This is a genomic window from Flagellimonas pacifica, assembly GCF_900215465.1.
GTDB classification, from domain to species: domain Bacteria; phylum Bacteroidota; class Bacteroidia; order Flavobacteriales; family Flavobacteriaceae; genus Flagellimonas; species Flagellimonas pacifica.
Map to the genome: position 1 here is coordinate 230,686 of NZ_OBEH01000004.1, position 57,671 is coordinate 288,356.

Genomic DNA, 57,671 nt, shown 5'->3' on the forward strand with positions numbered 1-57,671 from the left:
AAGTCAATACGGAGAATATCCTTTTTGTGGCAGGTGGTGCATTTGATGGTATTGAGCGTATTATCACCAAACGCTTGAATATGCAAGCAGTGGGGTATAGTGCTTCTAAAGCTGAGGACAATTTGGACAATGAGAACATTCTTCAATACATCATTCCAAAAGATTTAAAGGAGTTTGGGCTTATTCCTGAAATTATAGGAAGACTTCCCGTTCTTACACATATGAATCCTTTAGATTCTAAAACATTAAGAGCCATCCTTACAGAGCCAAAAAATGCAATTATAAAGCAATATGAAAAGCTCTTTGCAATGGATGAAATTACCTTTAGCATAACAGAGCAGGCATTGAATTATATTGTAGAAAAAGCGGTTGAATACAAATTAGGCGCCAGGGGCCTTCGCTCTCTTTGTGAAGCTGTGTTCACCGATGCCATGTTTATGTTGCCAAGTAGTGATGAAAATGAGTTTAAGGTGACCAAGGCTTATGCCGAAGAAAAACTTTCCTATGAAACCATTAAGAAACTAAAAGCCGTTTCTTAAAACTAAACAGCTTTTTTAGTTACTTTTTCTAAAAGCTCCATACAAACTTGGGCAATTATTTTTTCGTCTGAATATAATTGATGCCCAAAGCTTGGAATTACGTTCATGTTAGGCTCCACCCGTTTTACCCATTCAGAATCAGGTCTAAACTCATCTCGTTCACCAAAAATTAAGTTTAAAGGTGTATTGGGCTTATTATTTTCCAACCTAATCCTAGTTGGCGATAATGCGGTAATCGACTTTGTCGGAAGCCCTTTTAAAGCAGCTTTCCAAGCAATGGTGCCTCCGGTACTAAAAGCCAAATAATGACAAGGTTCTTTTTCTTTTTTCAGCAAATGGGCCACAGCAGTATCTATACCTCCATTAACAAATGCCTTATGGATATTTTCTTCTGTGGAAACGGTAACATCTATATTACCCAATTGTTGACTATCATAAAATGTGATATCGTAGTATTGTTGCAGGTATCCAAAGTAAGAAGTAATCCAAAGTCCCTTCTTTACGCCCCACATATCGGAAATAATAACCAGTTTTTCAGCCATAACCTATTTAATTAGTGTTTATAAGAAAAGGGAACTCAAAATTTCTAAATCAAACTTCAGTCATAAACGACGAAAAACCATATTTATTTGTCCAAAGGAAAAATTTGTTCGGTAAATGGAAAGTGTGTACGAAAACGTTATAATTAGGACTATTTTATTCTAAACCTCTAGGATTCCATGTTCATTTTAAGTAATTCTTCAATATAACCTCTCTCATTGGACAACCTAGGAATCTTATGTTGTCCACCTAATTTGTTCTTGGATTTTAGCCAATCGTGGAACAAGTTTGGTCTGGCTACATGTACTTTAGGCATTCTTAGCGTAATGTTATTGTACCGTTTTGCTTCGTAATCAGAGTTAAGTGATTTAAGGGCATTATCTAAGAATTCAGTAAAATAGGCAATGTCCGTTGGCTGCTTTCTAAATTCTATTATCCATTCGTGAGTTCCTTTTTCACGACCATCCATAAAAACCGGTGCCGCCGTGTAGTCCATGATTTCTGCATTAGTCTTTTGGCATATTTGCTTCAAGGCCTCCTCCGCATTCTCAATGATCAATTCCTCACCAAAAGCATTTATATGATGTTTTGTGCGTCCTGTAATACGAATTCTATACGGGTCTTTGGACATGAATCTCACCGTGTCCCCTATTTTGTATCTCCACAAACCGCCATTTGTAGTAATGACAATAGCATAGTTCACCCCTAACTCAACCTCCCATAAAGGAATCGCCCTCTCTTCTTTTCCTGAAGAATTCATAGGTATAAACTCATAAAAAATGCCATAGTCCAACATCAACAAAAGGTCTTGAGAATTATTTCTATCCTGGATAGCAAAAAAACCTTCGGATGCATTATACGTTTCATAGTAATTAAAGTTTTTCCTAGGCAAGAGTTTTCTATACTGTTCTTTATAAGGTGCAAAACTCACCCCACCATGAAAATACACCTCCAAGTTCTCCCAAATCTCAAAAAGATGGGTTTTTCCTGTTTTTTCAATTACATCATTCAGCAAAACCAGCATCCATGAAGGAACCCCTACCAGGCTTGTCACATTTTCACGAATACTTTCCTCAATAATAGCTTCTAATTTGGACTCCCATTCGCTCATGAGCGATACTTTATTACTGGGTGTACTGCTATATTCTGCCCATAACGGCATATTATCAATCAAAATAGCAGAAAGGTCACCAAAAAAAGTTCCATTATCCTCATAAAGTTCTTTGCTGCCTCCCAACCTAAGGCTTTTCCCCATAAACAATTGGGAGTTTTCATTATTGTTCAAGTACAGACATAATAAATCTTTACCTGATTTATAATGACAGTCTTCCAATGCTTCGGTACTCACCGGAATAAACTTGCTCTTTGCATTGGTAGTACCACTGCTTTTGGCAAACCATTTTATGGCTGTTGGCCAAAACAAATTTTGTTCCCCCTTCCTTGTTCGTTCTATTAAACCCGCAACTTCCTCATAACTTACTATGGGCACTCTATTGGCAAAATCTTCGTATTTGTTAATATCCTCAAATCCATATTGTCTTCCCAACATAGTACCTTCGGAAAAATCTATCAATTGGCGTAGCACCTCATTTTGCACATCCGAAGGATACTTCAAAAAAAGTTCTATCTGATGATAACGCTTTTTTAATAACCAAGAAGCAATGGAATTGAATAAAGGTATTGGCATTTTAGGTATCTTTAACCTATTAGAAGGCTGGGTACGATAGCTAAAATAGGTCATCTGGCATTCATTATCAAATCAGTTAAAAAACAATTATTCTCATCATGCTTTACGAAGGAGTCCTCCGCAAAATGCAAACCGAAATTGGCAATCCAATTCAGTATTATTTGGTTTTTGAAAACGATTTCATCAACATGAACCAACTGTTGGACAAGGAAATACAAATAGACTTCATTAAATTTCAGTGTTTGAATTGTGGTAGGGAGAGGCCCATTTACCGACAAGGGTTTTGCAAATCTTGTTTTTATGACTCTCCAGCGGCAGGAGATTGGATCATGAAACCTGAATTGAGTACTGCCCATTTGGATAAGGAGGATCGTGATTTGGAGTATGAAAAGCAGGTACAACTGCAACCACACATTGTATACTTGGCAAACAGCAGCAATGTTAAGGTTGGGGTTACCAGAAAAACCCAAGTGCCCACTAGATGGATTGATCAAGGTGCCCATGAGGCTATTGAGATTGTGGAAGTTCCCAATAGATACTTAGCAGGGATTACCGAAGTTGCCTTAAAAGCACATGTTAGCGACAAAACTAGCTGGCAAAAAATGCTGACCAACCGCATAGATGATGTGGATTTGGCTGAATGGAGGGATAAGTTACATTCAAGTATCCCAGAAGAGGCAAGTGAATATTTTTTGACTAGTAATACGGAAACCCAGATGGATTTCCCCGTACTGCAGTATCCTGAAAAAGTAAAAAGCCTCAACTTGGATAAAACCCCAAGCTACAAAGGCATTTTAAAAGGGATTAAAGGTCAATACCTCATCTTTGATGACAGTACAGTCTTCAATATTAGAGGCAACGAAGGCTATTTTGTAGGGGTATCCATTAATTGAATCCAACATGGGAAATAGAATCGTGAAAAAAAATGCAGCTCTTTTTGCTTTACTTTTCATGGGTTCATTCCTATTGGCTCAGAATTCAACCAAAATCAGCAAAACCCTTGTTGAAGAAGAAAATATTTCAACCAGTTTAGTAGAATACTCTTCCTCCTTTTCCAATGATGCGAAAGAATTATACTTTGCTCGGAGTAGACAAGAATGGGGTAAGGGCAATTTGAAGAGTGCTATTTACCATTCAATTTTTGATGGTGAAAATTGGACAAAACCAAAAATCACATCATTTTCTGGACAATATGATGATAGCGACCCACATCTTACAAAAAATGGAAACATCTTATATTTCATTTCAGATAGGCCTTCTAAAAACAGCATTCAGTCCTCAGATATTTGGGTGGTAAAAAAAGGTGATTCTGGAGTATGGGGAACGCCTGTTAGGCTGCCACACCCTATTAACTCCAAGAATAGGGAATATAGCCCTAGAACTGATGGGAAGGGCAACTTGTATTTTGCTTCGGATAGGGACGGGGGATATGGCCAAGGGGACCTCTATGTAGCCATGAATGATGGTCAAGGGAGGTTAAAAGCCCCAACAAACATGGGGAATATCATCAATTCGTCAACCGGGGAATGGAATCTGGGGATTAGTTCTGATGGCAACATATTAATTTTTGAGGCATCCCAAAAAAAGCAGAATGTTTCACCTTATGGCGACCTCTATATCAGTTTTAAACAGGAAGACACATGGACCATTCCTCAAAATATAAAAGAACTTAATACCTCTGGAAGTGATCTTTATCCATTTCTAACAGATGATTTGAAGTTGCTATATTTTACAAGTAGTGATAGCCTAAAAAGTACGGATACCAATATTTATGTAACCGATTTTGCCTCCATTCTTAAAAAGTACCAAACAAATACACCCGTTACACCCATAAATGAGAAGTGTCTCACCAACAATTCATTTGAAGATAGATATGCCTCCTACTCCCCAAATGGGCAAAACATCTTATTCGAATCGAACAGGGATGGCAACTGGGAAATTTATTTGATGGATAAAAATGGTGAAAATGTACAACGACTTACCAAAAGCACCTCAGATAATAGAAGGCCCTCTTGGCATCCCAATGGGAAAAAAATAATTTTTGAATCTAATAGAAATGGAAAATTTGAGCTGTTTATTTTAAAAATCAAAAACAGAAAAGTCACCAAGCTCTTAGATCCAATAGGTAATGAAGAACCAATTTTTGCATCATTTGCCCCAAATGGGAAAAGTATAGCAGTCAGCTTTAAAGCGTCTGAAAGTAAAAGCAATCTTGTTTTGCTCAACAAAAAAGGTAGGTTACTCCAAAAACTTACAAGTAATGAAAAGAGGACGTTTTATCCAAAATGGTCCGGTGACGGTAACGAAATTGTCTTTTTCTCCAGACAGGACACCAATAACCAAGATGATGAGATTTATAAGCTGAACTTAAAAACAGGAAAAGAGACCAGATTAACAAATTGGCACAAGCACAATTTCTGCCCCTCATGGTCCCATAATAGCAAGAAAATTGCATATGTTACCTCTATGGAAGGTACACGTCCAGAAATTTATATAATGGATGCGGACGGTAGCAACCAGATTAGATTGACCTATAACAAGGATGGGGAAACCTTGCCCAATTGGCATCCAACAGAGAACAAAATACTGGTTACCGCGTACAGGAATGGCAACTATGAAATATGTGAATTAGAGCTATAAAATCAATTCACGGTATCCTTTTTCTTTTTGCCCAAAAGACCTCCCAAAATAGATTTTGCTGTCTTCTCCACAGGGTCTTCACTGGTTTCTGTGGAATCCTTGGTCTTTACACTATCTTTCTTTGTGCCTCCCAAAAGAGTTCCCAGGGCTTCTTTTACTCCAGATGATTCGGTGGCAGTAGAATCGTTGCCATTTTTATTGAACACATCAGAGATTAAGTCTTTGGCAGTATCCTTTCCTTGGTTTAGCAGTTTTTGTTTTTGAATTTCCACTAATTGCTTCGTCAATTTGGAAATTCCTGAGCTTAAATCAGTGCTTACTGTTGGACTAGCATAATTTCCTCCAATATTTGCCACCACAGGAATTGATACATCTTTCAGACTTGAGTCGTCCATTTTTGCAATCAAGTTATTTACCTCACTTCCCAAATATTTGGCTGGCACGTCCAAAGTAGCTTTGTACTGCAATTGTTTATCAAAGGTGTGGCTACCATCAACATTTACGGCAATATCCTTATACTTGAGGGTAAAAGGCTTCACTTTTACAGAACCATTATCAAAGCTCAAGGCGGTTTTTAAATCACTTAAATCCAAGTTCTTAGTATCCAAAAAACTAAGTTTACCATCTAAGGCGGAAAGTAAGGGAGCTTTTTTAGCATCCACCTTGGTGGACAACAATTCTGCAAGTACATTTCCAGAAATGGTGGCCAAATTGGGGGTAAAATCCTCCTTTAAATTTCCTGAAATCTTTACATCTGAATTCAATTTTCCTTGAAGGGCATTTGCAAGAGGTGCCAATACATTAAACAATTCCATGGACTTGAAAGATTCTCCAATATTGAAATTGCTCATTCCCAAGTCCATATCAAAAGTGGAAGTTTCTTCTTTGGTAGAAACAGAACCGTTCACACCCAAAGTACCACCGAACAAATCAGACTTCAAGTTCTTTACCGTGGCTGTTTCATCTTTAACAATCAATGTACCTTCTACATTTTTGAGATTCAAATTATCATACAACACACTGCCTGCCTTAGCATCAATCGTACAATCCAAAAACGAGGGAATCTTAATGCGTTCTTCACCTTCCGAAGATGCGCTTTCACCTTCTTCCCTACCATTCTCTTCAACCATAAAATCATTCAAAGCAAATGTATTGGAGGTCAATTCGAAATGCCCTTCCACTTTTTCATTATTGAACATAAAACCCAATAAATTGGTTAAGGTCCCGGTTGAACTAAAATCGGTATCTCCTGTTTTGCCCTCAAAGGTATTTAAGGAAACTGTTTGCGGATTAAAAGTCATTGCAGCAGCGTTTATCACCACAGGATTCTTTAATTCCTCAGAATTGTATTCAAAATCCGAAAGTTCCAGATTTCCACTCGTCTGGGTCTTTTCGTACTGTTCTTTTTCTAAAGAGGCCATATCAAAGGCTGTAGTTATGTCAGCAACCAATATTCCCTTTAAATCATAATCCGAAGGCACTGGATACGCTTTGGATATATTTGCAAGGTTCATTTTACCATCAACACGTGCATTTACTTTGGTATTTCCCAACAAGTTGCTGATTCTGGAAATAAGGTCAAACTTATCTTGATCTATGGTAAAAGACAGCTTTTTAATATCAACAAAGGTATCCTCCGTAACACCTGTAGTGTTCTTGATTTCTGTATCAATAAAAACATTTTGAACGGATTTTGGTAAATCAGGGTATTTAAAAGAGGCATTCTCAGAATTAATTTTGATGTTGAAAGTGGGGATATGCTCTTCATCCACAATTCCTTTAAATTGACCAGCTACTTCAAAATTACCGGTGGTCTGTACCTCATCAATATTTTTTGAGTAGGCTTCTGGAATAACTGCCAAAAAGTTTTTGAAATCTGAAGATGGGGTTTTAAAACTGACATCTACTTCTTGATTTTCTTCGTTCAACTGCACAAATCCATCAAAAATCAAGGGCAATTGATTAATCATGGCCTTGTTTTCCAAAAAGGAATATTTATTTTCCTTTAAATCGATGCCAATGAGTGCATCCAAAAACAACTTATTATTGTTCAAATATTTAGTGCTGTCCAATTCAAAAGATACCAATGCATCTGTTGTTGTATTCAGTTCGGAAGTTTCCAAGGAAAGGTCACCTGTCCCTTCGTGGTTCATTTCAGTAATGGCCAGATGCATGCCACTGGACAAATCCTCATAAATAATTTCAGTATCTGTTATTGAATAGGAATCCATGACCAAGGAAAAACTATTAGAGGATTCTTCCACACTCTCAGTTGACACTCCCTCTTCTTCTTTTGCTATATCATAATTGGCATTTTCGGCTTCATCTACTTTAATATGGAGTTTTGCACCACCAATATTGAGGCTTTTGATGCCAATGGGTTCTTCAGCTGTTTTGAATAGCTCATTTATCGACATTTTAAGCTCAATTTGCTCGGATGCAAATAAGGTATCACCCTCAAAAGGCGCTTTATTTACTAAAGAAATGCTCTTTAATTGCACATTGGCATTAGGGAAACTCTTGAGCAGACTCAGATTGGCCTCATCAAAATCCAAGGTGGCATTGATGTTGTTATTGACCTTGTTTTTAATGATTTCTGCTATTTTACCTTCCAATAGCAAAGGCAAGGCAACGATAATTGCAATCAGGACAAGTAGGGTTATGCCTGTAATTTTTAGGGCTTTTGTTCTCATAATTTGGGAATTTTACAACAAAATAAGCAAGAAGCTCTCAATCAAGGGCTATTTCTTCACCTATTTTTAAGTTAAATCTTTTCCGTAATAGATATACGAAAAGATACAGTAAAGGGGTGTCCAACAGGGCAATAAAAATTTTAAAGACAAATCCACTGATGACCAGACCGTAGAAAAGCTTCCAAGGAATTTCGCCAAAAGAGCACAATAATAGTACTACTGTAAAGGTGTCTATAAATTGGGATGAAAAGGTAGAAAAGTTATTTCGTAACCAAAGATGTTTTCCTTTGGTAAGCCTTTTCCAGAAATGATATAGTTGAATATCTACAAACTGAGCTAACAGATAGGCCATCATAGAAGCAAAAACAGCGACTATTGTATTTCCAAAAACAGATTTAAACATGTCATCTGTAACCGGAGACCAATCTGTTGCCGGTGAAGCAGAAGCTGTGTAAACAATCAGTAATGAAAAGAATGAGGCAAAAATACCCGCCACCACTACTTGATTTGCCTTTTTCTTACCAAAAATTTCCGATATCAAATCGGTAATCAGAAATGTAATGGGGTAAGGTAAAATCCCCACCGAAATCTCAAAGAGCGGAGCACCTAAAATGGTAACATCCCCAAAGGGGTTCCAATAAAAGAATTTTTGAAAAATAAGATTGGACACCACCAGGGAAGTAATGAACAACGCTCCCAGGTAAAGGTAAATGGAAAACGCAGTTCTTTTGTCCTTTTGCGTCATCCTCTTATTTAATGTTTAAGGAAAATGGCATCCTTGCCTGGATTCCTTTTTGTTTTGTAATCTGCTTGAACTCTTTTAAAAATTGAAATGCTTCTGCACCTATCTGTTCCTGGACAAGGTTTTCCCCTATTTTTTCCTTTACTCCTCCCATATTTTCCATGAAACGCTCAAAATCCGATTTATATTTAGGGTACTTTCGGATTCCATAAGTATCCAATTCTGCTATCTCCGCAGCGGCAGCAATGGCATCATCCAAACTACCCAACTCATCTACCAAACCATTTTCTTTGGCATGAACGCCGCTCCAAACCCTACCCTGTGCCAAGGAATCCACTTCTGCAATACTCATATTTCTTCCTGCCGCAACACGCTCCAAAAAGGTTTCATATGTATCTTCTATACCTTCTTGCACCACATTTTTAAATGAATCGCCCATTGGTTCAAACAATGAATAATCCACAGAATTCTTGTTGGTCCCCACTTGTTCTGCATTTATTCCAATATTTCCCGCCAATTCACTGGCATTTGGGATGGTTCCAAAAACACCAATAGATCCTGTAATGGTAGTGGGTTCTGCAAAAATCTTGTCACCTCCAACTCCAATATAATACCCTCCGGAAGCCGCAACATTTCCAAAGGAAACCACAACAGGCTTTTCTTTTTTGGCCAGTTCTACTTCACGCCAAATAATATCCGATACCAGAGCACTTCCTCCGGGAGAGTCTATTCTGAGTACAATTGCCTTTACATTTTCATTGTCCACAGCTTTCTGTATGGCCCTGGTAACCAATCCTTGTCCCAGAAACTCTTTTCCTCCTTCACCGTAGTAAATCTCTCCTTGGGCATATACTACAGCTACCTTCTCTTTACCTGTCTTTATCCTTTTACTGCCTGCCAATTGAACATAGTCTGTAAACTCAACATAATTAATTTCCTCATCTTTACCAATTCCCATTTTCTCTTGCAAAAATTTCTCAAACTCATCAAAATGGGCCTTTCCATCAATAAGTCCAGATTCCACAGCGTAATCTGGTGTTCTTCCTCCCAAAGTATCTGCAATGACATTTAAATTCTGGGTATTAATACCACGTGAACTACCTATTTCATCAAGCATCACATCCCAAATAGAAGAAATCAACGCTTGAATCTGCTCTCTGTTTTCCGGACTCATGGTATTGGAAAGGTAAGGCTCTACCGCACTTTTGTACTTTCCGTGACGAATCACTTCCATTTTAACCCCTGTTTTCTCCTGTAAATCTTTAAAATATAGTACTTCAGTAGCCAATCCTTTAAAATCCATTCCCCCAACCGGATTTAGATACAACTCATCTGCCACACTGGCCAGATAATAATCCTTTTGGGTATAAAAATCCGAATGCGCATAAATGAACTTTCCAGTTTCCTTAAATTCAGATAAAGCTTTTCTAATTGCCTGTGTCTGGGCCAAACCTGCTTGCACAAAGCTGGTTGTCATGCTTATCCCTTCAATATTTGAATCCTGTGCCGCAATTCTTATAGCGTGTACAATATCATCCAAACCTACCTCTTCGTCCCACAACCCCGCAAAAGGGTCGGTATTATCTCTTCCCACATAATCTTTTATAGGTTCCATTAAGCTTAATTCCAAAACGGAATTCTTTTTTACCACTACCCCATCATCTGCACTACCAATCAAAGCCGCGAAAATGAAAATCATTCCCATCAATATTCCAAATGCCATTAAACAGCCCAAAATTGCTGCCAACAGATTTCTTAAAAAATTCATTTAATACAATTTTATTCTTGATCAAATATAACCATTGTTGTATTGTTTTGTTTACTTTGTTTTCTGGATTATGGGTCTAAGACAAAAGGTATATCTTTCTTTGGGCAGTAACTTGGGAAACCGTTACCTGACACTGCAAAAAGCTATTTTTAGCATTCAAAAAAAATGTGGCAAAATATTGGCGGTATCTTCCGTTTACGAAAATCCTGCTGTTGGTTTTAAAGGAGCCGATTTTTTGAATGCCTGTATTTCCATTGAAACTGAATTGCCTCCTTTAAATTTATTGCACATCCTTCTTCAGATTGAAAAAGATTTTGGCAGGGAACGTTCAAATACGCAAGGCTACAAGTCAAGAACCCTGGACATAGACATTATCTTTTATGGTAATGAGACCATAAACACTGAAGATTTGCTTATCCCCCACCCTAACATGGATAGCAGGAATTTTGTTCTAAAACCTTTGGCCGATGTTGCCCCGCAATACTATCACCCTATTCTAAATAAGGATATCCGAAACTTGCTACAGCAGTCCAAGGATCGTGGTATCTTGAAAAAAACAAAATACAAGCTCTATAAAAATATGCAAGAGCTTTTTTCCAAATTACAGTTTATCTCTATTGAGGGTAATATTGGTGCTGGAAAAACCACGCTATGTAAAATGATTGCTGAGGATTTTAATGCAAAGTTGGTTTTGGAGCGATTTGCAGACAATCCTTTTTTACCCAAATTCTATGAAGATCAAGGCAGATATGCTTTCCCTTTGGAAATGTCCTTTTTGGCAGATCGTTACCAACAATTTACCGATGACACTTCGCAATTTGACCTTTTTAAAAGTTTTATGGTCAGTGATTATGATATTTTCAAATCCCTGATCTTTGCAAAAATCACTTTGCAAGAAGAAGAATTCAATTTGTACCGAAAGGTTTTCAACTTTATGTACAAAGAAGTTAAGAAGCCAGAAATTTACCTTTATCTCTATCAAGATACAGATCGGCTTCTTTCAAACATTAAACATCGTGGAAGGGATTATGAACAAAATATATCCGCAACCTATTTAGAAAAAATTAATAGAGGTTATCTGGATTTTATCAAGGGGCATCCCAACCAAAACAGTATGGTCTTAGACCTTAGTAATCTGGACTTTGTGCACAATAGGTTAGACTATGAAGCTATTTTGGAGAAGCTTGGAGAGAAAATTCTTTCTTTAGGTTTTTAAGAGAATTTTTAGAAAATGCTTGCATATAACGAATGGTTTTATTTTATTAGACCTCTCGAAATGAGAAACTAACTAACTCAAACTATATGATTAGCCCTGATTTTTTCAGGGCTTTTTGTTTTTTTGGGCGTTCATTTTTGACCAAACATCCCAGACCACAACCCCACAACTCACCGAAATATTCAAAGAATGTTTGGTTCCAAATTGCGGAATTTCCAAAACCATATCACTAGCGGAAACCACTTCCTGTGCAACCCCTTTTACCTCATTGCCAAAAATAAAGGCTAAAGTCTTATTTTCTTCTACTTGAAAATTGTTAAGTATTACTGCCTGTTCTGCCTGTTCCACAGCAATTGTCATGACACCTTCTGACTTCAATTGTTGAATAAGCTCTTCTGTATTTTCACAATACTCCCAATCTACACTATCTGTTGCTCCCAAGGCTGTTTTTCTAATGTCTTTATGCGGCGGAGTAGCAGTAATTCCGCACAAATAGATTTTCTGCACCAGAAATGCATCAGCGGTTCTAAAAACAGAGCCAATGTTATTCAAGCTTCTAATATTATCAAGAATGAGAATGATGGGCGTTTTCTCCGCATTCTTAAATTCGGCCACATCCAATCGCTCTAATTCGCTATTTTCCAGTTTACGCTTCATATTTTTCAACCATTACCCGTAAAATATCAACAAAAATTTTGGGTGTATTGGGAAAACGGTACATTCGTTCTTACCCTTTTCGCAAAAATAACGCAATAATATCGCTTTGGCAGCTACATCTAAAACAAAGAAGGTTACCCCATTGATGCAACAGTACAATACCATCAAGACTAAACATCCTGATGCATTGTTGTTGTTTAGGGTTGGTGATTTTTATGAAACTTTTGGTGAGGACGCCATAAAGGCCTCCAAGATTTTGGGCATTATCCTCACCCACCGGAACAATGGCGGAGATAAGACTGAATTGGCCGGGTTTCCACACCATTCTTTGAACACCTATTTACCCAAACTGGTAAAAGCAGGACAGCGTGTTGCTATTTGTGATCAATTGGAGGACCCCAAACAAACCAAAAGCATTGTAAAACGAGGTGTAACGGAATTGGTTACTCCCGGAGTTGCCCTTAATGATGACATATTGTCGGCCAAAAGCAATAACTTTTTATGCGCTATACATTTTGGACGGAACAAGATTGGTATCTCCTTTTTGGATATTTCAACCGGAGAGTTTTTAACCTCTGAAGGTTCTGCAGAACAAATGGATAAATTGCTCCAAAATTTTGCTCCTAACGAAGTTTTGGTGTCCAAAAACCACAAAAAAGAGTTTTTGGATGTCTTTGGAACACAATTCCATAGCTTTTTTATGGAAGATTGGATTTTTCAGGAAGATTATGCCCATGAGAGCCTTACCAATCATTTTAAGACAAAAACATTACAAGGTTTTGGTATTGACCATTTGAGCCATGGTATTGTTTCATCCGGTGCCGTGCTGCATTATTTGTCAGAGACCCAACATCGACGATTACAGCACATCAACAAAATCCAAAGAATAGCTGAGGAAGAATATGTTTGGATGGATCGTTTTACCATTCGAAATCTGGAATTGTACCATTCTACCAATCTCAACGCCGTTACACTACTGGACATCATCGACAAGACCATCTCACCTATGGGGGGGCGACTTTTAAAACGATGGTTGGCCCTACCGCTAAAGAATATTGAAAAAATACAGCAACGTCATCAAGTGGTGTCCTATCTGGGAGATGAAGAAGAAGTACTTGAAAAAGTTCAACGTTGGATCAAACAGATGGGCGATTTGGAACGCTTGATTTCCAAATTGGCAACAGGCAAAATCAACCCAAAAGAAGTTGTTCAGCTAAAAAATTCCTTGGAAGCTGTAGTTCCTGTAAAACAATTAGCTCTGGAAAGCACCAATGAATCCCTACAAAGTATGGGGGAACAATTGGATACCTGCGAAAATCTCCGAAACAAAATCAAGGAAGTTTTGGCAGAGGAAGCCCCAATTTCCATTTTAAAAGGAAATACAATTGCCAAAGGATATTCAGAAGAGTTGGATGAACTCCGAAACCTTGCCTTTTCCAGCAAGGATTACCTGGATAAAATGTTGGAGCGGGAAACCAAAGAAACGGGGATTACTTCATTAAAAATAGCTTCCAACAACGTATTTGGGTATTACATTGAGGTACGTAACACCCATAAGGACAAGGTACCCGAAGCTTGGATTCGCAAGCAGACCCTAGTAAATGCAGAGCGATACATTACCGAGGAACTCAAAGAATATGAAGCTAAAATTTTAGGGGCCGAGGAGCGTATCTACCAATTGGAACAACAATTGTTTGAACAGCTTTTGGTCTGGATGCAGGAATACATCTCAACCGTTCAAAAAAATGCCCACTTGATTGCCCAACTGGATTGCCTATGTGGATTTGCGCAATTGGCCAAGGAAAACAATTATACACTTCCCAATGTCAACGAATCCACACAGCTTACAATTAAGGATGGAAGGCATCCAGTGATTGAAAAACAACTGCCATTAGGTGAAAGTTACATCACCAATGATGTGACCTTAAATTGTGACGATCAACAGATTATCATGATTACCGGACCCAACATGAGTGGTAAATCGGCCATACTCCGGCAGACAGCCCTTATTGTGCTACTGGCCCAAATGGGAAGTTTTGTCCCTGCTGAATCTGCCCAGATCGGTGTTGTTGACAAAATTTTTACCCGGGTTGGAGCCAGTGATAACATTTCTATGGGCGAATCTACTTTTATGGTGGAAATGAATGAAACCGCCTCCATTTTGAACAACCTTTCTGATCGGAGCTTGGTACTTTTGGATGAAATTGGAAGGGGCACCAGTACTTATGATGGCATTTCCATCGCTTGGGCCATTTCAGAATACCTGCATGAACATCCGGCAAAGGCAAAAACACTTTTTGCCACCCATTACCATGAGCTCAACGAAATGACCAATACCTTTAATCGAATCAAAAACTATAATGTTTCTGTAAAAGAGTTAAAGGACAATGTACTTTTCCTTCGAAAATTAGTTCCAGGTGGTAGCGAACATAGTTTTGGTATTCATGTGGCCAAAATGGCCGGGATGCCCCAACAAGTGATTCAAAGAGCCAATAAAATCCTTAAAAAGCTGGAAAAATCCCATTCCAGTGAAGAGATGACCGATAAGTTGCAAGCTTCCCAAAATGAAATGCAGCTCAGTTTCTTCAATCTGGACGACCCCCTTTTGGAAGAAATCAAGGAGGAAATCCTTCACTTGGACATTGACACGCTCACTCCTGTAGAGGCATTGATGAAGCTCAATGAAATTAAACGTTTATTGAGCAAAAAGAAAAAAGCATCCTCATAAAATATTTCTTTTTATTTTATAGAAATGTATTAAATTTGCATCCGCATCAGGTAAAACTGATGTTTGCAAATGTTCTTTTAAATGCGAAAATAGCTCAGTTGGTAGAGCATCACCTTGCCAAGGTGGAGGTCGCGGGTTCGAATCCCGTTTTTCGCTCAAAAACGCTGCAAGCAGCGTTTTTTTTTATTTAAGTCCTGCTCGAGTGGTGGAATTGGTAGACACGCCGGACTTAAAATCCTGTGGCCTTTGGGCCGTGCGGGTTCAAGTCCCGCCTCGAGTACAAAGGGAAAGCCAAGGATTTACATCCTTGGCTTTTTTATTACAGGTACAACATAGGTACAACATTTGATATTAGGTTTGGTCTTCTATGTTAGATAATTTCTTCATTTTAAATCCTTAGTCATATAATCCTGCCAAGTTACCAGTACATATTTGTCCTTACCGTTTTCATTTTTACTCAAAAAACCGTACTCATATACGAAAAGATAAACGTCATCTTTTTTGTTCTTCCAATAATGCGTGAAAAACTTGGGATTAAATCCATCTTCGACCAGCTTAGATTTTCTAATGGTAGTAAAACCTGATTTATTAAACCTCTTCAATATTTTTCTGTTTATTCTTAGTTGCTTTTCTACAATAAAATAAAAGGCTTCTGTTTCCTGCCGTTTTTCGTATTGGTCTATTGATTTGCATTTTGTGGAACAAAATATTTTATCTGCGCGACCTCTTACGACAGAACTGCAAATCGGACATTTTTTTGTACACATAAAATTACTAGTATATTATACTTATAATATACTACTTAATTCATAAAACCTGATTAGAATTGTATTATGAATTCCATGAAATCAATTACGCTTTATCATTTGATGATTAAAAATCAAAAAATGATTGGCATAAAATTTTCTCCTGATCGGCTTATACAAGGTTTGATAAAGGGGCTTCCCAACCCAAAATGGAGCCAACAATATAACATGGCGTATATTGAAAATACCAAGGCGAATCTTGGTATTCTATTCAATACGTTTAAGGGCGCAGTATGGATAAATTATAATCGTTTTTTGACAAATAAACCCGTTAATACCCATAATGAAAACATTGATGTTGATTGGTTTAGAAAAAGAAAGACCGTACCAGAATACCGACTTTGCCCCGAAGACTATCTATTAAAACTAGAATTAAAACGCTATGCCAATAGTACGGTCAAAACTTACGTTACTTTTTTTGAATTATTTATCAATTACCACAACGGTAAAGAATTAAAGGCGCTGGACGAGCACGACATTCGGGTTTTTCTTCAGCATCTTATTCAAAAGAAACATTCCAACTCCTATGTCAATCAAGCTATCAATGCTATAAAATTTTATTACGAAGTTGTTTTGGGAATGCCAAACCGATTTTATGAGATTGAAAGGCCTCGAAAAGAATCTAAATTACCTACGGTCATCTCAAAGGAAGAAATACTTTCAATCATTGAAAATACCAATAATATCAAACATAGGTGTATTGTACAACTACTATATGGTTCAGGTTTACGGCGCAGTGAACTATTGAATTTAAAAATAAAAGATATTGACAGCGGACGAATGCTCGTTCGTGTTGAAGGTTCAAAAGGAAACAAGGATAGGCTTACTTTATTATCTAAAACTGCCCTCAACGATTTAAGAAAGTACTATACAAAATATGAACCACAAATTTATTTATTTGAAGGGAAGAAAGGAATTAAGTATAGTGGTGCAAGCGTTTTAAAGATTGTAAAAACGGCTGCTGAAAAAGCGCGAATACGAACAACGGTAACACCACATGTATTGCGGCATAGTTTTGCAACGCACTTGTTGGAATCAGGCACAGACTTAAGGCAAATACAGGTGCTCTTAGGGCATGGATCGACCAAAACGACTGAAATATATACCCATGTTGCCACAAATACTTTTGAAAGCATTAAAAATCCCTTAGATTAGTAATACTAAAAATGGAATAAACGTACCATGGTACGTTTAGCCAATTGTTACAGGCAATTTAAAAATCACTATATAGATGAAAAAATATCAAACAATATTTTTTGTATTTGCAATCGTTCCATTTCTAATTTCTGGAATAATTAGGCACGACCGAGAAAAAGCGGAATATCTTGAATTAGCTAATAAAAAACAGTTTGACTGTGTTGGGCAAATTCAAACAAATCGAGAACTGACTGGTTCAGCTATCTTGATTAATAAAAATCACATTTTGACTGCTGCTCACAATCTAATTGAAAATGATATTCAAGTCGATACCATAGACAATAACGGTATGATATTTTACGCAAATGTTCCAATTAATCATAGGATTGTAAATATTGACAGCGTAAAATTCTGTATAAATGAGATAGAATATCCCATTTCTAAAATTATAATTCATCCAAACTATTTAAAAGACTTTGACGCAGGCGAACATGATATTGCAATAATTAGACTCGAAAATCCAATTTCAGATATAAAACCTGCAAAAATAAATGACCAAAAAAATGAACTGAATTCAAAAGTAGTCGGTGTAGGTTACGGTGGTTTTGGAATTGGAAACAAAGATGGGCTTACATTTGCAAACGAGAAAATTGCTGGGCAAAACGTTGTGGATTCGATTGGTGGGCAAAAAATAAACGGACTTTACAACTTTCTTTATTGTGATTTTGACCAACCAAATACTTCAGATTCAAATAAAATGGGAAGTCCAGAACCTTTGGATTTGGAATATTTGTGCGGTGCTGGAGATAGTGGTGGCGGACTTTTTAAAAAATCAGGTCAAAATTGGGCTTTGGTCGGAATTTGTAAGGGTTCTGAATTTGACCACCGCCAATTCCAAAAAACAAAACATTATGGGCAAATAATGCGATGGACAAGGGTTTTACCCTACAAGGAATGGATAAATAAAAACTGCCTGTAACACGGTGTATAAAACATAGCTAATAAGTGGTAACCTGAAAGGTTTATACTTGTTTGTAAAAACCGCCAAATTTTTAAATTTGGCTTTTAAAATAGAAAAATTAAAAACAAAATATAAAAATTCGGCTCTGTGTTAATCCGAAAAGTTAGTGTCTTTTTACACGCTACGTTTCATACACAAGACCGTTAGCGAACAGTTGAAAAAAATGAACTCAACAAAACGAGGACGGACTCCTACTCTACTTTCCGCAGGACTTATCACTCGCACGCAATCAGAGCGCAGATGGACTTCCAACTCGGACGCAACATACCGGATTTCGTACTTGCCCATTTGGGGTCGTAAGTCTCTCGAAAAAATTACGGCCTTTCTCAAACTCCGGTCGGAAAAAATTAAAACCGTTCGCTAACAATACCTAAAGGTCATTGCTTGCGGATTTCCTAGCGGAAATCCTGCGCAAAAAGCTAACTTTGGGTTCGGCGGGACTGTCCTGCGGACAGATCACCGCAACGAACTTTAGCCGAAACGTTGTAACCAATTAAACCGACGAGCATAAAATGAACAAATATATTTTATTGATTTTATTACTAACAACTATAAGCTGTAACAATAAATCAAAAAAAAGTAGTGAAATCAAGAAAGAGACTAGTGAAATTGATTTCTTGATTGATAGTGTTGTGACTAAAATGGTTAATGATACTTTAATAAACTCTATTTCTATTGGAATATATTACAATGGAAAAGAATATATAAATCATTTCGGTGAATTAGAAAAAGGAAAAGGAAACACACCTAATAATAAAACCATTTATGAAATAGGCTCATTGAGTAAAGTATTTACAGGTACTATTGTTGCAAATGCTGTTTTAGAAAAGAAAATAAGTGTTGACGATGAAATCAATAAATATTTGAACGAAGAATACCCTAATCTAAGTTATTTAAATCAACCTATAAAAGTTAAACATCTATTAACGCATACTAGTGGATTTCCTAATATGCTTCCCTTCGAATTAAACCCCATATTAAGTGATTTTTTGAATTATGACACCCCTTTAAAAATAAATAAAATATTAAAAGATTATAATAAACCCAAATTCTTTAAGGATATGCATTCTATTAAAATAGACACGATACCTGGTTTTAATTATTCTTATTCTAGTGCAGGGACAGAATTAACTGCACATATTTTAGAAGAAATTTACAAAACAAATTATGAACATTTGTTGATTAACTTCCTTTCTAAAAAGATAGGAATGAAAAATACTAAGATTACACTTAATAAATATGAAATGACAAATTTAGCAGTTGGTTATCATACAGACAATTCAACAATAACATCTGCTATGGAAAAACTGCCTTGGGGGGCTTCTGGAAACATCAAATCTACAATTACTGATATGATGAAATTTGTTAAGTATCAGTTAGCAAACAATGATATTGTTTTGGAATCACACAGACCTTTAATTCAATTTAATAAGGAATTTGGTCTATCTTATTTCTGGAATATAGACTCCTCAAATGAAAAATTAGGAAAACATTATTTCCACCACGGTGGAGTGCCAAGGTCACAGTCCTATATTTACGTCATTCCAAAATATAATCTGGGAGCTTTCATAATTACAAATCAAAGTGGAAAGAATACAGCTCATAAAATGAAGGAAGTATTGAATCAAATATTTGATAAGATGATACTCGAAATTAAATAAAACTGGTTACAACACTATATATAGCAAATTGGGCGATTAGTGTTTAACCGAAAGATTGTTGTCTATTTGTTAAGTCGCCAAATCTTTTTATTTGGTATTAAATGAGAAAAATTAAAACAAAATAAAAAGATTTGGCTTGTGGCTTAACCGATAGTAATCGCTTATTTTCTGCCCAACTTGCCATATATTTAACGTTGTAATGAATTTTGACCCGTCCTGAAATATGTATACAAAAAATCAAATGTATATGTATAAAAATGATGGATATGTGAGACGTTATAGCGAAAGCTTTAAACTCAAGATTCTCGCAGAACTTACCAAAGGAAACCATTCCAAAAGACAAATTGCATTAACTTACGGGATACAATCCAGTACAATCAATGTATGGATTAAAAAGTATGACCGTAAAGATTTAATGAACACCCGTGTGACCGTGCAAACAGACGATGAATTTACCCGTATAAAAGCCCTTCAGAAAGAGCTGAAACAGCTCAAGGACCTGCTTATCAAGAAAGACCTCGATAAGCTCGTTACAGACTCCTACCTTGAAGTGGCCGCGGAGAATCTAGGCTACAAAGATGTCGAGGAACTAAAAAAAAACTTAAACATCAAGCCCTAATGAAAACAGCACCCAAAAACAGAAAGGACAGAAGCTTCACCATAGAAGCTATTTGTGATGCCTTCTCTCTTAAAAGAGATGCCTATTACAAATTCCACAAACGATTCGTTATCCGAAAACAAATAGAACACGATGTTGTTCAGCTTGTCCGGAAAAGTAGAAAGACCCTACCTAGGGAAGGTACTAGAAAACTCATGAAGTCCTTACATGAAGACTTTCAAAAGCAACACCTGAAAATAGGTAGAGACCAGCTATTCCGTATTTTAAGAGAGAACGGATTGCTCATAAGAAGAAAGAAATATTCCTCTAGAACTACCAATTCACATCACAGGTTCTATAAATATGGGAACATTATAAAAGACCTGAAAATAGACAGGCCCAATCAAGTCTGGGCTTCCGATATCACCTATATCAGAACCGTAAAAGGATTCTGCTATCTGGCATTGATCACGGACATGTATTCAAGAAAAATAGTAGGCTTCGACCTAAGTGATAGCCTAGAACTAAAAGGTTGTGTAAGGGCTCTGGTCAAAGCTATTTACCATGCCAAGGGTACTAAGCAACTGGTTCATCACTCCGACAGGGGAATTCAATACTGTAGCAATGTATATACCCAGATACTCAAAAGAAAGAAAATAGAAATCAGTATGACAGAAGAAAATCATTGCTATGAGAACGCAATGGCGGAAAGGGTCAACGGAATACTCAAAGATGAATTCTATCTCGACCAAACCTTTACCAGCGTAATACACGCTAAAAAGGCCGCCAAAAATGCAATCAAGTTGTACAACAACAAAAGATTACATTTATCTTTAAATTATCAAACACCTAATTACGTGCATCAATATGCCGCTTAAATTTTAATATTAATCTGTAGCCGTATTTTAGGACGTGACATTTAAAATCTAATATTTAAAGTTAAATGGCAGGTACTTCTATCGCCAGAGCACTTGGAGTTCTAATTGAATCTTTTTCGGATTTCTTACAAAGACTGTTCGAGGGAAATGGACAAGTAGAATCGAACGAGAGGGACTTGAAAAATTCACTTAAAAATCAAGCCGAATTAAAAGTAGATGATTTACTAGTTGCTCCTTGGTCAAATCTACGGCCTAAGTTGGACAAATTAGATACAAAAATATTGGACAGAGCAATTCTGTTCATTTACAATAAGGCTATTAGCACCGATTCATCAACAAGAACTAATAGTGACAAAACAACGGATTTAAGGATTTTGGACTTAATTGAATATCTGGACATTAATCGGACGGAATTCTCACTTGACAGAAATAATATAAAAAACTCATTACAACACAACCTATAATTAATTGCTTGGGATTTTCCTTCGGAAAATCTACGCATTATTACTATGTTTAGTGTACGGCGGGAAATCCTGCGGATTTCTAACGCCGCAACTAATCATAGCCGAACCGTTCTAAAAAATGTCGAGCCAGTTAAGACAATACTGGATCGCCAATCTAACCGCAAATGGACTTGGGCACCGGTGCCTAGATCGATTCCTAAGCAATACGGAGGTTTATCGGAAAACTACTTTCCGATCAGTTCGGAGTAGAGCGCAATCGGAACGCTGACTTCCCCCTACCGGGGCGGCAATGCGCAAGCAACGCCCGCCGAACGTTCTCACAGCGCAGGCAGAACCCTGGAAAAACACTTTTTACAACAGAACCTATACGTAATGCGGACTTTTAGGCGTTCGGCGAAGGTTTGCGTATTTTTATGAGGTCGCAAAATCTTATGGATTTTGCTCTGGACAGGAAAAAATAAACCGAAACAATAAGCTTTTGCTACGGGCCGTGGCGCAACGGGAATTGCATTCCCGCTCCCCCACTACGCATAGCTCAAGCGTTAGCAAATATTTACATTGAACAACTGGAAAGAATATATTGAACAGAAATTTCAACCGCAATCGGACTTTCAAATTGAAGATGGGACGTTTGACAATGGAAATGGAATTTATAGACTCACCCATAATTTGACTGGCACAATTTTCGACTTCATTTATCCGGACGAGGATTGGAAAAAAATCGGAGATGTTCAATTTTACAATCCAAAGACAAAAGGTAATTCAGGTGAGTTTTGGGAGTCAAAATTTTCAGAAATTGAAAAGAAAAAGTTAGATGATTTTCTTGAACCAGCTATGAAAACTGGATGGTCAAGCCAAGATTTTTATATAGCAAATAAACATTATAAATCTTATGTTTATTGGAATCAAAAATTTACAGGAGACAGATTTGATTATAATACTGGGTTTGGCTGTTTTTCTGTTCTTATTTTTCCGTATTTCTGGATTAACACTATGTTGAAAAAAAGAAGAATAATTAGCGGAATGAAGGAAGTGATAATCGAACCGACGGAAAAAACATTTGCTAACAATGCCTAAACGTAATGCGGGCTTTAGGTCAAAACCGAAAGGTCTGTGTATATTTATGAAGTCGCTAAATCTTTGGGATTTAGCTTTAGACAAGAAAAAATAAAACTAAACCAAAAGCTTTAGCTTCATGCGCAGACGGAAACGAAAAGTTTCCTTGCCTCTGCACTACGCTTAGCCCAACCGTTAGCGAACATTTAAATCAACGGATTCAAAAATTGCGCAAACGGACTTCTCACTCGAACGCAATCTGAACGCAGACGGACTTGCCAAGCAGACGGAATAAATCGGATTTGGTATTTGTTTGCTTAGGGACGTTAGTCCGTCGGATTTTTTGCGCTTTTTTGCCAACTACTGAGGGACAAAAAAAGAAAAACGATTCGCTAACAAAACCTATAATTAATTACTCGGGATTTTCCTGTCGGAAAATCCGCGCATTTTTGCTATGTTTAGTGTACGGCGGGAAATCCTAACGGATTTCTGGCCGCAACTAATCATAGCCCGACCGTTAGCATACATTATGAACACTAAGGAATATTTAAGTAGAATCAAGTTTTTTGGTAAAACAAAAGCTGACTTAAATACCTTAAATCAACTTCATCAAAATCATGTTTTTCACATCCCTTTTGAAAACCTAGATATTCAAAGTGGACAAAAAATACATCTGGAAAAACAAAAATTATTCAACAAAATAATCAAAGCCAAAAGAGGTGGATTTTGTTATGAACTGAATTATTTATTTCTGTCTCTGTTAACAAATTTAGGCTTTGATGCCAAAATGATTTCTGCAAGAATATATGACAATGATAATTTAGGACCCGAATTTGACCATATGGCAATAATCGTTAGTTTAGAAAATGAAGAATTGCTTGCGGATGTTGGATTTGGAGATTTATTTATTAAACCTTTAAAAATCAAACAAGAAATTGAACAAATTGATGGAGGGAATATCTTTAAATTTAGTCGCTTTAATGAACAATCGTATTTACTTTCTAAGTCAGTAAATGGACTTGAATTTGAAAAAAAGTATGTCCTTGAGACCAATGAAAAAAGATTGGAGCAGTTTTTACCTCAATGTGAGTTAAAACAGCAATCGCCGGACTCATATTTTGTACAAAACAAGGTCTGTACTATAGCAGAAAAAAACGGTCGAAAAACAATTTTCAATTCTAAGTATATTGAAAAGCAGCATGGGAATAAAACGGAATTGATAATTGAAAACAAGGAGCAAGAAAAAAATATACTGGAAAAAGAATTCGGCATTGCGGAAAATAACGTATGCTAACAATGGCTATAGCAAATAGGGCGTAAAGTGTTATATTTAATGGCTTGGGCTTACTTACTAAGTCCGCCAAATCTTTTGGATTTACTCATGTGATTTCTATTTTCAATAATGAATTCGTGATAACGCTGCGCTAAGTTGGCAATTAAAAAAGAAAAAATAATTACAAAACAAAAAGCTCTGGCTAGCAGACCAGACGGAAACGAAAAGTTTCCTTGCCTGCCCTACTTGCCATAGCCGAGACCGTTAGCAAACATTAAAAAAACAAAAGAATGGAAAGATTTAAAAAAACTCTGAGTTCAAAAGTAGTTCAAAACCAAAACTTTGAGAATTCAACCCCTAAGGGGTCAGGAACTATGATTTTATGTAAAAATAATAGTCAACTGTGTAATGATTTAGGTTCCATTTTTGAAAACAATGACTCAGAAGCACTGAAAAACGCAATTGACAAAATTAAGAAAGACATTAATTCTAAGCCTTCTCTGACAATTGAAGAAGCATCTGAAACTATTAAAGGTGAAGATGTTATTGCTGATATTTACTACGGGGATAAATTAATTGCAGAAAATATACCTGTAAGTGAACAAAATCCTGCATTAATTTATCTTCCATATAATGGAGGTAAAATAGAAAATGACCTTATAAGGATTACTCAAAAATCTACATCGGAAGCCGATTCTGAAAGTGAATTAATTTCTAGCAATCTAATTTTGAATAAACCAACACTTTCTCTAGTGGAACAAGATGCATTATCTCAAATTCCAGATGACTTTGATGCTAGAAATCTTGGAGGTGCAGCGATTTGCTATGCTGCAACATTAGTCGCTTTGGCATATACTGTCATAGCTGCTTGTTCTGCTTGTAACGAAGATAATATTCCAACAGATTTAATCAGATTCAAAGATGAAGAAATTACAAACTGGGGACCTCAATTAAGTGCCAAAAAAATTCTTGAAAAGCGAAGAGACTTATTAAATGGAAGATTAGCTGGAAGTTTTTAGAAAAAAATGAAACTGATTTTGATTATTACAATTTTTTCTGTCTGGCTTGCTTTATCATTAATGTCTCAATTTGGTATAAATAAATTCAAAAGAAACGTATTTTCCAAATTATTGCTTCCTGAGTGGCGTTTTTTCTCTCCTCAACCTTTGAGCAATGATATGATTTTGTATTACAGAGATAAAAATTCTGATTTCCTTACTCACTGGAAACCCGCTATACCTGATTTGGATTCAAAATTTTATAATTTCTTATTCAACCCAAATAGAAGAGTGAGAAAGGCAGTTATTGATGCATCAAAAGTTCTGTCCATAAAATTCTCGGAGGACAATGAAGGTATCCATACAACTGTACCTTATTTAGTATTGCTTTTTTACGTGAGTTCTATTCCCAGAGATTACTTAGCCACAGAAACTCAATTTGCTCTAATTACAAGTTCTCACCAGAAAGAAAAAAGTGAGTTAATTTTTTCTTCTTCATTTCACGCCCTTGAGTAATACTAGTGAATATGGATTACAATTTTATTTTTAGAATTACAGTATTGCTTGTAAGTATATCTTGTTTAGTATCATTTAGTGAGTGGTACGTGTTATTGAATAACATTAAAGTTAAAAATGCTTTTGCTTGGGAGGTTTATAGTACGCAAAACAAATACTACCAAAAGAGGTTCTTTTTGAAGTTCATCACACCATTCTTATCGAACAAAGTCAATTATTTGCTGTATGGTGGTATGATTTCCTCCATCTTATTAATTATTGGGACATTTATAACTTCCTATTCTTATTTCCTATTACCGCTTCTATTTGTGTTACTCCTATTGAAACAAATTCAAACACCTTTTGGCTTAGAAGGCTCAGACCAAATGCAATTAATAGTTGTAGGTAGTTTATCTCTTGTTTTATTAGATATAGAGAAAGGTGCTTTTCTTGCATTCGTTTTCATCTCCATACAATTAATATTTTCTTATTTCTTCGCTGGGTTATCTAAAATTAAAAGTCAAGTATGGAGAAATGGAGATGCAATAACTTTAACTTTAAAAACCAATTCCTATGGGAACAAAGCAATTTTTGAATTTTTAAAAAACAAGACTAAACTTTCAAAAATCATATGCTGGTTTATCATTAGTTGGGAAATCTTATTCATACTAAGCCCATTTTTACCAACTAACTTATTTTACTTAATGGTATTCCTTGCGTTTTTATTCCACCTATCTAATGCACTAATAATGAGGTTGAATGGATTTTTTTTAACTTGGATTTCAACTTTTCCAAGTATTGTATTTTTCCATTTATGCTTAGTGGGAGAAGTAGAAACGTTTGCTAACATTGTGTATAAGTAATAGCGGTTTAAGTGATAAAACGAAAGACAAAACATAAAACAAAGGTCAGTTCAAAACCGAAAGGTTTGTGAGTAGAAATCCGCTACTACTCATACACGATACCGTTGGTAGCCATTTGGTACGTTAAAGGCACATAGTTTACAAAGTTAAACGGACATAGTTTACACTTTTTTAGGATATAATTTGAAGAATGAATTATGGAGGTCAATTTAGCATATTATCGAAAAAAAGATTGGAGAAAATTCTTGGAAATGATCGACGACAGGGACAGCATGCACGATACTTGGAAAGAATGGCATAAATCATATTTAATAGCAAAAAGAAACCTGACTTCCCAAGGTTTGGTCGTAAACGATTTTGCTGTTGATTTGAACGAATTAAAAAAATACTGTTCGAATCGAGGATTGAAAATTGACGGGAAGGCTCGGTCTCAATTTGTATCTGACATAAAATGAATGAAGAACATATAGTTAAAGTACAAGCTTTATTAACCGAATGGAATCCACTCGGAAGTCAATCGGCTCAAATAAGCGACTTAAATAATTATGAAATTGAAGCGACCGATATCCTGTTTCATATAAAAAAAAACAATACGGTGGATCAGATAAGTAAAATGATAACTACTGTTTTAAATCAGGCTTTTGGAATTCACGTGGAACCGGTTAAATGCAAAATAATTGCTGAACAAGTTCAAATTATGCTAAAAGAAAAATAAAACTGCGAAAGTACCACAAGTCCTATAAGAAATGCGGGGTAAGTTCTGTATCAAAAGGCTTCCGTATATTATATGAAGTCGCAATATCTTTGGGTTTTTACTTTCGATAAAAAAACAAATCCAAAAGCTTTTACTGCGGGTTTGACAAAAAGTGAAATGTAGATTTGCATCTGCAATACTCATAGCTCCGGCTATGCCAACTTTTAAAAAAAGTGCTTTCTTATCTCAATTTTTTTTGATGTTTAGGGTAGTAAGAGAAAAACTTTCATCAATTCGGGAGCTTTGGCATCAATTTTAATCCCAAATCTTACCATAACTAACCTGCGCGTGGATCCTGCGGAGTTTCTTTAGCGTTCAGGCAGATAAGCGTTAAGAAGAAACTCTGTAGGGCGCAACCATACCTTTGCTCGGCACACCATACCTTTTCTCTCCCTATCCACAAAAAAGCGCCCGACAGGGCGCAAAATCCCATATCAAAAACACCTCTTCAAGTTTTACCACGGAAGCCCCATACCCATGCCTTTCCTTTTTGGTTTCGTAAAATCCGAAAACTCGTCTTTGAAGCCGTTATAGACTTCTTCGGTTTTCTTGCCGCTTCCGCTCAATAAGGAACTAACGGCATAAACACCTTTTCTGAGTAGTCTATTTTGTTGGATATTGTAATGCCTCGCTGATGCTGTGTTCACACTTTCGCGAAGTCCGCTATCCATATGATGCTGCACCATTTCCCGGTGCAGGTTCGGGTACACTTTTTCCGCCGTTAGCATAAAGGCGACCTTGTCGTACATTCCCCTTTCCATTAGATGTCCCGCCCATAGATTTTCGAGATTGTTCCGGCCCTCTTCAATAAGTCCATTGATGACGGGTTGCTGTTCTTTTAATGCTTCGTTCAAATCGGGTATTGAACGCAAATACTGGCTAGTTCTTTTCGGCAATGGGCAACTTGTTTTGTTGTTTATATAAATGGATTTGATTTCGAACCCCTTCGCCCCTTTTACAAAATAGAACCCCTTGGCATTGAAAAAGGCGATATAGTCCTTCGCTGATTTTTCAAAGGGGGCGTGCATCCGTTCGGCATGTTTGACATACGAGCCTAAGGCGACACTTTCAAATTGCTTTTTGTAAACAGGATTCATTTTATCATAGAGTTTCGGGAATATCATTGGTAGGAAAATGGTCGATGCCATTGGTTTGGGGCTATTGTCAGAAGATTGTTCCGATAACATTTCGAGCATCAAATGGTTTTGGCGCACAAAGCCCGAAGACACATGTTTTTCCATATTCTCGGGGAAGGGCAAATGATTTAAGGGAACGGGAACCGAATGCTTGTTCGAATTGGTAAAGGACAACTTGTTGTTGTTATATTTTACGCCCAAGGATTGGAACAAAAGACGAACGCTTCCTTGCTTCGTGCCGACATTAAAAACCTCTTTTCTCAATACGTTACCAATGAGCTTGAATTTGTTTTCCAGGGTTTCCTTTTCTTTTTTGGTCTCCAGTTCATACAATCTTTCCCTGACCATGGGAAAGGTATTTTCAACCGCTTTCCTGAATTCGGTCCTTCGATTTCTTGGGATATAACGTTCCAAGAAATTATGGTTTTTTGAGGCCGTCAAGTTGGGAACAATATCGCCGAAGTTCATGGTCATGATATGTTCCGAAAGCAATCCTTCCTGTTTCTGGGATTTCAGATAGGATGTTGTCAATGCCTCCTTTATGACTTTTTGGATTTCCAGTTTGAACTGTTTGCTTTCTGTATCGAATTGCGTGGGTTCGTTGCCGTTGCTAAAAATATCCTTTCGGTTTTGCATTCGGATGTTTTTCCCAAGCTCCCTTGCCCTGAAAACATATCCCGATTTGTCATAGATTGTATATCCCTCGATAACTTCTTCGTTTTTGTCCAATTTTATGTCGATATCGTGATATTCTTTGAGAACATCTTCTATTTCAGTCGGACGGATAGTTTTAAAAAGACCATAGGTGGTCTCTATCTGTTTCAACAGGCGTTTCCTGTGCATCGGGAGCAGTCTCGATTTGGAATGTAGGTCAAAGACCTTTTGCAGTTTCGGACCGCTCAATCCTCGGTGTACGGCAGAGCCGTTGATGAACCTTGTCCGGTAGCCTTTTTGATTGTTCAGACCAAACGCTACCCCTATCCTTCCCGATTCGCTTTTGGTTTGTTTAACATCAATATGATAGGGCTTGACCAGTTTTGCGAGTTCCTCGAAACTGCGCACCTTGTATTTTTGGTTGATACCGTTCAGCACGTCCTGCAAATAATATTTCGTTCCTTTTTCCGCATCCATCTCGAACTGTAACTCGGGTAATCGGTATATCGGGAGTTGCCTTTTCTGTTTCGTTGTTGGTGCCTGAAACAGACCATACTTTTTTTCGAGGTACTGCCGTGTCGCTATGCTCCTTCTATGGCTATTGAAGATTCCGAGTACTTTTCCATCTTCTTTTACATTGGTGGTAACGATATGGACATGCTCGTGTTTGGTATCGTGGTGCCTGACAACTACATAGGGCTGCCTCCGGTAGCCCATATTTTCCATGTACTCTTCGGAGATTTTTAGGAAAGTACCGTCGTCAAGGTGTTCCCCGTGCGGAAGGTTCAGGCTGATATGTGCATAGCGGTTTTTGGTATCGTTGCGCTGTCCCTGAAAATGGAGCACGTTACCGAAGAACTTTGGCGATATGCTTTGGGAAAACGTGTTGCCGTAACCAAGTATTCGCATACCTTCCTTTCCGAAGACGTAGTTCAATGTCCCCTGACAGGTTTCGCCATAAATGATTTTTGCTATCATCCTGTTTTTTCTTCCATTGTTATTTCGACAAGTAAGTATAGCAGGTCGTTAGCCTGTTTAATTTCCCGTTCGAGGTTCGAATTCGGACTTCTCAGGTTCTTGTGGTGCGCAATCTTGACGAGTTGGTTGATGTTGTTGCCGATCTTGTTGATATGGTAGGCAAGATTTGAAGTGTCGGGAAGCATATCCCTTTCTACGGACTCCTGTTTCAAGACCAATCTTCTAAGCAAAGGACTTATTACTCCCCTTTCAGAAATATCCAAATTATAGGCTGCGCAGATTTTTCTCAATTTATCGTATTCCGTATCGTTAAAACGAAGCATTACGTTATGGTACCGCTTCTTATTTCCCAATCGTTTTCGGCCTCTTTTGCGTTGTTCCATATTCGTTGCTTTTCAGGGCAAAACACTTCGCAAGAAGTAGACAATTCTAAGTTACTTAGAATACACCTCGCTATCCGTTTCACGGATAAATATATATAATAGATTTTGAATATAACTAACTTATAATCAATATATTATATCGTAAAACCATATGAGACCAATAGAGACCATTTAAGACCAAAAGACCTCCTATAATAGACCATTTGGAACTCGTTTATTTGAAGGAAATCGATAAAAGAGTCAATTCAATATCGCATTTTTTATGGGCAGGGAGAAGAAAGGGCAAGCGGTTTTTTCTACCGCTTGGGCTTTTGCGCGGTGCCGAGGGGGTCGTGCAAAACTGGAACGGAATGACTTCACGGGAGGACCGGCGAAGCGTGTCCGCAAGGGAGGATTGGAGTGGAAGGGTTGCACGACTTCCGCAGGGTCATGGGCATGAATGAACTATATTTGAATTAAGTAGAGCCGCGACTTAAATAGTTACTGGTCCGTAAAAGTAAAATTAGAAATTAATAACCCTATCTAAGGCATCATCAGTATCTTGATGCATAAAGTTGGCTTGGTAGTTAATTGTCGTTGTAATAGATGTATGACGATAAAGCTTTTGCAACATTTGAAGAGGGATTGCTTCACCCGCAATATTGCCAAAGCTGTGACGGGCAATATGCATAGTCAGTTTTTTATCAATATTTGCTTTGTTAGCAAGTCTTGACAGGTATTTGTTAAATTTTTTAGTTGCCGTTTTTGTTTTAGCCAAGACATCTTGCGCACTCTTCAAATTTGCCTTTTTCATTTCAGGAAAGATAAAATCATCCTCGTTATTTTTGTCGTTCTTGTAATGCTCTAGAATGGGGATGACTTTTTCGGGAAGCTTTAAGGATAAAAGTTTTGCATTTTTACTCATGCGATAATGCAGACGACCATCATAGATATCAGACCATCGTATATTGATCACATCCCCAACTCGCATTCCTGCCAGATAAAAACTAAAGAGCCAGACATTGCGCACATGGGTTTCTTGCGCAGTTAAAGTATCTAACGCTTCAATGTCTTGAATCTCTTCTTTGGTTAAACCGACTTTTTCAGTTTCCGGGAACTTAATGCGGATTTTATCTTTACCGAAAGGATAATGTTTGCGCTCAATAATACCCTGCTTAATAGCACGATTATAGAGGGTTCGTATGACAATCAAGGTATTAATCACGCTGCGTTGGGACAACTTTCTCTCTCCTTTTAAGTAGCTCATAAAGCGTCTTAGAAAAGCTTCATCAATTTCTTTGAAGGTAATTTGATTATTATTTGCAAAACGCATCACATGACCAATACGCGCCTTATCCGTAATATAACGATTGAGTTTTTTATTGACATTCAGTTCTTTCAGATAAGAATCAGCAACCTGTTTAAATGAAACTTTTGATAAAGGCGTAGTAATTTCTTTTTTTATGGTTTGGGAAGAGAAATCCGTTTTATCCGAGGTCAAAGTAAGTAGTGTTTTATTTGCCTCGGCTAATTTAGTAAGCAGAAGATTGTTTAATCTTACCGAATTGGGATGTGATTTGCGAACTATCTTATTTACTTCATCCCAATACTTGAGGTTTATGTACTGACCCGTATAAAGATAAGTTGAACGCCTTTCTTTAGTAATTCGAATAACAAGAGGATACTGCCCTTGTTTGTTAGGTTTCTTGCGAAGGGTTACTTTTATACTCGATGCCACAGTTGTAATGTTTAACCCAAAGGTACAACATAGGTACAACAAATAGTGGTTTTACTCGTATTTTAATGGTTTGAAAAACTACTGAAATTAATATAATCAGCTGATTATAAGACCATTTAGAGCCATGCTAGCCCAAAAAGGGTAGAACTTAAAATCCTGTGGGCATTTGCCCGTGCGGGTTCAAGTCCCGCCTCGAGTACAGAAACCCTTCTTAATCAACTGATTTTGAAGGGTTTTTTATTTAAAACAACAGTATTCAGGATTTTTTAGCTATCTCATTTCCTATAGCACTTGAAATAAGTATGGGCGTAACCATATGAATTACTATCTTCCATACATTATTCAAATTCAATTGATCATGAAAGTCCAATTTCTCTACTTACCATTTATCTTATTGCTTCTAATTTCCTGTAAACAAGAATCTTCAATAGTTTCTTCTTTGGTCGATTACCAAGGTGATGAAACCTATTCGGTAATTTTTGGCAGCACCACTATAGGACATCTTAAAACGCATACCATTGGAGACACTATCCAAATAGATTACGATTACAAAAACAATGGTCGCGGCCCCACCATGAACGAGACTATTGTATTAAACAAAAAAGGCTTTCCCGTTCAATGGAACATTGCCGGAAATACCACCTTTGGAAACGCCGTAGATGAGCATTATGAATGGAACGGAACCTTCGCTTCTTGGACAGACGCTACCGGAAGTGATAGCACTAACCTGGACAAAGCCGCCTGGTACGTGAACCAGTCAGGAAGCCCTTATGCAGAGATTCTTATGGCCCGTAGCCTGCTCAAATCACCTAATCAATCAGCAGATGTGCTCCCAGGAGGCACACTTCGGCTTACGGAGATGGAAAAAACCAATATTGTGGTCGATTCTACTAGTATAGACATAACAACCTACGCTATGTCCGGAGCAGACATGAACCCTTCTTATTTTATTGCCGACAATAATCAACGATTGTTCGCAATCATAAGCCCATCATTTGTTATTGTCCGCGAAGGGTTTGAAGCAAAAGAAAAAGAACTCAGGGCCTATGCCGAAAAATATTCCACTGAACGATTTGAATCATTACAAAAAAAGTACGCTCATAATTATGGAAAAAAAGTACGAATTGACAACGTAAGAATATTTGACCCCAAAACTTTGGCACTTACACCGCTGTCGTCGGTATTGGTTGATGGAGAACGAATTGTAAGTATTGATGCCCCTAATTCAGCAGGCACAGATGAAGTTGTTGTTGATGGAGCTGAAGGCACCTTGGTGGCCGGAATGTACGAAATGCATGCCCATACGGGAGATGAAGGAGCTTTATTGAATGTTTTGGCCGGAATTACCTCTTTCAGAGACATGGGAAATGACAATGCCGTATTGGATGAGTTGATCAAAAAAATAGATACTGGTATTTTGGCTGGACCAAGAGTGCATCGTTTAGGTTTTATTGAAGGGCAAAGTGAATACAGCGCAAATAATGGAATTTTGGTCTCTAGTGAGGCAGAGGCTTTAGCTGCTGTGGATCGTTATCATGAAATGGGTTTTTATGGTGTAAAACTATACAATTCCATGAATGGGGATTGGGCACCTGCGATAGTTAAAAAAGCTCATGAGTACGGAATGTTCGTATGTGGTCATGTTCCAGCTTTCTCCAACGCCAATGCGATGTTGCGAGCTGGTTTCGATGAAATGACACATATTAATCAAACCATGTTGGGTTGGGTATTGGAGCCGCATGAAGATACACGCACCTTGCTTCGATTAACTGCTTTAAAACGATTTCCAGGTTTAGACCTAAACAGTCCAAAAGTGCAAGAATCCATGGACTTATTTGTATCCAACAAAACTGCGATGGACCCAACACTGGCAATTCATGAAGTTTTGATGAAAGCAAGAAACGGTGAAATCTGGGAGGGAACCAAAGATTTTATAGATCATATGCCTCCAAACTCGCAACGCGGATACAAAGTGGCTCTGGCCGATGTGGCTTCTCCAGAAGATGACAAAGCTTATCGAGAAGGTTTTGATAAAATTGTAGAGACCCTAAAAATGATGAAAGACAAAGGAATCACTATTATCCCGGGTACTGACTTGGGTGGATCTTTCTTCTACCATCGTGAACTGGAGTTGTATCAACAATTAGGATATACTCCCGCCGAACTTTTAAAACTGGCCACCTATGATATGGCCCAATATCTTGGAGATGAAAATCTTGGAATAATTGAACCCAATGCACTCGCCGATTTTTTTCTAATTCCTGGGAACCCGGTTGAGGACATTAAAGCCATTAAAACTATTTCGCTGGTATCCAGAGCGGGCACATTCTATTATCCAAGTGAGGTCTACCCTGCTTTTGGTATTAAACCCTTTACCAAAATACCAGATGTAAAAGAGTAAAATTACCACTTCCAAAACCTAAAAAAGGTCTTCAATTAAATGCTTAATCATACAACCATCTTTGAACAAAGTGGTTATCGAACATTAAAAATTCAAGAATGATAATTGAAAGTGATGAAAAAAAAGATTTTGACACCATATATGAAATAATCAATGATGCTTCAATTGCCTACAAAGGAATTATCCCTGACGATAGATGGAAAGAACCTTATATGTCAAAAGAGGAATTGGAAACGCAAATAAATGAGGGTGTTGAATTTTGGAATTACAAAGAAAACAATAAAATTATAGGTGTAATGGGTATACAATTTAAAGCCGAAGTAACCCTAATACGACATGCTTATGTTAGAACTTCTGCAAGACAGAAAGGAATTGGCGGGAAACTATTGAACCATTTAATTAACAAGGCCGAAACACCAATTTTAATTGGAACTTGGGCAGATGCGTCTTGGGCAATTAGTTTCTACAAAAAATATGATTTCAGAATTTTATCGAATGAAGAAAAAAATAAATTATTGAAAACCTATTGGTCAATCCCGGAAAGGCAAGTTCAAACTTCTATAGTTTTGGCGAATAAAGACTGGGAAAGCAATTGATTTAATAATATGAAGGGCTTACAACCATTAGTTGACGGAGATGTCCCTTCGGGTGTGCAAAATCGCGTTACCATATCCCTCGCCTTTTGCCCACCCTCGTCAATGGGCTTGTATACCCAGCTTCAAGACCAAGTACCCTTTCCTATATATTTATAACAGAAAACTGGCAAAAGGCACAACCATCAACTATATTTATAACCCATGAGGCGAAAATGATGGCTTCTCTGGTAAGCCCCACAAAGCCAATTAGCTCTAATTTAAAATTGCAAAAAATGAAGGTTACAGCTGAAAAAAATGAAAAAGTTGCTAATATGGTCTTTGCATCTGTTTACCCCCTTTACTGGAATAGATTGGAAAAGCATGGTAGAACTAAAGAAGAGTTCCATCAAGTAATAGAGTGGTTAACTGGTTTTGATGAAGATAAATTACAAACACTTATTACAGAGAAAGCAACATTTAGAACGTTTTTTGAAAAAGCAAAAATCCATCCCAATACACACATGATTAAAGGAGTTGTTTGTGGCTATCGAATTGAAGAAATAGAAGATGAATTTGAAGTGTATAAACAATGTAGACGTATGGAAAAGCTGATTGATGAATTGGCCAAAGGGCGTAAAATGGAGAAAATTTTACGGAAAGAAAAGAAATAAAAAACTGGCGCTAACAAGGTGTATAGCACATGCCTTAAGGGATATGCACCATACAACTAACCAAGGGCCAATTAGCACATAGAACTTTAAATAATTAATCAACTTATGACTATAGCCGAACTTATTAGTAAAGTATTCTTACCATTATCTCTTGCTATTATAATGCTAGGTATGGGAATGACTTTAATTCCAGCCGATTTTACTAGAATTATAAAATATCCCAAAGCAATTTTAATTGGACTTACCAATCAACTTATATTTTTACCTATTATTGGTTTTTTACTAGCTATAGCTTTTAGTCTAAACCCTGTAATGGCAGTTGGATTAATGATTTTAGCAAGTTGCCCTGGTGGCCCAACCAGTAATTTGATAACACAAGTTTGTAAAGGAAATATTGCATTATCGGTCACATTAACTGCTATTGCCAGTATTGTAAGTATCTTGACCATACCGTTTATTCTATCTTATGCATTAGAGTATTTTGGCAGTAACACAGATGTTATAATCAAATTACCAATAATAGATACTATAATACAAATAATGGGAATCACAGTGATTCCTATTTCGATAGGAATGTTCATTCGGAAACACAAAACCAATTTTGCAAAACGAATGGAAAAACCAATGCGAACTGCTTCAACTGTAATTTTTATATTAGTATTTATCGCTGTATTAGCTGCCAATGCGGATAAACTAATAGATGGAATGAAAGAAGCAGGACTAGTGACATTATTACTTAATATTGCGACAATGGGATTAGGATATCTCACCGCTCGGTTATTTAAATTAAATTTAAAAAATGCTATTTCAATCACAATTGAGAGTGGCATACAAAATGGAACCTTAGCACTTGTAATTGCAACTTCTATATTAAATAATGTAGAAATGGGTATTCCAATAGGAGCCTATGCCATATGGATGTTTCTAACTGGTGGAATTTTAATGTGGCAATTGGGAAAAAGACCTGATTTAGATTATAAATAAAAAATACTAAGCCAAACAATGTGTATAGCTCATTGCAGTTACAACGGAAAGAATCCTGCGGATAATTCCACAACGAAATCATGGCAGAGCGTTAGTATTTACTTATTCTCACCTACTTCTAAAAACCGTATTACTTTTGTATTTGATATATAATATAAGGTGAAATAGTAATCCAAATAAGCACTAAAACCCAAACCCGTCCTTGTACTATATTATAATCGTGGAACAGTTTATTCCACGAATGTCCAACTACATAGTGGCCAAATAAAAACTCAAAAACTACGGTGAGGACTAGCCATAGCACGCCAATAATTATAGCCTGATTGGCAGACGTTGGCAACCATAACTTAAATAGTATCCAAACATATATACCAAAAAGCACAATCATACTCACAGTGGATATCTGATGCGCTTGAAGCTCAGTAAGGCGGTTTGATAAGAATTTCTCCCTAAACAAACCGTTTGCCATCGCAACAAAAATCATAAGAAACCAAGCTATTATATACTTCCACATTGTCATGTTATTTTTACTTGTACCTCATAATATATAAATCTACTCTACGCTGTATTGATTTTTAATGACTTTTATCATTACAAAGCCCAACTGTTGTGTACTTGGTTGCACATTTGGTAATTATTATGCCCAAATCTTCCATAACCCTCATTTTCACAACAAAATCCAGTTGCAATAGTTGTCTGTGAAACGTATTTTTATATAAACCAAGCCGCATGATAAAAATTGGAATTATTGGGGTGGGAAGAATGGGGAAAATCCACCTCGAGAACCTTTCCAGAAAAATTAAAGGGGTAGACTTGATTGCGGCGGTCAACCCAGGGGCGAAAGGTCAAAAATTTGCACTAAATTATGGGGTCAGAGATGTTTCGGATGACATAAACACCATAATTGAAAACTCTGAAATTGACGCCGTTGTCATCAGTTCACCTAGCGATACACATTCCGAATATGCGGTAATGGCTGCCCAAGCTGGAAAAGCAGTATTCTGCGAAAAACCCATTGATAAATCCCTAAAAAAAGCTAGTGAAACCATACACGTCATTGCTAATTTGAATGTTCCACTTATGATTGGTTTCAATCAACGGTTTGACACTAATTTTGCCAAAGTCAAGACTGCAATTTCCAAAGGTAAAATTGGAAGTTTGCGCAATTTACATATCATTAGCAGAGACCCCCAGCCCCCTCCTATCTCTTATATCAAAAAATCCGGCGGTCTGTTCAAGGATATGACCATTCATGATTTTGATATGGCCAGGTTTATCATGGGATGTGAAGTGGTTGAAGTTTTTGCCTATGGCAATTGTCTGGTTGACCCTGCCATCGGAGAAGCTGGAGATATTGACAGTGCTACAGTTTTGTTGAAATTTGAAAATGGCGCTATTGCTACCATTGAAAATAGCCGTGAGTCCAAATATGGGTATGATCAGCGTTTGGAGGTTTTTGGATCTAAAGGCGTCATCAAAGTGGACAATCCTCTAAAAAGTAATCTGCAAATGGCCACAGAAGACGGTATCTTATTGGATCACCATTTAAATTTTTTCATGGATCGTTACGAGGCTTCTTATCTTGAAGAAATAAAGGTCTTTGTTGATGCCCTCCAACATAACAAACCAATGCCCGTTTCTGGTGAGGATGGTCTCAAGGCCATGATATTGGCCAAGGCCGCCAATAAATCCCTGAAAGAAAACCGGCCCATACAAGTCGACACAATAAAAATCAATTGATCAATGAATTCAATCCACAAAATTTTAAGTCTGCTCGTAATTGTTATGATCTTAGCCGCATGCGATGAAAAGAAAAAGACTGAATCGCAACCAAAGACCTTCCAAACCGTTGGCAAAATTGAACGATTGGATAAAGCCTTGGATGAGGTCATTTCACCCAATGCGGTCATTGAAGTCTTATCCAATGGACATTCCTGGTCTGAAGGACCTATTTGGCTCAAGGATGAACAAAAGCTTATCTATACCGATGTTGGGCATCAAAAACTATATCAGTGGACCGAAAAAGACAGCGTTACGTTATATCTTGATATGAAGGATGCTAATCCGAATAAGCCAGGGCCCAGTGCGCTTTTGGTAGATCAAAATGATTCATTGGTCATTTTACGATACGGACATGGCGAAGCTGTGCGAATGAAAAGTTCAATTAGTAAGCCCATCAATGATTTTAATGTATTTGTAAACAATTATAACGGCATCAGATTTAACAATACCAATGACGCCACCTTCCACTCTAATGGAAATATGATTATGTCCGACCCACCTCCCGTTGAAGAAGGTGGTTTAAAGGCTGCCGTTTACAGTATAACTCCAAAAGGAGAAATCGAAGTTGTGACCGACACCCTTTCCAGTCCCAATGGCATTGCTTTTTCGCCCAATGAGAAAACCGTTTATATTGCCAACGCAGATTGGCAAAATGCCATTTGGGTAGCTGCCGATGTGGATGAAAATGGAGTTATCTCTAATGGTAGAAAGTTTTTTAACGCTACAGGTAATGCTCCCAAAGAAAAGGGCCATCCAGATGGATTGAAGGTCAATAAAAATGGAATCATTTTTGCCACGGGTCCTGGTGGGGTTTATATTTTAAATCCTGATGGAAAACATTTGGGCACTATTTTAAATGATGAGTTTAATACTAACTGTGTTCTAGATGATAAAGAAGAAGTCTTGTACATCACCTGTGGTCCTAAATTGATGCGCGTGAAGTTAAGGCCTTAAGGCTTTTCTTCAAAGACTATCTTCAAATCTGGATATTCCTTTCGAAGCTGAGCTACCGTTGCGCTATCTACTTTGGATTCTGAAAGGTAAAGTCTTTTTAAATTGGGGAGTTTGGGAATAAGCCAAACCAATCCATCAGAAACACCGGTTTTATACAGGTTAATCGATTCCAAGTTTTGCAATTGGGACAAATGCGCCAACCCATCATCAGAAATTGTATTACTGCCCAGGTTCAACTTTATCAAGTTTTCCAATTGCCCTACTTGTTCCAAATGGGTATTTTTGATTCCAGAATTGCTCAAGTTCAGCCAAATAATCTGGTCTTTTAATCCAAACAGCGTTTTTAGCGCTTGATCATTCAATTCCTGCTCGCTCAAACTAAAGTTTGCTTCCAAAAAATGATTGTCCATCATCAATTGATTCAAGATAAAACCATAGCTCAACAATGAGTCAACAACTGCTTTGTTGGGCACCTCAACTTGCTGGCTCAAAAGATTGTTCTTGTCCAGACCTAAGTATTTTTCGACCAAGTCCCGCATTTTTTCATCCGGCCCCATTTCAGTAAAATAGCCTTCGGCTGGCACATTCTTCTGAATCCACCAGCTAATTATGGCCACCTCATCATCAGATAATGGAGGTTTGCCCTCGGTCGGCATAAAGTCATCATGAGTTTCGGGAAGTGTAATACGTCTGTATAAATCACTTGTATTGGGGTCTCCCGGAACCACAACTTCACCGTTTTCTCCTCCCAAAGCAAGATTGGCATAAGAGGTTAGATCCAAATCCCCTTTCTTTTTATCATCGTTGTGACAGCTTACACAACGTCTGTCCATTATAGGCGAAATCAAATCCAGGTACACATCCGCAGAATCCAATACCGTCACTTTTTCCCTAGGAACAGCTTTATCGGGCATCCCGGCCAGATTCCGAACAACGTTTGGAGCGTATTCCAACAGATAGGTAGATCCATGGGTAAGGTTTCCACCCAAATGACCGGTATAAAAAATGGTAAATACAACCAGGGATATTAAAATAGGCCTTCCATAAAACGGAAGTTTCCATTGTTTTTTGTAAACGAAATAACAAACAAGAGAAAAAAGGAACACTGCAATGCCCAGCCATTTATGCCAGAACAGTGTATTCTCATTATAATCTCCTGAAAGGGAAAGAAAGTACCCGAAAAGCACAGCCACAAAAGCACTTATACTTCCCAAACCCCATAAATAATGTGTGTAATTTTTTAGGGGTCGAAATTTTGGCTTTCTGACAACCAGTTCTACCAAAGTGGCCAATAACAAAAACCCAATGGGCAAATGAACGACCAATGGATGTATTCTGCCCAAAAAAATCAGAAAATCCGAAGGCCTTTCCGCTACGCCACTATTCAACAAAACATCAAACAAATTCATTCTTTACTTAAGCGGTGCTCCTTTTAATGGTTTACCATTGGTGGTCAATATTTGAAAATGATGCGCCCTATGATCTTTATAGATCCATACAATATTCTTGTTTTTGTCCACTTCAAATAGCTTGATTCCTTTTTGTGCGCCATAACTTGCAATTACGGTATTGCCATTGGGCAATCGTTGTGCTCCACAGGGATCAACCAATGGGTCTCCTTCAAAAATAGAATTATCTATCTGCCAGATGATTTCTCCCTTAGCATCCAATTCCACAACTCTATTCCCATGGGTAAGCGTGACTAGGGTATTGCCATTTTTCATCCGAATCGCTGTAAACGGCCATGTCTCCGCTTTTCGACCTCCAAACTCTGCAAAATCAGTTTTAAAAGTGTTTATAATGGTTCCATCCGGTTGGTATTCCTTAACTGCGAAGGCCAATAAATGCGGGACTAGGTAATTCCCATTCTTTAATTTTCTGGCCATTCGCGTCTGCATATGCACATTGTCCGTTTCAGGTTGGAGCGGAATGCTTTTCACCTCCTCACCCTTTTTATTGATTTCAACAATTCTTGGATGTGTTCCCGATTCGGTAATCATCGTATTGCCATTGGAAAGACGAACCGCAGTACCAAATTCCATATCTTCTTCCGACCTTTTGTAGTTAAGTATAACTTCCCCTTTTTTGTTGTACTCCCGTACCTCATCAGCCCAACAAATCAAGATGTTTCCATTTTTGAGCACGTAGCCATCTCTAGCACTCGGTTTCTTGGAATCCCAAACTACCTCACCCGCTTCGCCAATAATTCCTGTGAATTGTGGCCCAGCAATAAAAAATGAATGACTAATGCTTGAAGGGGATTGTTGCCCAGCTAAAAGAAGGGGTATGAGTAAAAAGGAGATTAATCCAACCTTTAAAGTTGATTTCATTTTCATTTGATTTCTTTTTTATGCTAAAACATCTTTGATTACATGCCCGTGCACATCTGTTAACCTCATGTCCCTACCTCCAAAACGGAAGGTAAGGTGTTCATGATCTATCCCCATCAAATGCATAATGGTGGCATGAAGGTCGTGTACCGTAACTTCATTTTCAATGACCCGATAGCCGTATTCATCTGTTCTTCCAAAAATAGTCCCTCCTTTAATACCAGCACCCGCCATCCACATGCTGAATGCAGATGGATTATGGTCTCGCCCATCTGTTCCTTGAGCAAACGGGGTTCTTCCAAATTCGCCGGTCCAAACCACTAAAGTTTCCTCAAGCATTCCCCTGGATTTAAGATCCTTGATCAATCCGGCAATAGGTTGATCCACGGCGTGGGCATTTTTTTCATGACCGTCTTTTAAATCTCCATGTTGGTCCCAGCGATCAGCGCTTACTTTAGGACATGTCAATTCTATAAACCTGACACCTCTTTCAACCAATCTACGTGCCAACAAACATTGGGCGGCATATCCTCTGGTGTGTGGGTCATCGGAGTCAAAACCGTATAACTTCTTGGTTGCTTCGGTTTCTTCCTTGAATTCGGTTAATTCAGGAATTGAAGACTGCATTTTATAGGCCAACTCATAATTTGAGATTGCCGATTCTATGGCATCTGCTTCTCCAAGTGCTTCCAACTGTTTATCATCCAACTGTTTGATGAAATCCAACTTTCGCTCTTGAAGGTTTGGAACATTTTCCTTTGGAATAATATTGGCCACAGGTTGCGGACCAGCCCTTAGTATCGATGCCTGGTACGAAGCGGGTAAAAATCCATTTTTAAAGTTGTCCAATCCCCCAGGCGGAATCAATCCACCATCCAAAACCACATAACCGGGAATGTTCTTGTTCTCACTTCCCAAGCCATAGGTCATCCATGATCCCATGCTTGGCCTTCCTTGCAATCCACTTCCGGTATGCAAAAAGTAATTGGCATTGGTGTGCTCTGGAAATTGGGAGGTCATCGACCTTATCAAAGCAATATCATCCACACAAGTGGCTATATGTGGAAAGAGGTCACTGACAGGCATGCCACAATCTCCATATTGTTTAAAATCCCAAGGGCTTTTCAGAATCTTTCCCACATTATCGAACTGGGTAGCATCTACCTTGAATTTTTTTCTGGGATCTTGTCCGTTCTCTTTGGCCAATCTTGGTTTGGGGTCAAAGGAATCCACTTGTGAAACACCCCCATCCATATACAGGAAAATGACATTTTTGGCTTTTGGTAGATGATGAGGCCCTAAAAGTAAATTGGAACTTGAATCCAGCGCAGTTTTGGAACGACTGCAGGAAAAAGTTGTAGCTCCAAACAGGCTCATAAAAGCAAGAGAACCAAATCCACCTTTGCATATGGTCAGCATTTCACGCCGTGAAAGTGGTCTCTGCATAAAATTGTGGTACTTGCTCATTAGATTAGGTATATAAATTCTTTTAGGTTAAAAATACTATGGCAATACTCCTTCCACACTTCCAAATCCCTGTTTTCATCAGCTCCATCCATATCTTTCATTTCTTCAATGGCAGCCATAAATTGCGAAGCATTTTCAATTTCTTTTTCAGTGGGTTTTCTCGAAAACATCTGCATATAGATCCATTCAATCTTTTGATCAAAGGATAAATTCTTTTGTGCCAATAATTTTCCAGCCATAATCTCTGATTGCTGAATCACGAAAGGGTCGTTCATCAAGATCAGTGACTGAGCGGGCACATTGGTCACATCACGCCTTCCAAAAGTGGTAAATGGAATTGGACGGTCAAAAGTGGTCATCATAGGCTCCAAAAAGTTTCGTCTTACCTCTTGATAGATACTTCTTCGACCAGCACCATCCAACGGCCCAGATTCCTCTGGCATTCCCCTACCTCTCATAAATTGAGTTAAATACGTTGGAATTGGAGGGCCGTAAAGTGTTGAGTCCAAACTTTGAGCCGCCGAAAGAATTCCATCGCGAATGGCTTCTGATTCCAATCTTCTTATGGGAAATGATGCTAAAAATATATTGTTCGGATCTTTATTAGAAGGTTCAAAATCATTTAAGGTACTTCTTTTAAAGGTTTCCGAAGTAACAATGTACTTGATCATATTTTTAATTGACCAACCTTCGTCTTGAAACTTGATGGCCAAATGATCTAATAATTGAGGGTGTGACGGCAGTTTTCCCTGAAGTCCAAAATTATCCACAGTCTCAACAATTCCTTTTCCAAAAAGATGGTGCCAAATACGATTGACCATCACCCTCGAGGTAAGTGGGTTGTCTCCATGGAGCATAGCTTCGGCCAATTCCAATCGTCCACTTCCCTTGGACTGAAAAGGAATATCTCCCTGTGGAAGTGCTGACAAAAACCTTCTTGGAATATTCTCTTCTGAAGGTTCTTGATATCTACCTCTGATAAAAACCGGGCTGTCAGTGGCTGATCCATCTGACACGCCATAGATAAACGAATTGTCTTTTAAGGGTTTGGACAACTTCCTGCTGTCAATTGCGGCTACCAATTCTGGGAACTGAAGTTTTAACCTTCCATTTTTGATATGGGCATTGATTGCCTTGATTCCATCCAAGGAAAAATCTTTAGAGGGTTTCTCCTTGTTTGAAGTCTCTACCTCCCTAGGCCATTCCGAATCATAGGAAATTGCATATTGAGCTTCAATAAAAGCTTTTGGTGGCAACCTAAAATTATGTTGGTCATAAATTCCAGGGAGAATTTCAATGTAAGCCTTGTGTCCTTTCCATGGCTCAACATTGAACTTATAATTATTCCATTTGGCGCTACTCACGGATTGGGTAAGTCCGCCATAAATGGGCCATTGTATCAACTGAAAGTTGTCAACTATAATTCTAATGGTACTTTGTTCTCCCCTAGCCCGCACACCTATGAAATCGGAATCCAAAATGAAATCTGGTGATCGCAAAGTTCCCATAACGCCAGGCTCAAAAATCCTGCTTGATGCCTTTCCTTCTTCCAATGACAACAACTTTCCTGAGAAGGTTTGCAAAATAGGATATCCCAAAGTTGTTCCATCTCCAAAGGCCAATCCAGTGGTTGCCCATCCATCAAAATCCGTATTTCTAAAATCTCCAATCATTTTATAGCCGTTAACAGCATCCAAATTTGGTTTTTTATTAGATGTTATTTGGCTGGATAGTTCTTCAGTGATTTTTTCAGCAACGGTGGTTTTTACGTAGCTATTTATGTCCAATATTTCTTTAGCCGTAAGCTCTTTTGAAACAGATTGGTCTGCATTTAATGGCGTAAATCGGGTGCTTTCCATAACACCGTACATTGCATAATAATCCGCCGCGGTAATGGGATCAAATTTGTGGTCATGGCATTTTGCACAGGAAACCGTAAGCCCCTGAAAGGTCTTTGTTGTCACATCAATCATATTATCAATGCGATTGGCCTCATCTTGTTTAATGTCAACTGGGCTATGGGTACCCTCACCCATGGCATAAAATGCCGTTGCGATCTGAGATTCTAAAATTCCGGTTTCGGAATCGTATCTTTTTTCCTCCAAAACGTCTCCTGCCAAGTGTTCTTTCAACAACTGATCATAAGGGAGGTCATTATTAAATGCCCTTATGAGATAATCTCTGTATTTCCAAGCCCCGGTAATGGCATAATCAAATTCATGCCCTTTGGTTTCCGCATACCTTACCAAATCCATCCAATGTCTGGCCCATCTTTCACCATAGGCAGGAGAATTTAGATAATAATCCACCATTTTCCCATACGCGTCTTCAGAGGTATCGGAAATATACGCCTTAACGTCTTTTGGTGCAGGCGGAAGTCCCGTCAATAGATAGGCTACTCTTCTAATAAGCGTATTCTTGTTCGCTAATGGTGCTTTTGTAAGCTCTTTTTGTTCTAATTGCCGATCTACGAACAAATCAATTCTTGCATTCTTATCTGCCTCATTTATAATGGGTGTAATGAACGACCAATGCGGTTTCCATTCCGCACCTTGTTTAATCCATTTTTCTAAAAGGGCTTTTTCCCTTTGGGTTAGCTTGCTGTTGGTTTCGGGCGGAGGCATGATCTTGTCCTCATGTTCATGATTTATCCGAAGCATCAACTGGCTTTTACTTGGCTTTCCAGGCACTACGGCAAAGCCACCTTCTTTTAATTCAGCTGTTGCTCCTTCATAAGTATCCAATCTTAGCTCCGCTTTACGACTGCTAGGATCAGGACCATGGCATAAATAACAGTTTTGAACCAATATGGGACGAATATGAAAGTTAAAGTCCACTGTTTTCGGTAGTGGTTCATAGTTGGAATTTGAATTACCGCAAGAAAACAGGATGGCAGGCAACACACAAAGTGCTACTATTCTTCCAACATTTCTGATACCATCTATGAATTTGAACATAGTAGTCAAGTTATAAAATTCTTTTGATCGGAAAGTTTCTTTGTTCATTTCAAATGCTCACGTGTGCTATGTGTTTCAAAAAATTTACACTGACCCTCGATATATAATTTTTGGTTCTATTATCTTCTTTTCAAAATTCAAGGAGCCATTGTTTATCTGTACTAATAACAGCTCAAATGAACTAGCTACCATTAAAGGAATGGACTGTTGTACTGTTGTCAGTTCTGGTTCGCATGCAATTCCCATTGGATCATTGTCAAATCCAATCACGGCAACGTCGTTCGGGACTTGAATTCCTTTTTTCTTCAAAAATTTGATGACACCTATCCCAATTTCATCCCTAACCGCCAATATTCCATCAGGTTTTTCCTCCAAATTCATTAATCTTTCTGCATGGGCAAAACCATCTTTCATAAAAAAGCCTCCTTCTACGACCAATTCATCATCAGATGGCAAATCATTATCCTGTAGTGCTTGTTTATATCCTTCCAAACGATCTCGAAATATTTGATGTTTGTAATGTGTGGAAATGTATGCAATCCGTCTTTTCCCAGAATTGATCATCGCCGTAACTGCTTCATATGCTCCTTGAAAGTTATTCACCAACACTTGCGAAGCTAAGGTTTCCTTTGGCGCCCTATCAAAAAACACGTAAGGTATGTTCTCTTCTTTCAACACCTCAAAATGACTTGCCTGAACAGTATCTTTGGTCACCGAAGCAACAACCCCTGCCACTCTATATCCTATTAGTGAATCAATAATATCTTTTTCAAGTCCTGGTTTCTCTCCAGATTGAAAAATCATGACGGTATATCCTGCGTCTTTTGCTGTTTCCATAAAATCAGAGACAAACTTTGCAAAAAAGTAAGGTCGTAAATCTGGCACTACCACTGCCAACACATTACTACGTTTGTTCCGAAAGTTTTGTGCCAAACGATTGGGCTTATACCCCAACTCATTGGCTTTCTGCTTTATAAGCACTTTTGTCTCCTCTTTTACCGAGCCAGTGTCTCTTAAAGCTCGGGAGACCGTTACATGATGAATTCCGAGTTCACGGGCCACATCTTTTATTGTAACGGTGCTTTTCATTTAATGAGTTTCAGATACAAATATAAAATGCTCACGTGAGCTTTACAAGTATTCCTAAAAAATTATTGCTAAACACATCCCCTGAACACCAACATTCTTTTAATAGGCAATTATTCCACTCGAAAAACTGTAATCACTCCTGCATGATCGGAAGGAAACATTATAGGGTGGTAATCTATAACCTTGGACTCTATTGCACTTAGGGTTTTACCTTGATAATAGACATAATCAATCCTATCCCTTAATCCATATTTGGTTGAAGAAGTTGCTGCTCGCGGTGTCCATGTAAACCCGGGATCAAGTAATGGATTTAGATGTAATTCGCGATAACTATCAATGAACCCAGATTTCACCATTAATTTACTCACCGGCCATTCCACAACCGTATTATAATGGATTGCTTTAGTTTCCTCATTCCAATCCAGGTGCGACCCTCCATTAAAATCCCCGGCCATAATTACAGGTATGTTTGTAGTATTTTTTAAATATGGCTTTATTTCTTTAATAATCTCCTTTATTTCAGCATATCGGGTCTCTCCTTCATCAATTATCAATTCTTTTGGAGTTTTGTTCTCCTCTATAATGCCTTTGCCATAATCTGGTAGGTAATGTAACCAGGCATCAAAAAAAATGAGTTCTTTTTCCTTCCCAATTTTTAGTTTGGCTCCACCAAAATTAAAAGGCTTAAATGCCGTAATGGTCTCCGAAATAGGATAACGACTCATTATGGATAAATTAGAACTTATCAAATAAAAATAATATCCCAAAGAATCCGCAATAATCTCTCCTGAACCATAGGTTTCCACAAGTCCAATTATATCCGCATTAGTTGATTTAATGGTTTCAATAACACGTTGCAACCCCACGACCTCACCATATCTGTGTCCGCCATGCCAAATATTCCATGACAATACCTTTAAATGTTGAGGCTCAAAGCTTTCATCATTACCAAATGTTGTTGGATAAAAAAGGGTATATTCTTTATGTACTTCCCCCGGTGTTATTGTCCTATCCCATATTTTCACTTCATCCAAAAAACCATTAAAAGCGTTCCATTGACCGTTGGACCCATATTCCCATTTTTCATCAGACCCTCCAATAACGGTAGCTAGATCCGTATTGAAATCTCCAATGCCCGGGGTGTTATAAATGGCCGTGTTCTTTCCATCAAAATACATCCAAATTTCTTGTTTCTCGCGATTGACGGTGAAAACGACTTGGTGCCACTCTCCATCATTCACTCTTTGTCTTTGAGCTGTTGGCCTATAATGATGTTCACCTTTCCCATCATTCAAAATCAATGCCCATGCTCCATTTTCTCTAGTATAAACCTGCCACCCTTTTGTCGTTAAATCATTCGCCTTTTTATTTCCCAATATCGGTGTACCCATTAGAGCATTGGGCAAGGTCTTAACCCATATTTGGATAGAGAATGATGTTTCTTCGGTAAACGAAATTATTTCTTCTTTCTTCAGTTTTACCGGTCTTCTTAATGCAGCATTGGCAGAAAGATCCAGCGCTCTTCCAGTTAACCCCTTTGCATATTGGGACTGTAATAAGTCTACCATATAAACTGCATCCTCTTTTTGAATGATGGTTTCATTAAATCCATGGGTGTCAAAATCTAAATGGAAAATAGGGTTCTGAGCCTTTAAAATACCTAGACCCCATACAAAGGTGATAACACTAACTAAGATTTTTGGTAGATTCATTCAGTTTGGTTTTATGTTGTTTACATACAAATAAGATGTCCAAAGTACAGATATTCCTTTTTAAAATTTTGGTTTTTGACATAAAAAAAGGCTTGGCCAATATAATTTCAGCAAAACGTACTGATCTCTAAAAAACCCCATTTTCAAGTTTTATATTTTTCTTAACAATTAAAAAATAGGGTGATTAAAAGTGTTCCTGTTGTGATAAAAACAAAAGACGATGCACACAACATTAAACATCATAAAGATTATTCAAATTTTCAGGATTTCACCATTCATTCTCGCACTTTCCTTGGGCACAAGTTTCTTATCCTGTTCCAAAGACGATGATCCTTCAATCCAAGATCCATCCACAAGCATCAATCCTGGCAATGATCCAAATTTTAAAATAGTTGCCAACATCGATGCTGGATTCAGAAATTTCAACAGAAAGGTTATTGTTTTTGATATTCCCATTTATGCTGTCAAAGCTGTAGAGGACAATAAACTGTTGCACGCTGCCAATCTAATGGCGCAATATTTGGACAATAACGAAGACGGCATAATTGACAATGCAACGGTCCACAATTCCATGAAAACCAACAAAGCATTTCTATTTATGTGGAAAACGGAGGCAGATAGGGACAATTTCAATCCGCCAAGTGGATTTTCCGTGGGGCAAGATTTAGGGGCAGATGAAACCGTACCCAAATGGCATACCAATGGCCATACAGGCACTTTTGATGCTGCTATTGAGGAGGTATGGCATATAATAACCAATGGAGGTCATGAAAGAGCGTATCCAAACATATTTAGTTCACAATCTGGTTCTGTGATCAGTGAAGCCATGGATGTGGCCAGAGGTGGAAATTTTCAGACCCCACCCTCATCGTACCCAACAAATGCTTGGTACACTTATGATGACACCACCTGTGACTACAATTGCCAAGTTGGGGAATACCTGTATTGGGTGATGAGCTCTATGTTAGGTGCCCAGGAAAATAGATTGAATGAGATTGATAATGAATGGAAACTCAACACCAGAGCTAAGGTCGAATCAGGGGATGTCAAAGCTTGGGCGATATTTACCAATCCTATTTATAAAATGCCTACGGTGCTACCAGATGGCACCTATAAAAGATAAACATTGTGTTTGTTTTTGTTTAAAAGTGTTGCGGGCTGCTATGGTTTTTTGGGTTAGTTGGCAGCCCGTCAACCACAAGAAAAGTAATCAACAATACATAAAATCATGATAAAAAACATCCTATTCTTATTTTTGGCATTTGGCCTTTTGACTTCGTGTGAAAAGGATGATTCCATTGACAATTCCTCCAAAAGACAATTTGGTATATTCAAATTATTGGACGACAACAACACTATAGAAATGAATGGCACAATTGGAAGTTCCTCGCTTAAGGATTTCAATAGACTACATGCCAACCACACTACAGTAAAGACAATCAATATTATAAATTGTGATGGTTCCTCGGACGACACGGTAAATTTACTATTATCTAAACGTGTTCATGATTTAAGTCTAAGCATCCATATTTTAGATAATGGCACCATAGCCTCGGGAGGTGTTGATTTTTTTCTGGCCGGAAAAAAAAGGACTCGCGGCAAGAACACTAAAATTGGGGTACACTCATGGTCAGATGGCACCAATGAAGCTACTAATTTTCCAGTAGGCCATGCCAACCATTTACCATATATCAATTACTACAAATCCATAGGATTTACACAGAAACAAGCTGAGGATTTCTATTATTTCACCATTAATGTAGCATCCGCGGCAAACATTCATTGGATGACTAGTGAGGAGATAGAAAAGTACGGTATAATCAAAGAATAATCATTAACATTCAATACAAATGGAACGTAAAAAATTTATTCAAAAATTGGGAATTGGGGTAGTAACCCCAATATTGACCACTTCTTTCATGTCTTGTGATAAGGGTGATGACATTGAAAACATGACCCCAAACACATGCTCTCCATCACCATCAGAGACTGCAGGTCCTTTTCCTATAAAAAGCCCGACAGAAAGGGTACGTGAAAATATTATAGGAAACCGTGCTGGGATACCTTTAGTAATTAATTTCACCATACAAAACTCCAATAACAATTGTAATCCTCTGGAAGGTGTTTTTGTTGATATTTGGCAGTGTGATTCCAAGGGCAATTATTCTGAGTACAGTGATCAATTGGATGGTAATTTCACCAATGAACACTTTTTAAGAGGTCGACAAACAACAGACGCCAAAGGTCAGGTTACTTTTACAAGTATTTATCCAGGTTGGTATCCTGGGCGGGCACCTCATCTTCATCTTGAAATAAAAAGGGGAAATGCCTCATTGTTGGTCACCCAGGTCGCATTTCCAGAAAATGTTTCCAAAATCGTGTATGCCACATCCAATTATAAGGGTGATTTTGACACTGCCAATACCAATGATGGAGAATTTAGGGATTCCCTATCCCAAAATTTGGCAGATTCTGTTACTGGAGATACCGCTAATGGATACACCTTAAAAAAAGTAATAACAGTTGCGGGCTAAGAGCCTGATAATTATTGTGGTCTAAGCTCCAAAATATCTTCCAAAAATCGATTTGTTTCGTTTTGAACGGATTTTAAATCTTTGGAGGTTATGTAACTTGTCATTACATGATCTCCAACATTGGGAAAGGCCACTTTTCTTTTAATGGAAGAGTCTGTGCCCAATTCATCATACATTTTTAGCATGGCAGGAACTGATACCACATTGTCCTGAATGGAATCATTCTTATAGAAATAGCCTAAAAACAAAGGCTGGTTTACTTCCTGAAAAGTCTCTGAATTCATGGTGTTATCCACCAAGGCTTGTAAATGGGTCAATGCCTCTACCCTATATTTGCTTGTCCAGTATTTTTTTTCTTCCTCTGTTGATTCGGAGATATGATAATCCCCTTTTTTTACGGCTTTGGCCAATTGCACACCCCATGGACCAGTCAATAGCTTTGCGTTTTTGTCGTAAATCTCAATATTTGGGGAATACAATAAGATTCCAACGATATCTTCATCACCCTTAGCTAGGTGCAACGCCAAAGTGCCTCCGGTAGAAGTAGCCATAACAATCACTTTATTACCCATTTGCTTGGCTACCGATATGGCTTCTTTGGCAGAATCCAGTAGTTCGTTTGCCGTTAGGTTTAACATGGCTTCTTTTTCAATAAGTCCATGTCCGGCCAACCGGGGCAGGTAAAGATTACATCCATAACGTTGAGCGGTTTTAATATGCAATGGATTCCCCTCCATTCTACTGGCCGACCAACCGTGCAAATACACAATGCTGTATGCTGTTTTGGTCGGGATGCTATCAAACCAAACAATTTTCGCCTCATTATCAGCTTTAATGTTTGAAATAGCTTTTTCCCGATTATTGATTCCCTGTTCCAATTGAACTAAATCTGAGCTTACCTGCGGAAGTGTGATGTCGAGGTTTGGCTTTTCAACTTTTGGTCCAAGAATATAGACGAGTGCAAGAATCGCAAACAGTAGAAATATGCCTTTTAATACTTTGAAAAATACTTTCATTGGGGTGTCCTGTGAGAATTTACCCAAAAGTACCGTTTATCCTTTGATTTTTACAAATTGCAGATAATCAGAATTTTTAGCAATTACAATATACCTTTCCCCAGAAATTTCAATGGATTGCATGTCCTTTACATCCCCTGTGGCATAAAATCCGTTGTATCTACCTTCAATGCATTCAAATCCTCCTTTTCCATCACCTGTTAAAAGCAGTCCATTTCCCGCATCATTTCTTGGTGTTTCAACTTCTGAGCTGTGTAGATTGCCAGCGATTAGGACATCCAAATAACCATCCTTGTTGTAATCATCAATAAGTATTTGATTAATAACGGATAATTGTGCCAAATTGGGAAGTTTATGACTAATGAATTTACCGTCTTTATTTTCCAAATAGACACTTGCAAAGGATTTAACTTGATAGTGCAAAGATTCTTTTAAATGGTCTTCGGTATAAACATCTGTAAGTGTGGCTTCTGAAAAAGATTCATAATCTTTAAATTTCTGCTTAATCCCTGGCATTTGTTGTGATGAACATTCCCTTCCCCTGACGGGGAATTTTTCACCTTCATTAAAATAACTCAATACAATATCATTAGTATTATTGTTGTCAAAATCATTGAAATAGACATCAAAAGTCTCATTTTCATTTGCTTTATATTTATAATTGAGACCAAGATTTCCAATAATAAAATCTTTATCACCATCATTGTCAAAATCTCCTTCCTTAACACTGAACCACCATCCTCTAGAATCCTCAAGACCATATTCTTTGGTAACATCCGTAAAATATCCTTCATCGTTTTTAAGCAGGGTAATTGGCATCCACTCTCCTACAATTATTAGATCTGTCCAACCATCATTGTCAAAATCTGTCCATGAAGCATCTGTAACCATTCCTATTTTTTGAAGTGAGGGCGCAATCTTGGCTGTAGCGTTCACAAACTTTGGAATTCCTTTTTCGCTCACATTTTCTAAAATATAACTGTTCGCAGGTAATGGGTAATTGCCCGGAACTAATCTTCCTCCCACAAAAAGATCTAAATCTCCGTCACGATCATAATCAAAACTATGTACCCTTGATCCGCTAGCAATCATATTTGGGAGCGCTATATCAGATTTTTCAAATTTTCCTGAACCATCATTTACATAAAGTCTATCCTGAAGCATCTTAGAATTGGATGAAAACTCATTTCCCCCACTAACAATATAAATGTCATTATCATCATCATTATCGGCGTCAAAAATGTGGATACCCATATCCTCATGTCCACTTCCAGCAGTAAAGACATCCATCTCAACCTTCTCAAATCCTTCTTCTTTTTGAAAGAATATTGCAGTCTTGTTCTGAGATGAACCACCCACAATTAAATCGTCCAAATTATCCATATTGAGGTCGCCTACGGCCACATTGGGACCAAACATGGATGTTTGATGTGGCAGTAAAATTTCTTTATCAAAATCATTATAATAATTTTCTATGTGCCTATGGTGTACCACTAAAGAGGTATCAACCATCTGTTGAAACATCTTTTCCGACGCAGATAGTTTGTTCCGGGTTTCATGTTGGTTTCCAGCTTCCAAATAATCAATGATCACCAAAGAATTTACCTGAGGTTTCTTTACAATTTGAACCTTATGATCAGGCCAAACAATTTTAATCGAGTCAATTTTTGGGGAATCTCCCAAACCAAAATGCAATTGTGGAGCTACTGAGGACTGAAATCCCCTGGTCAATGTCATTTCTTGATACTGCTGATCGCTTTTATTGAATAAAGTAGCCTTTGTCCCAATTCCTAAAGGGTTTTTATCCGTACCCTTGAATTTTATAGTTATGTGGTTGTTGAATTCAGAGCTTTTGTTTTCAAAAATAGTGGCATGGTCATCTATATTGTTGGTCACAATTTCCAAATCTCCATCATTATCCAAATCAACATAAACGGAACCGTTTGAAAATCCTTTATGTTCAATACCCCATGCTTTGTTCGTACGCTCAAAGGTTAGATCTCCATTATTCTTGAACGCAAAATTGTCTATTTTTTCTGATGGAATGGCGAGACTTTTTGCCAGAGTACTATCCTTATGCACTCCAATCTGATCAATTTTTTTGAAGTAATCCCTATTGTTGATTTCCCTTCTTGTTCCGTTGGAAATAAAAATATCTTTCCAGCCATCATTATCCAAATCGGCAAACAAAGGTCCCCAGCTCCAGTCTGTTGATGATACTCCTGCAAGGCGGGAAACATTGCTGAAATCGGGTAAGGAATCCAAAAGGTTTCCATTGTTCATTTGAAGACTGTTCTGCATGTATTGGTAATGAAATCCTGCATTCACCGTACCCCAAAACAAAGCTGGGTTCATACTTGCCATATTTGCCTTGGCCCTACGGTTGACCTGCGCAGTCATATCAACCTGAAGGATGTCTAACAACAAATCATTATTGAAATCGGCAATATCTACCCCCATTCCATAAAATGAAGTATTCTTAGTTACTTTTCTTACTTGCTCACTAAAGGTTCCATTCTTATTATTAATGAAAAGATAGTCTGGTGTGCTAAAATCATTGGAAACATATATGTCCGGCCATCCATCTTGATTAAGGTCACCTACGGTTGCACTTAGAGAAAGACCAAACGTTTTTAGCCCTGCTTTTTGAGTTACATCTATAAACTTGCCATTCTCATTTTTAAAAAGTCTATCAGTTTCCAAGGGCTTTGGGAACTTCTGCTTCATTGCATAATGAAAATTTGGGGCATTGAACGGAGTTGGAGGGTAATTGGCCACATAGAGATCTAAATCTCCGTCAAGGTCGTAATCAAAAAAAGTGGCTTGAACACTGTTACTGGGATCATCAATGCCATATTCTTTTGCTTGCTCGGAAAATGTGTTATCTCCATTATTAATAAAAAGTTGGTTCTCTTTGGGTTCAAATTTTCCACCTACAGAACAATAAATATCCAAATAACCATCATTGTTCACATCGCTCATTGTTGAGCCAGTGTACCATCTTGAATCACCAGAAATTCCAGCTTGTTCTGTAATATCTTCAAATTGTAGATTCCCTTTGTTCAGATACAGTTTGTTCGACACCATGTTTCCTGTAAAGAAAAGATCGATCAGCCCATCATTGTTAATGTCTCCAGCAGAAACCCCACCACCCATATAGATATATGCATAGGTGAAATAATTTAGGGAATCATTTTCCGTAAGGTTGTTGGCAAAACTGACACCTGTTCTATCATGATCCAGTTTCTCAAATATTTTCTTTTGATGGATTTTCGTAGTGTTTTCAACCTTTTTACACGTGATGCAGGACAAGGCCAAAAGGAAGAAGCAACTATTTCTAACAATGATATGCATTACTGGGAATTTGAACTATATTATGATTAGACCTGGAAATCGTTATAAAAAGAACAGGGCATTTTAATAAAATGCCCTGTTCAGCAAAACTTAAACTAATAAACTCAACCAAACAAAATTTTAATACCCTGTGTTTTGATTTAAAGAGCCCGCACTTAAATCTATTGCTCCAAGAGGAATTGGAAATAGATCATGCTTACTATCATAAGGATTGATCAAGGCTCCAAAACCTGGTATGGTACGAGCTTCATTGGTATAATACTCCGTCAGGACAGTTTGAGAAACACCCCATCTTCTGAGATCAAACAAGCGATGACCTTCCATACCCAGTTCAACTCTTCTTTCAAAACGAACTGCTTTTCTGGCAAAATCTGCATCAGAGAAAGCCGTATATGGTTCAATTACATAATTTGCAGCATCACCGGAACCATCCGTTGCCTGCATGTAATTGGAATTTTTTGCTCTGTTTCTAACCTGATTTACATAGTTAAGACCTGTTGCTAAGTCTCCTGTTTCAACTGCAGCTTCTGCTGCCATCAAAAGAACATCGGCATAACGCATAACATTGTAATTGACACCAGAAAGCTGTTGACCCCATGAACCAGTTGCTTGCTGTGTTCCAGCATCATCTGCCCAGTATACATTCTTTTTAGGCAAATAAGGACCTGAAATATCCCCGTTGGCGAACTTGGCCCTAATCCATGCTTCACCTATATGCTCACCATAACCATTGTAGTCAATTCCTCTTCTTCCTATAGTATAATCGGCTCTTGGGTCAAGATTACCTGCAAATGGAGTAAAATCAGTAGGCTGTGCAGGATCTGTATCAGGAACGAAAGAAAGAATATCCCAATCACTTGTTACATCAGTTTGGTTAAAAGTGTCCAATAAGGGAAGTCCATCAGTATCTGTTTGAAACGCATTCAACAAATCTTGAGTTGGTTGATAAAACCCGCAACAAGAGCCAAAAGGACCTGGATTTGGGAAATTAAGGGCACCAACTACATTGCCATTATATGATTGGCCACTATCTGTTGTAAACTGAATTTGAAATACAGACTCAGTGCCATTCTCTCCGGCCAGCCTAAAGTTTTCTACAAAATCAGACAAAAGAGAATATGGGCCATTGTTGATAACATCATTTAACAATGACAAGGCATTGGTCCAATCTGATTGATGCAAATGGGTCTTTCCTAGAAAAGCCTTGGCGGTCCAAGAAGTTGGTCTACCTACATCACTGGCATCACGGGAGCCAGGAAGGTTATCTATCGCAAATTGAAAATCAGCTTCAATTTGATCCCATATAGGGCCTGAATTTGGTTGATTGAATTCAGATAGGGCATAATTCTCTTCAGAAATATAAGGCACATTACCAAACATTACTTGTAATTGAAAATTTGCCAACCCTCTTAAAAACCTGGCTTGTGCAATTTGATCGGTAAAACTCCCTGGATCTTCCAAAGAACTTGTCAATGCGATTACGGCATTAGAGCGATTTACCAAAGTAAATAGTTCGCCCCAACGTGCATAGAAATAACCATTGGCCGACGACCAATTCATAATTTCGATTTCTTTTAAATCAGCTTGGTCGTCATTTGTACTCCCTTTGTGTGCATCATCAGACAACACATCCATCCACCAATTGTCTGCTGCTCTACCCCAACCATTTCCAAAACTGGTTGAACTTACAGCATTTAATGAAGAGTAAGCTCCAGTCAATAATAATGAGACACCATCTTCATTCGCCAAAGCTTCATCTGATA

46 protein-coding genes and 2 tRNA genes (2 of these 48 only partly in view) are annotated in these 57,671 nt (G+C 37.8%); 29 read left to right on the plus strand and 19 right to left on the minus strand.

Features of this window, described 5'->3' with window-relative positions:
* A protein-coding gene (gene clpX / locus CRO15_RS13675; protein WP_097046409.1) for an ATP-dependent Clp protease ATP-binding subunit ClpX crosses the window boundary here: on the plus strand, positions 1 to 539 show its 3' end. 697 nt of this gene lie to the left of the window's left edge; 539 of the gene's 1,236 nt are visible here — the last part of the coding sequence; its start codon lies beyond the left edge, outside the window; the stop codon is at positions 537 to 539.
* A 2-nt stretch (positions 540 to 541) separates the two neighbouring features.
* Here clpX and CRO15_RS13680 read toward each other — a convergent pair whose 3' ends face one another.
* Together CRO15_RS13680 and CRO15_RS13685 are read right to left on the minus strand one after the other, a co-directional pair.
* Positions 542 to 1,081, minus strand: coding sequence for a hypothetical protein (locus CRO15_RS13680; protein ID WP_097046410.1), 540 nt, complete (start codon positions 1,079 to 1,081; stop codon positions 542 to 544).
* Positions 1,082 to 1,248: 167 nt separating this feature from the next.
* Complete coding sequence (locus CRO15_RS13685; protein WP_097046635.1) at positions 1,249 to 2,766, minus strand: GH3 auxin-responsive promoter family protein; 1,518 nt, start codon at positions 2,764 to 2,766, stop codon at positions 1,249 to 1,251.
* Between the two features lie 98 nt (positions 2,767 to 2,864).
* Between CRO15_RS13685 and CRO15_RS13690 the strand changes: the two genes are divergently transcribed.
* Positions 2,865 to 3,659, plus strand: a complete 795-nt coding sequence (locus tag CRO15_RS13690) for a DUF2797 domain-containing protein (RefSeq protein ID WP_097046411.1) — start codon at positions 2,865 to 2,867, stop codon at positions 3,657 to 3,659.
* A 7-nt stretch (positions 3,660 to 3,666) separates the two neighbouring features.
* A complete protein-coding gene (locus tag CRO15_RS13695) occupies positions 3,667 to 5,406 on the plus strand; it encodes a TolB family protein (RefSeq protein WP_097046412.1) in 1,740 nt (579 codons plus the stop codon).
* A gap of 2 nt (positions 5,407 to 5,408) precedes the next feature.
* Here the strand turns inward: CRO15_RS13695 and CRO15_RS13700 are convergent, their stop codons facing one another.
* The 3 genes from CRO15_RS13700 to sppA are packed head-to-tail and all read right to left on the minus strand — an operon-like array spanning position 5,409 to position 10,609.
* Entirely contained in the window at positions 5,409 to 8,099 is a 2,691-nt protein-coding gene (locus tag CRO15_RS13700; RefSeq protein ID WP_097046413.1) for an AsmA-like C-terminal region-containing protein, read from the minus strand.
* A 37-nt stretch (positions 8,100 to 8,136) separates the two neighbouring features.
* On the minus strand, positions 8,137 to 8,844 hold the full coding sequence (locus CRO15_RS13705; protein ID WP_097046414.1) for a queuosine precursor transporter: 708 nt from the start codon (positions 8,842 to 8,844) through the stop codon (positions 8,137 to 8,139).
* Positions 8,845 to 8,848: 4 nt separating this feature from the next.
* Positions 8,849 to 10,609, minus strand: coding sequence for a signal peptide peptidase SppA (gene sppA, locus CRO15_RS13710; protein ID WP_097046415.1), 1,761 nt, complete (start codon positions 10,607 to 10,609; stop codon positions 8,849 to 8,851).
* Between the two features lie 70 nt (positions 10,610 to 10,679).
* Here sppA and folK point away from each other — a divergent pair, with 70 nt between their 5' ends.
* Positions 10,680 to 11,825, plus strand: coding sequence for a 2-amino-4-hydroxy-6-hydroxymethyldihydropteridine diphosphokinase (gene folK / locus CRO15_RS13715; protein WP_097046416.1), 1,146 nt, complete (start codon positions 10,680 to 10,682; stop codon positions 11,823 to 11,825).
* Positions 11,826 to 11,930: 105 nt separating this feature from the next.
* Here folK and CRO15_RS13720 read toward each other — a convergent pair whose 3' ends face one another.
* On the minus strand, positions 11,931 to 12,482 hold the full coding sequence (locus CRO15_RS13720; RefSeq protein ID WP_097046417.1) for an RNA methyltransferase: 552 nt from the start codon (positions 12,480 to 12,482) through the stop codon (positions 11,931 to 11,933).
* A gap of 145 nt (positions 12,483 to 12,627) precedes the next feature.
* Between CRO15_RS13720 and mutS the strand changes: the two genes are divergently transcribed.
* The 3 genes from mutS to CRO15_RS13735 all read left to right on the plus strand — a co-directional run bounded on the left by mutS (position 12,628) and on the right by CRO15_RS13735 (position 15,490).
* Entirely contained in the window at positions 12,628 to 15,210 is a 2,583-nt protein-coding gene (gene mutS / locus CRO15_RS13725) for a DNA mismatch repair protein MutS (protein ID WP_097046636.1), read from the plus strand.
* Positions 15,211 to 15,293: 83 nt separating this feature from the next.
* Positions 15,294 to 15,366, plus strand: a tRNA-Gly gene (locus CRO15_RS13730).
* Positions 15,367 to 15,406: 40 nt separating this feature from the next.
* A tRNA-Leu gene (locus CRO15_RS13735) sits at positions 15,407 to 15,490 on the plus strand.
* Between the two features lie 103 nt (positions 15,491 to 15,593).
* Here the strand turns inward: CRO15_RS13735 and CRO15_RS13740 are convergent.
* On the minus strand, positions 15,594 to 15,977 hold the full coding sequence (locus CRO15_RS13740; RefSeq protein WP_097046418.1) for a hypothetical protein: 384 nt from the start codon (positions 15,975 to 15,977) through the stop codon (positions 15,594 to 15,596).
* A 120-nt stretch (positions 15,978 to 16,097) separates the two neighbouring features.
* Here CRO15_RS13740 and xerA point away from each other — a divergent pair, with 120 nt between their 5' ends.
* The 13 genes from xerA (at position 16,098) to CRO15_RS13805 (ending at position 27,175) form a co-directional block, all read left to right on the plus strand.
* The gene (xerA, locus tag CRO15_RS13745) at positions 16,098 to 17,171 is read left to right on the plus strand and encodes a site-specific tyrosine recombinase/integron integrase (protein WP_097046637.1); all 1,074 of its coding nucleotides are present in this window, start codon (positions 16,098 to 16,100) and stop codon (positions 17,169 to 17,171) included.
* A gap of 76 nt (positions 17,172 to 17,247) precedes the next feature.
* Positions 17,248 to 18,132, plus strand: coding sequence for a trypsin-like serine protease (locus tag CRO15_RS13750; RefSeq protein ID WP_097046419.1), 885 nt, complete (start codon positions 17,248 to 17,250; stop codon positions 18,130 to 18,132).
* Between the two features lie 554 nt (positions 18,133 to 18,686).
* The gene (locus CRO15_RS13755; RefSeq protein WP_097046420.1) at positions 18,687 to 19,835 is read left to right on the plus strand and encodes a serine hydrolase domain-containing protein; all 1,149 of its coding nucleotides are present in this window, start codon (positions 18,687 to 18,689) and stop codon (positions 19,833 to 19,835) included.
* Between the two features lie 247 nt (positions 19,836 to 20,082).
* Positions 20,083 to 20,454, plus strand: coding sequence for a transposase (locus CRO15_RS13760; RefSeq protein WP_097046638.1), 372 nt, complete (start codon positions 20,083 to 20,085; stop codon positions 20,452 to 20,454).
* Positions 20,454 to 21,311 (plus strand): IS3 family transposase, encoded by an 858-nt coding sequence (locus CRO15_RS13765; protein ID WP_097046421.1) that lies wholly within the window; start codon positions 20,454 to 20,456, stop codon positions 21,309 to 21,311. The genes CRO15_RS13760 and CRO15_RS13765 overlap by 1 nt, the downstream gene beginning before the upstream one ends.
* A 65-nt stretch (positions 21,312 to 21,376) precedes the next feature.
* Complete coding sequence (locus CRO15_RS13770; protein WP_097046422.1) at positions 21,377 to 21,775, plus strand: hypothetical protein; 399 nt, start codon at positions 21,377 to 21,379, stop codon at positions 21,773 to 21,775.
* Positions 21,776 to 22,333: 558 nt separating this feature from the next.
* Entirely contained in the window at positions 22,334 to 22,852 is a 519-nt protein-coding gene (locus CRO15_RS13775; protein WP_097046423.1) for a hypothetical protein, read from the plus strand.
* Between the two features lie 508 nt (positions 22,853 to 23,360).
* Positions 23,361 to 24,125: an arylamine N-acetyltransferase family protein gene (locus CRO15_RS13780; RefSeq protein WP_165769958.1), complete on the plus strand. Its 765-nt coding sequence runs from the start codon at positions 23,361 to 23,363 to the stop codon at positions 24,123 to 24,125.
* 269 nt (positions 24,126 to 24,394) lie between these two features.
* On the plus strand, positions 24,395 to 25,123 hold the full coding sequence (locus CRO15_RS13785) for a hypothetical protein (RefSeq protein WP_097046425.1): 729 nt from the start codon (positions 24,395 to 24,397) through the stop codon (positions 25,121 to 25,123).
* A gap of 6 nt (positions 25,124 to 25,129) precedes the next feature.
* Positions 25,130 to 25,618 (plus strand): hypothetical protein, encoded by a 489-nt coding sequence (locus CRO15_RS13790; RefSeq protein ID WP_097046426.1) that lies wholly within the window; start codon positions 25,130 to 25,132, stop codon positions 25,616 to 25,618.
* 11 nt (positions 25,619 to 25,629) lie between these two features.
* Complete coding sequence (locus CRO15_RS13795; protein WP_097046427.1) at positions 25,630 to 26,460, plus strand: hypothetical protein; 831 nt, start codon at positions 25,630 to 25,632, stop codon at positions 26,458 to 26,460.
* 197 nt (positions 26,461 to 26,657) lie between these two features.
* On the plus strand, positions 26,658 to 26,915 hold the full coding sequence (locus tag CRO15_RS13800) for a hypothetical protein (RefSeq protein ID WP_097046428.1): 258 nt from the start codon (positions 26,658 to 26,660) through the stop codon (positions 26,913 to 26,915).
* Positions 26,912 to 27,175 (plus strand): DUF1871 family protein, encoded by a 264-nt coding sequence (locus CRO15_RS13805; RefSeq protein ID WP_097046429.1) that lies wholly within the window; start codon positions 26,912 to 26,914, stop codon positions 27,173 to 27,175. Before CRO15_RS13800 ends, CRO15_RS13805 begins: the two co-directional genes overlap by 4 nt.
* Positions 27,176 to 27,669: 494 nt before the next feature.
* Here the strand turns inward: CRO15_RS13805 and CRO15_RS13810 are convergent, their stop codons facing one another.
* The 3 genes from CRO15_RS13810 to CRO15_RS13820 form a co-directional block, all read right to left on the minus strand.
* The gene (locus CRO15_RS13810; protein ID WP_097046430.1) at positions 27,670 to 29,982 is read right to left on the minus strand and encodes a relaxase/mobilization nuclease domain-containing protein; all 2,313 of its coding nucleotides are present in this window, start codon (positions 29,980 to 29,982) and stop codon (positions 27,670 to 27,672) included.
* The gene (locus tag CRO15_RS13815) at positions 29,979 to 30,365 is read right to left on the minus strand and encodes a hypothetical protein (protein WP_097046431.1); all 387 of its coding nucleotides are present in this window, start codon (positions 30,363 to 30,365) and stop codon (positions 29,979 to 29,981) included. The genes CRO15_RS13810 and CRO15_RS13815 overlap by 4 nt, the downstream gene beginning before the upstream one ends.
* 502 nt (positions 30,366 to 30,867) lie before the next feature.
* Positions 30,868 to 32,082, minus strand: a complete 1,215-nt coding sequence (locus CRO15_RS13820) for a site-specific integrase (RefSeq protein ID WP_097046432.1) — start codon at positions 32,080 to 32,082, stop codon at positions 30,868 to 30,870.
* 358 nt (positions 32,083 to 32,440) lie between these two features.
* Here CRO15_RS13820 and CRO15_RS13825 point away from each other — a divergent pair, with 358 nt between their 5' ends.
* From CRO15_RS13825 to CRO15_RS13855, 6 genes are all read left to right on the plus strand, one after another.
* A complete protein-coding gene (locus CRO15_RS13825) occupies positions 32,441 to 34,483 on the plus strand; it encodes an amidohydrolase family protein (protein WP_097046639.1) in 2,043 nt (680 codons plus the stop codon).
* A 98-nt stretch (positions 34,484 to 34,581) separates the two neighbouring features.
* Positions 34,582 to 35,079: a GNAT family N-acetyltransferase gene (locus CRO15_RS13830; RefSeq protein ID WP_097046433.1), complete on the plus strand. Its 498-nt coding sequence runs from the start codon at positions 34,582 to 34,584 to the stop codon at positions 35,077 to 35,079.
* Between the two features lie 272 nt (positions 35,080 to 35,351).
* Positions 35,352 to 35,729, plus strand: a complete 378-nt coding sequence (locus CRO15_RS13835) for a DUF2200 domain-containing protein (protein WP_097046640.1) — start codon at positions 35,352 to 35,354, stop codon at positions 35,727 to 35,729.
* Between the two features lie 105 nt (positions 35,730 to 35,834).
* Positions 35,835 to 36,713: a bile acid:sodium symporter family protein gene (locus tag CRO15_RS13840; RefSeq protein ID WP_097046434.1), complete on the plus strand. Its 879-nt coding sequence runs from the start codon at positions 35,835 to 35,837 to the stop codon at positions 36,711 to 36,713.
* A 729-nt stretch (positions 36,714 to 37,442) separates the two neighbouring features.
* On the plus strand, positions 37,443 to 38,453 hold the full coding sequence (gene iolG / locus CRO15_RS13850; protein WP_097046436.1) for an inositol 2-dehydrogenase: 1,011 nt from the start codon (positions 37,443 to 37,445) through the stop codon (positions 38,451 to 38,453).
* Positions 38,454 to 38,456: 3 nt separating this feature from the next.
* A complete protein-coding gene (locus CRO15_RS13855; protein ID WP_097046437.1) occupies positions 38,457 to 39,449 on the plus strand; it encodes an SMP-30/gluconolactonase/LRE family protein in 993 nt (330 codons plus the stop codon).
* Here the strand turns inward: CRO15_RS13855 and CRO15_RS13860 are convergent.
* The 6 genes from CRO15_RS13860 to CRO15_RS13885 all read right to left on the minus strand — a co-directional run bounded on the left by CRO15_RS13860 (position 39,446) and on the right by CRO15_RS13885 (position 49,004).
* Positions 39,446 to 40,858, minus strand: coding sequence for a c-type cytochrome domain-containing protein (locus CRO15_RS13860; protein ID WP_097046438.1), 1,413 nt, complete (start codon positions 40,856 to 40,858; stop codon positions 39,446 to 39,448). The genes CRO15_RS13855 and CRO15_RS13860 overlap by 4 nt on opposite strands.
* A gap of 3 nt (positions 40,859 to 40,861) precedes the next feature.
* Positions 40,862 to 41,779, minus strand: a complete 918-nt coding sequence (locus CRO15_RS13865) for a beta-propeller domain-containing protein (protein WP_097046641.1) — start codon at positions 41,777 to 41,779, stop codon at positions 40,862 to 40,864.
* 18 nt (positions 41,780 to 41,797) lie between these two features.
* Positions 41,798 to 43,246, minus strand: coding sequence for a DUF1501 domain-containing protein (locus CRO15_RS13870; protein ID WP_243396969.1), 1,449 nt, complete (start codon positions 43,244 to 43,246; stop codon positions 41,798 to 41,800).
* Positions 43,246 to 46,203 (minus strand): PSD1 and planctomycete cytochrome C domain-containing protein, encoded by a 2,958-nt coding sequence (locus CRO15_RS13875; protein ID WP_243396970.1) that lies wholly within the window; start codon positions 46,201 to 46,203, stop codon positions 43,246 to 43,248. Before CRO15_RS13875 ends, CRO15_RS13870 begins: the two co-directional genes overlap by 1 nt.
* An 84-nt stretch (positions 46,204 to 46,287) precedes the next feature.
* Positions 46,288 to 47,292: a LacI family DNA-binding transcriptional regulator gene (locus CRO15_RS13880; RefSeq protein ID WP_097046439.1), complete on the minus strand. Its 1,005-nt coding sequence runs from the start codon at positions 47,290 to 47,292 to the stop codon at positions 46,288 to 46,290.
* Positions 47,293 to 47,402: 110 nt separating this feature from the next.
* On the minus strand, positions 47,403 to 49,004 hold the full coding sequence (locus tag CRO15_RS13885) for a LamG-like jellyroll fold domain-containing protein (RefSeq protein WP_097046440.1): 1,602 nt from the start codon (positions 49,002 to 49,004) through the stop codon (positions 47,403 to 47,405).
* A gap of 220 nt (positions 49,005 to 49,224) precedes the next feature.
* Between CRO15_RS13885 and CRO15_RS13890 the strand changes: the two genes are divergently transcribed.
* The 3 genes from CRO15_RS13890 to CRO15_RS13900 all read left to right on the plus strand — a co-directional run bounded on the left by CRO15_RS13890 (position 49,225) and on the right by CRO15_RS13900 (position 51,538).
* Positions 49,225 to 50,127, plus strand: coding sequence for a hypothetical protein (locus CRO15_RS13890; RefSeq protein WP_097046441.1), 903 nt, complete (start codon positions 49,225 to 49,227; stop codon positions 50,125 to 50,127).
* A 105-nt stretch (positions 50,128 to 50,232) separates the two neighbouring features.
* Positions 50,233 to 50,835 (plus strand): hypothetical protein, encoded by a 603-nt coding sequence (locus tag CRO15_RS13895; protein WP_133067249.1) that lies wholly within the window; start codon positions 50,233 to 50,235, stop codon positions 50,833 to 50,835.
* A 19-nt stretch (positions 50,836 to 50,854) separates the two neighbouring features.
* A complete protein-coding gene (locus tag CRO15_RS13900) occupies positions 50,855 to 51,538 on the plus strand; it encodes a dioxygenase family protein (RefSeq protein WP_097046443.1) in 684 nt (227 codons plus the stop codon).
* A gap of 11 nt (positions 51,539 to 51,549) precedes the next feature.
* Here the strand turns inward: CRO15_RS13900 and CRO15_RS13905 are convergent, their stop codons facing one another.
* The 3 genes from CRO15_RS13905 to CRO15_RS13915 form a co-directional block, all read right to left on the minus strand.
* Positions 51,550 to 52,581 carry an alpha/beta hydrolase gene (locus CRO15_RS13905; protein WP_243396971.1) on the minus strand — a complete coding sequence of 344 codons (1,032 nt, stop codon included), beginning with the start codon at positions 52,579 to 52,581 and terminating at the stop codon, positions 51,550 to 51,552.
* Between the two features lie 9 nt (positions 52,582 to 52,590).
* Positions 52,591 to 55,908, minus strand: a complete 3,318-nt coding sequence (locus CRO15_RS13910; protein WP_097046445.1) for a VCBS repeat-containing protein — start codon at positions 55,906 to 55,908, stop codon at positions 52,591 to 52,593.
* 120 nt (positions 55,909 to 56,028) lie between these two features.
* A protein-coding gene (locus tag CRO15_RS13915) for a RagB/SusD family nutrient uptake outer membrane protein (RefSeq protein ID WP_097046446.1) crosses the window boundary here: on the minus strand, positions 56,029 to 57,671 show its 3' portion. The gene runs 97 nt beyond the window's last position; only the last 1,643 of its 1,740 coding nucleotides appear in the window; its start codon lies beyond the right edge, outside the window — the gene reads right to left on this strand; it ends in the stop codon at positions 56,029 to 56,031.

Excerpts from the sequence above, each read along its gene's own strand:
- CRO15_RS13880 (WP_097046439.1), bottom strand. The coding sequence starts at position 47,292 with ATGAAAAGCACCGTTACAATAAAAGATGTGGCCCGTGAACTCGGAATT.
- CRO15_RS13890 (WP_097046441.1), top strand. The coding sequence starts at position 49,225 with ATGCACACAACATTAAACATCATAAAGATTATTCAAATTTTCAGGATT.
- CRO15_RS13870 (WP_243396969.1), bottom strand. The coding sequence starts at position 43,246 with ATGAGCAAGTACCACAATTTTATGCAGAGACCACTTTCACGGCGTGAA.
- CRO15_RS13740 (WP_097046418.1), bottom strand. The coding sequence starts at position 15,977 with ATGTGTACAAAAAAATGTCCGATTTGCAGTTCTGTCGTAAGAGGTCGC.
- CRO15_RS13815 (WP_097046431.1), bottom strand. The coding sequence starts at position 30,365 with ATGGAACAACGCAAAAGAGGCCGAAAACGATTGGGAAATAAGAAGCGG.
- CRO15_RS13900 (WP_097046443.1), top strand. The coding sequence starts at position 50,855 with ATGGAACGTAAAAAATTTATTCAAAAATTGGGAATTGGGGTAGTAACC.
- CRO15_RS13895 (WP_133067249.1), top strand. The coding sequence starts at position 50,233 with ATGATAAAAAACATCCTATTCTTATTTTTGGCATTTGGCCTTTTGACT.
- CRO15_RS13750 (WP_097046419.1), top strand. The coding sequence starts at position 17,248 with ATGAAAAAATATCAAACAATATTTTTTGTATTTGCAATCGTTCCATTT.
- CRO15_RS13785 (WP_097046425.1), top strand. The coding sequence starts at position 24,395 with ATGGAAAGATTTAAAAAAACTCTGAGTTCAAAAGTAGTTCAAAACCAA.
- CRO15_RS13840 (WP_097046434.1), top strand. The coding sequence starts at position 35,835 with ATGACTATAGCCGAACTTATTAGTAAAGTATTCTTACCATTATCTCTT.
- CRO15_RS13780 (WP_165769958.1), top strand. The coding sequence starts at position 23,361 with ATGAACACTAAGGAATATTTAAGTAGAATCAAGTTTTTTGGTAAAACA.
- CRO15_RS13805 (WP_097046429.1), top strand. The coding sequence starts at position 26,912 with ATGAATGAAGAACATATAGTTAAAGTACAAGCTTTATTAACCGAATGG.
- CRO15_RS13765 (WP_097046421.1), top strand. The coding sequence starts at position 20,454 with ATGAAAACAGCACCCAAAAACAGAAAGGACAGAAGCTTCACCATAGAA.
- CRO15_RS13705 (WP_097046414.1), bottom strand. The coding sequence starts at position 8,844 with ATGACGCAAAAGGACAAAAGAACTGCGTTTTCCATTTACCTTTACCTG.
- CRO15_RS13865 (WP_097046641.1), bottom strand. The coding sequence starts at position 41,779 with ATGAAATCAACTTTAAAGGTTGGATTAATCTCCTTTTTACTCATACCC.
- CRO15_RS13720 (WP_097046417.1), bottom strand. The coding sequence starts at position 12,482 with ATGAAGCGTAAACTGGAAAATAGCGAATTAGAGCGATTGGATGTGGCC.
- CRO15_RS13685 (WP_097046635.1), bottom strand. The coding sequence starts at position 2,766 with ATGCCAATACCTTTATTCAATTCCATTGCTTCTTGGTTATTAAAAAAG.
- CRO15_RS13680 (WP_097046410.1), bottom strand. The coding sequence starts at position 1,081 with ATGGCTGAAAAACTGGTTATTATTTCCGATATGTGGGGCGTAAAGAAG.
- CRO15_RS13700 (WP_097046413.1), bottom strand. The coding sequence starts at position 8,099 with ATGAGAACAAAAGCCCTAAAAATTACAGGCATAACCCTACTTGTCCTG.
- CRO15_RS13690 (WP_097046411.1), top strand. The coding sequence starts at position 2,865 with ATGCTTTACGAAGGAGTCCTCCGCAAAATGCAAACCGAAATTGGCAAT.
- CRO15_RS13830 (WP_097046433.1), top strand. The coding sequence starts at position 34,582 with ATGATAATTGAAAGTGATGAAAAAAAAGATTTTGACACCATATATGAA.
- sppA (WP_097046415.1), bottom strand. The coding sequence starts at position 10,609 with ATGAATTTTTTAAGAAATCTGTTGGCAGCAATTTTGGGCTGTTTAATG.
- CRO15_RS13760 (WP_097046638.1), top strand. The coding sequence starts at position 20,083 with ATGTATAAAAATGATGGATATGTGAGACGTTATAGCGAAAGCTTTAAA.
- CRO15_RS13810 (WP_097046430.1), bottom strand. The coding sequence starts at position 29,982 with ATGATAGCAAAAATCATTTATGGCGAAACCTGTCAGGGGACATTGAAC.
- folK (WP_097046416.1), top strand. The coding sequence starts at position 10,680 with ATGGGTCTAAGACAAAAGGTATATCTTTCTTTGGGCAGTAACTTGGGA.
- CRO15_RS13795 (WP_097046427.1), top strand. The coding sequence starts at position 25,630 with ATGGATTACAATTTTATTTTTAGAATTACAGTATTGCTTGTAAGTATA.
- CRO15_RS13770 (WP_097046422.1), top strand. The coding sequence starts at position 21,377 with ATGGCAGGTACTTCTATCGCCAGAGCACTTGGAGTTCTAATTGAATCT.
- CRO15_RS13885 (WP_097046440.1), bottom strand. The coding sequence starts at position 49,004 with ATGAATCTACCAAAAATCTTAGTTAGTGTTATCACCTTTGTATGGGGT.
- CRO15_RS13755 (WP_097046420.1), top strand. The coding sequence starts at position 18,687 with ATGAACAAATATATTTTATTGATTTTATTACTAACAACTATAAGCTGT.
- CRO15_RS13875 (WP_243396970.1), bottom strand. The coding sequence starts at position 46,203 with ATGTTCAAATTCATAGATGGTATCAGAAATGTTGGAAGAATAGTAGCA.
- iolG (WP_097046436.1), top strand. The coding sequence starts at position 37,443 with ATGATAAAAATTGGAATTATTGGGGTGGGAAGAATGGGGAAAATCCAC.
- CRO15_RS13910 (WP_097046445.1), bottom strand. The coding sequence starts at position 55,908 with ATGCATATCATTGTTAGAAATAGTTGCTTCTTCCTTTTGGCCTTGTCC.
- xerA (WP_097046637.1), top strand. The coding sequence starts at position 16,098 with ATGATTGGCATAAAATTTTCTCCTGATCGGCTTATACAAGGTTTGATA.
- CRO15_RS13800 (WP_097046428.1), top strand. The coding sequence starts at position 26,658 with ATGGAGGTCAATTTAGCATATTATCGAAAAAAAGATTGGAGAAAATTC.
- CRO15_RS13860 (WP_097046438.1), bottom strand. The coding sequence starts at position 40,858 with ATGAATTTGTTTGATGTTTTGTTGAATAGTGGCGTAGCGGAAAGGCCT.
- CRO15_RS13790 (WP_097046426.1), top strand. The coding sequence starts at position 25,130 with ATGAAACTGATTTTGATTATTACAATTTTTTCTGTCTGGCTTGCTTTA.
- CRO15_RS13695 (WP_097046412.1), top strand. The coding sequence starts at position 3,667 with ATGGGAAATAGAATCGTGAAAAAAAATGCAGCTCTTTTTGCTTTACTT.
- CRO15_RS13835 (WP_097046640.1), top strand. The coding sequence starts at position 35,352 with ATGAAGGTTACAGCTGAAAAAAATGAAAAAGTTGCTAATATGGTCTTT.
- CRO15_RS13825 (WP_097046639.1), top strand. The coding sequence starts at position 32,441 with ATGAAAGTCCAATTTCTCTACTTACCATTTATCTTATTGCTTCTAATT.
- mutS (WP_097046636.1), top strand. The coding sequence starts at position 12,628 with ATGCAACAGTACAATACCATCAAGACTAAACATCCTGATGCATTGTTG.
- CRO15_RS13855 (WP_097046437.1), top strand. The coding sequence starts at position 38,457 with ATGAATTCAATCCACAAAATTTTAAGTCTGCTCGTAATTGTTATGATC.